Origin of the sequence: Streptomyces sp. NPDC017991, from assembly GCF_044328075.1 — a bacterium.
Classification (GTDB): Bacteria; Actinomycetota; Actinomycetes; order Streptomycetales; family Streptomycetaceae; genus Streptomyces.
In genome coordinates, this window is record NZ_JBIRGP010000008.1 from 285,234 (window position 1) to 341,495 (window position 56,262).

The following is a 56,262-nucleotide window of genomic DNA, read 5'->3' on the forward strand; positions in this document are numbered from 1 at the left end:
GCACGCCGGTCCAGGCGGCGACGATCTCAGCGATCTCTTCCTCGGTGACGACCTCGCGCAGCAGCCGGTTCTGCCCTTGTTTGGCGGCCAGTTGTTCCTCCTCCGCGGCGAGTCGGCGCTCCAGGTCCTGGACGCGGCCGTAGCGGAGTTCGGCGGCGCGGTTGAGGTCGTAGGCACGTTCGGCCTCCTCTGCCTCGTGGCGGACCTGTTCCAGTTCCTGGCGCAGCTCCTGCACGCGGCGGATCGCCTGCCGTTCAGCCTCCCACTGCGCATGTCGGGCGTCGGCCTCGCCCCGCAGGTCGGCCAGCTCCCTGCGCAGCTCCTCCAGGCGGGTTCCGCTGGCGGGGTCGGTCTCCTTGGACAGGGCCGCCTCCTCGATCTCCAGGCGGGTCACCCGGCGGGTGATCTCGTCGAGTTCGGCGGGCATCGAGTCGATCTCGGTACGCAACCGGGCACACGCCTCGTCGACGAGGTCGATGGCCTTGTCGGGCAGGAACCGGTCGGTGATGTAGCGGTGGCTGAGGGTGGCCGCGGAGACCAGCGCGGTGTCCTGGATCTTCACGCCGTGGAAGACCTCCAGGCGTTCGCGCAGTCCGCGCAGGATGGAAATGGTGTCCTCGACACTCGGCTCGTCGACCAGGACCTGCTGGAATCGGCGTTCGAGGGCGGCGTCCTTCTCGATGTGCTTGCGGTACTCGTCGAGGGTGGTGGCGCCGATCATGTGCAGCTCGCCGCGCGCGAGCATCGGCTTGAGCATGTTGCCCGCGTCCATGGCCCCTTCGGCGGCGCCCGCCCCGACGACGGTGTGGAGTTCGTCGACGAAGAGCAGGATGCTTCCCTGGGCGGCCTTGACCTCGCTGAGCACGGCCTTGAGGCGTTCCTCGAACTCACCGCGGTACTTGGCGCCGGCGACCAGCGAGCCCATGTCGAGGGCGAACACGATCTTGTCGCGGAGCCCTTCCGGCACGTCACCGCGGACAATGCGCTGGGCGAAACCTTCGACGATGGCGGTCTTGCCGACCCCTGGGTCGCCGATGAGGACGGGGTTGTTCTTGGACTTGCGGCTGAGGATCTGGGTCACACGGCGGATCTCGGCGTCCCGGCCGATGACCGGGTCGAGCCTGCCGTCCCTGGCCTCGGCGACGAGGTCACGGCCGTACTTCTCCAGGGCCTCGTAGGCCACCTCCGGGTTGGCGGAAGTGACGCGCTGGTTGCCGCGGACCTGGGTGAGCGCACCGAGGAACGAGTCCCTGGTGATGCCCGCCCGGTTGAGCACCCGCCCGGCGGCTGCCGAAGATCCCTCTTCGGCCAGGGCGAGCAGGAGGTGCTCCACGGACACGTACTCGTCCTTGAGGCGTTTGGCCTCCCGTTCGGCGGCATCGAGAAGGCGACTGAGGCGTTGAGTGACGAAAACCTGGCCGGGGGCCGCGCCGGGGCCGGTGACCTTCGGGCGGCGGGAGAGTTCGTCCTGCACCGCCGCGCGCAGTTCCTTCGGCTCGGCGCCCGCCTGCTGGAGCAGCCGCGGGATCAGACCGTCCTCCTGATCGAGAAGTGCGAGCAGCAGGTGTTCCCCGTCGACCTCGGTCTGCCCCATGCGGACGGCCGCGGTCTGGGCCTCCTGGAGGGCTTCCTGGGACTTCTGGGTGAGACGGTTCATGTCCATGGGGGTGTTTCACTCCTCGTGACGCGGCCTCGCAGGGCGGCTTCGAGCAGGCTGATGCGATCCAGCAGGTCGAGCACCAGGCCGATGGATGCGTAGTTGAGGCAGAGACCGGAGCGCAGCCGTTGAATACGGGCGAGGACCGCTGGGGCCGTCGGGCCGAACGACAGACGCCCCGCTCCGTCCCGCTCGGCATCGACCAGCCCCAGGGCGACGAACCGGCTGACCAGATCGGGATGGAGGCCCGAACGCCGGGCCACAGCGTGCAGGGAGAGCCTGGGCACGGGCACGGGCACGAGCGCGTAGCGGACAGCCGCCGAGGCGGGGACGCCGGTGCTCCTTGGTACCGGACGGGCGCCGACGTCGGCGCGGCCGGCGCCTGCAGCTTTCGCGGGTCGGTCGTTCATCGCGTCTCCCTGGGGTCGAAGGAAGAGGTGGCGGCGAGCTCCTCGAACAGTTCGCGCTCCCGGTCGCCGAGGGAGGGCGGCACCATGACGCGGAGTTCGGCGTACAGGTCGCCGTGCGCGCCGCGCGGGTTCGGCATGCCCTCGCCGCGCAGCCGCAGCCGCCGCCCGCTGGAGGAGCCCGCGGGCACGGTGACCTTGGCCGTGCCACCGCCGGGGGTGGGCACCGGCACGCTCGCGCCAAGGGCCGCCTCCCAGGGGGCGACGGGGACCTGGACGTGCACATCGCGGCCGTCGAGCCGGAAGCGGGGGTCGGGCTGGATACGCACCCGCAGGTACAGGTCGCCTCCCGGTGCCTCACCGCTGCCCCGCCCGCCCTCGCCGGCCAGTCTGATGCGCTGCCCGTCGGTGACTCCCCGCGGAACGTCGACCTCGTAACGCCGCTGTCCGGTGGGGCCGGCGAGAGTGACGGTGCGACGGCCGCCCCGGTACGCCTCCTCGACGGTGAGCGGCAGCTCGGCCTCCTGGTCGGCTCCCGGTACACCGCCGGGGGCGGCGCCTGCTCCGAAGATCGAGCCGAGCAGATCCTCGATGTCGACACCTTCCGCTGCGAAGTCGTCGCCGAAGCCGGTGGCGTAACGGACCCGGGAACCGCCGGCTCCCGCGGTTCTCGGAGCGCGGAATCCGCCGCCCGCCCCGGCCGCGACCCGTTCGTCGAAGTCCTCGGGGACCTTACGGAAGTCCTCGCCGAAGCGGTCGTAACGGGTCCGGGTCCCGGGATCCGACAGCACGCTGTACGCCTCGTTGAGGTCCTTGAAGCGTTCCTCCGCCCCCGGATCCTTGTTGACATCGGGGTGATATCTGCGGGCGAGCTTGCGATACGCCTGCTGGATCTCGTCCTGGCTCGCGGTCCGCGTCACGCCCAGTACCTCGTAGAAGTCCTGTGCCATGGCCGGTCACTCCCGTTTCGCGACAGTCACGGCGGCGGGCCTGAGCTGCCGGTCGCCGTCCCCGTAACCGGGACGCAGCACTTCGAGGACCGTGCCCGGCGGGGCATCGTGGTCCTGGACGACGCCGACCACCTCGTGCCGGGCCGGGTCGAAGGCGACGCCGGTCTCCGCGTGTCGCGGGTAGCCGAGCAGTTCGAGGACGTTCACCGCCTGGTCGCGGACCGCCCGGACGCCCTCCGTGATCGCACCCGCATCGGCGCCGGCGTGGGCCAGGGCGAGGTCGAGGTTGTCCAGGACGGGCAGGAAGACGGCCGCCGTGCGCGAACGCTCGGCCGCGCGCTCCCGCGCCAGTTCCCTGGCGTGGCGCTTTCGCAGGTTGTCGAGATCTGCGAGTGCGCGCCGCCAGCGGTCCTGCAGTTCCTGGAGCTCGGCCGTGTACTCGTCCTCGGAAGGTGCGGGGCCGCCGGTCGCGCCGGGGCCGGGTTCCTCGTCTGTGGTGGGCCCCCGGCCCGTCGGCGGGCTTGGTGGCGGAAACCCTCGGGAGGAAGGGGGCACGGAGCCCTCCGAAGGAGGATCGGACTGCCCGGACACGGCCGGGTCGGGTTCTCCCGGGTGGATCGGCATGGCGATTCCTCAGTCCTTGTCGAACTCGGCGTCGATGACGTCGTCGTCACCGCCGCCTGGGCCGCCGCCGGTCGCGCCGCCTTCACCGGTGTCCTGGCCCGGGCCATCCGTGGCGGTGGCAGCCTGGTGGGAGGCCAGCGAGGCGAGCACCTGCTGGAGTTCGGAGGCCAGAGGCCGCACGCGCTCCACGCCCGCCTCTTCCTTGACGGCCGCCCGGGCGTCCGACACGAGCATCTCCGCGCGTGCCTTCTCGTGGCCCGGCGCCGCTTCGCCCAGTTCGGCGAGGCGCTTCTCGACCTGGTACGCGACGGCGTCGAGCTCGTTGCGGGCGTCGACAGCCTCGCGCAGTGCCTGGTCCTGGCCCTGGTTGCGCTCGGCCTCCTGGACCATGCGTTCGACCTCACCGCGATCCAGGTTGGAGCTCTCGCTGATGGTGATGCCCTGCTCCTTGCCGGTGTCCCGGTCGCGGGCCCTGACGTCGAGGATGCCGTTGGCATCGATGTCGAAGGTGACCTCGATCTGTGGTTCGCCCCGCGGCGCCTGCCGGATGTCGGTGAGCTGGAACCGGCCGAGCATCCGGTTGTCGGCGGCCCGTTCGCGCTCGCCCTGGAGGACCACCACGTCGACGGCCGGCTGGTTGTCCTCGGCGGTGGAGAAGGTCTCGGAGCGACGCACGGGGATGGTGGTGTTCCGCTCGATGATCTTCGTCATCACGCCGCCCCGTGTTTCCACGCCCAGCGACAGGGGTGTGACGTCGAGCAGCAGCACGTCCTTGACCTCGCCCTTGAGCACCCCGGCCTGGATCGCGGCGCCCAGGGCCACGACCTCATCGGGGTTGACGCTCATGTTCGGCTCCTTGCCGCCGGTCAGCCGACGGACAAGGCCCTGGACAGCGGGGATGCGGGTGGAGCCGCCGACCAGGATGACCTCGTCGATGTCGTTCTCGCCGACCTTGGCGTCACCCATGGCCTGCTGGACCGGTTCCAGGCACCGCTCCACCAGGTCGCCGGTGATCTGCTCGAACGTGGACCGCATGACCGAGTCGGTGAGGTGCTTGGGGCCCGAGGCGTCGGCGGTGATGAACGGCAGGCTGACCTGCGTCTGCGTCACCGAACTGAGCTCGGTCTTGGCTTTCTCCGCCGCCTCGAACAGGCGCTGCAGCGCCTGCGGGTCCTTGCGCAGGTCGATGCCGTTCTCCTTCTGGAAGCCGTCCGCGAAGTGGTCCACCAGACGCCGGTCGAAATCGTCCCCGCCCAGATGGCTGTCGCCCGCGGTGGAACGCACCTCCACCACGCCGTCCCCGACGTCGAGGATGCTCACATCGAAGGTGCCGCCGCCCAGGTCGAAGACGAGCACTGTCTCGTGCTCCTTCTTGTCCATGCCGTACGCGAGGGCGGCCGCCGTCGGTTCGTTGATGATCCGCAGCACCTCCAGCCCCGCGATCCGTCCGGCGTCCTTGGTGGCGGTGCGCTGAGCGTCGTTGAAGTAGGCGGGCACCGTGATGACCGCCTCCGTGACGCGTTCGCCGAGCTGTTTGGAGGCGTCGTCGGCGAGTTTGCGCAGTACCTGTGCGCTGATCTCCTCAGGCGCGTACAGCTTGTCGCGCACCTCGAAGCGGGCCGCCCCGCCATCGCCCTCGACGACGTCGTACGCCACCGCGCGGGCCTCGTCCGAGATCTCGTCGAAGTGCCTGCCGATGAACCGCTTGGCCGAGTAGATGGTGCCCTTGGGATTGAGGATCGCCTGGCGCCGGGCCAGCTGGCCCACCAGCCGCTCCCCGGTGTCGGTGAAGGCCACCACGGACGGTGTCGTGCGGTTGCCCTCGCTGTTGGGCACAACCGACGGCTCGCCGCCCTCCCACACAGCTATCACCGAGTTGGTGGTGCCCAGGTCTATTCCCACTGCCTTGGCCATGAGGTACTCCTCCCGGTGTGGCGGCGCTGTGCCGACTCTCCGGATCACGATCGTTCGGACACGGTCGGGTTCGCCGTGCTCTGCGGCGTGTGTGTCAGCCGTGCGGTAGCGCCGACAACCACATTCACCGCGCTCACCGAAGGCCAGGGCTCCTCGTGGGTGAGGGGTTCGGCAGAGTGTCGCCCGTCCTTCGTGTCGGTGCGCACGGCGGCTCTCGAAGTTCCAGAGTGACGAGCCGGGCAGCGTTACGCCTGGGCCCGGAAGGTCAGAAATGCGTGGATCCCATTGCCCTAGGAGGATGAGGGGGGAAAGTGAAATATTTCGGACGAAATGGCCTGTGGGTGGATGCGCGAGACACTGCCGGCCTCCGAACGGCTCGGAACGGAGTGCTCCCATGGTTGACCGCCGGGCCCACCACCTCCGCTGCACCGCTCGTGGCAGCGGCCTCCCCGTGGGCGGCGCCTACCGGCCCCCCGCGGCGGCGGCACGCAGAAGTCCCCGCCCGCTTGCCCGGGCGCCGGCCGAGCACGCCCTCCACGAACTGGCGGTGCTGTCCCGCGCCCAGCTCGACACCTCTGACGAAGACGAGATCCTGCGCCTTGCCATGGATCACGTGGCCGCCGCCGGACCGTACAGGGCCGAGGCCGCCTACCTCGAAGTGGACGGCGAGCTGCTCCCCAGCCCGACGGCCGGGCCGGTTCTTCCCGCGGGCATGGGGGGCAGAGTACGGCGGCTTGCCGGGCGAGACGGCCCGGTGAGCGTGCCCGGCAGGCCCTGGGGGCGGGCCCTGGGATTGCGTGGGACCGAGAGACTCCACGGCTACCTTGTGGTCACGTCCCGTTCCCGACCCACTGCCACGGAGCGCTCCCGGCTCGCCACACTCGCCCGGCACACCGCTACAGCTCTGTCCACCGCCTTCGCGCGCCGGCGTGAACGCGAGACAGCGCTGGAGCTGCACCGGTTGAGGGGGGAACGCGGAGCCCTCCAGCACCAGCTGATCTCCGTCGTGGCCGAGCTGGGCCACCAACGGGCCCTTCACGCACTCATGGCAGAGGTCGCCGCCTCGGGCGGTGGCGAGGAATCCGTCACCCGCGCGCTGCACGACCTCACCGGCCTCCCCGCACTGGTCGAGGACCGTTTCGGCCGGCTGAGGGCCTGGAGCGGCCCTGGCCGCCCCGACCCCTATCCGGAACCGGATCCCGTGCAATGGGACGAAATGCTGCACACCGTTGCCCGGCAGGCCGGTGCGGTGCGGATGAAGGACCGATTGGTCACCCTGGCCCGCCCGCACGGCGAGATCCTGGGCGTGCTGACCCTGGTCGATGCCCGAGGCGAGGCCGACGATCACACCCTGCTCGCTCTGGAACACGCCACCACGCCGCTCGCTCTGGAACTGGCGCACCTGCGCAACCTTGCCGAAGTGGAACTGAGGCTCCACCGCGAGCTGGTCGACGACCTCCTGGCCGGGACCGACGAGGCGAGTGCCTACGCCCGGTCCGAGGCAGTCGGACACGACCTCCACCGCAGCCACTACGTCGTCGTGGTGCAGTGGTCGAACCGGGCAGCGGACGAACCCTTCGCGCAGAGCGTGGGCAGGGCGGCCTCTACCGTGGGGATGCGCTCGCTGCTGACCCGGCGCTCCGGCCAGGTGGTCATGATCACTGACCACAGGCCGCATGCCCACGCACTGTACGAAGCACTGGCCCAGGAGACCGGGACACTCTCCGGGTCGATCGGGGTGAGCAGCGCCTGCGACTCTCCGAACGGCATCCCCCACCGCTACGAAGAGGCGCAGCGCGCCCTGGGGGTGCGCCGCGACGCCCGCGAGCGCCATGGCACGACGTTCTTCGATGAACTCGGCCTCTACCGCATCCTGGGGCCCGGCAACGATCGTCAGCAACTGGAGATGTTCGTCGACGAGTGGCTCGGGCCGCTTGCCGACTACGATGCCCGCCATCACACAGCCATGGTGGAAACCCTGTCGCGGTACTTCGACTGCGGGGGCAACTACGACGAGACCGCGAAGTTCCTGCGCATTCATCGCAGCACGTTGCGCTATCGGCTCAAGCGAATCCGCGAAATCAGTGGAAAAGATCTTGCGGACACCGACGACCGGCTCACTCTGCAGGTGGCGGCCCGGTTGTGGAGGATCGCGCCGGGTGCACCCGGCTGATGCCCCGCTTGAACTGCTGAGCGGCCTCGTGACGGCAACCGTTGCGATGCCGTCCCAAAAGGGGGTGCCGGGTCCGGTCCTGGAAGGCGGAATCCGGATCCGAACCATCTTCCGTACCGCTACCGGGGCGCCACCACCAACGTCACGACCTCTTACGACCGCGTCTTGTGCAGGGTGGCTGAGGGCGTCACGCCATACCGTTGGCGGTAGGCGGAGGCGAACCTGCCGCGGTGGGTGAAGCCCCAGCGGTAGGCGACATCGGTGACGGTCGTCTGCCCCGGTTCCTTGGCGCGCAACTCCTCATGGGCACGGACCAGGCGCGTCCGGCGCAGGTAGTCCATGGGCGGCATACCCACGTACTGGCGGAATCCCTGCTGCAGTTGCCGGATGCCCACCCCGGAGATCCCGGCCAGGGCAGTCAGGGTGAACGGATTCTCCGGGTGGGCTTCCATGGCGTCGATGGCACGCTTGACCGGGGCCGGGCGGCAGGGTGGGACCGGCCGTGCCAGTTGCTCGCGGTAGGGATGATCAGCGGCCAGCAGCAGTCCGATCACCACAGCCTCGTGCAACCGGTCGACCAGCAGCTCCTGATGGATGAGCCCTTGAGACGTCTGCGCGTCTTCCGCCGCCATCCGGGCCAGCTTGGCCCAGCTGCGCCCGGAGCCGTGGGAAATGTCCATGGCGGGCTTCAGCCGAAGGGGCAAACGGATCGGGGCGTCGAGCAGACGCTCCAACTGGAGCTCCAGTTCGGTCCGTTCGACCTTGACCGCGAGAAGCCGGCAATCACCGCTCCACCGGTCCAGCACCGTGTTGAGGCCGGGCTCGAAGACAGCGGCTTCGTCCACGGTGGCCAGACGCGGATCGAGGCGTCCCTGGTGCCACGCCACGGCCCCGGACAGCGGCAGGTCGACGTGGTAGGCGCCCAACTCGCCGAAGCGCATGCACAGATCCGCACCGAACTGCAGGGTGCCGAGCGTCACACTGCGTAGCCTGCTGACGGCGAAGTGCCCGGTGAGAACGGTTGACGGCTGGAGCAGATCGACGACGTTGGGATAGAAGTTCTGCCGGATGATCTGCCGGGCTTCGTCCAGGTCGTCGGTGCGGAGCCGCACCGGCCGGGCCAATTGGGCGCGGAGACCCGCAATTTCAGGCATGTTCCTCTCGCTCCTGGTGCGGACCGGCGACTCGTCCGTCTCATGCCCGGCGGCCGGGAGGCGGCGCTTCTCTCCCTCAACACTTACGCGCAATGCGGAGACTCCGTGGGTGACGTTGGCGGGGATGACGGGTGACAGGTGGCGGTCCGGAGCAGCTGACCGGGGGGCCGCGTGGACGGCCCGGGCAGCCCCCGCAGCGGCGGTGCCGTTGGGTGGCCGCGTCCGCCCGGCTGCCCGCGGGGCGGAACCCGTCAGCGGCCCCGGAGCGGGTCGCCAGGTCCTCCCCCGGTAGCAGTCCGAGGAGCTGCCGGTACCGACGCGGCGGCCAGGGCAGAACCGGTCCGGCCGAGCGATCCCACCGGGCATCAGGTGCAGAAGCATTCAACATCCATAGAAGTCTGCCGCCCCATTCACCGAACCCTTGACCGCTCACATGTCGCGACGGTCACCAACTGCGTTTGAAGGATCACGGCATGTGTTAACCGGACCATGTCCTCAGCCAGCTGCACCTAGCTTTTCACCTGGGCAACTGCCCTTCCACAGTATTGGCCGACCGGATCCCCGCTCGGCGAGCCCGTGGGCGGCATCCGGGCGCCCGGACCCTGCACCCGGATGCCGCGCGGGAACGAACGGCGTCCTCCGCGGCGTCGAACGCCACCAACGCACCCAGCAACAGAAGACGGTGCCCATGAACGCAACCACACCCGCCGGACCCGCAGAACAAGGACGCGGACTCCAGCCGCCCGCCTTCGCGCTGATCGCCCGGGCCGACCGCGGCTACGCCTGCTTCCTCACCACCACCGTCCCGGCCGCCCCAAGCGCCCCGCGCGGCGGCGACAGGGACGACGCGGCCAGGCAACGATGAGCGGAGCTCACACCGTGCTCTACGACCCCCACGGCCTCCTCGACGCCGAACTCCCGCTGGACCGCGCCTCGCACGAAGCGCTCGTCACCGCCGTCCTCGCGTGGCAGAACCCGACCCTCACGCCCGGCGACTTCGAGCAGATCGCCCTCCAACTGACCGGGCACGCCCGCGCGATCGCCGCCGACGTCCAGCGTCACGCCGCCGCCCTGCCGAAGAACGACGGCCGCGGCGCCCTCGCCGAAGTCATCCTCCGCGAAGCCTCCGGCCGCCTTTCCCAGCCGATACAGGGCACCGCACACTGCGCCCAGAACCGCGCCCGGCTCGTACGGGCCCTCTACGAACGGCTCGATCGCCTCACGGAAGCCGTCCCGGCCACTCACCCCTGAGGGGCGTTTCCCCCAACGTTTCATCGCGAGATGTGGCTTCGGTGAGCTATCGGAGTCCGCCTGATGAGCAGGGGGCGGCGCTTGGGCCGTTGTTGCCGGTTGTGGGGCTCACGATCCCCGGGCAGACCGACCAGATCCGCAACCGCCAGCCGCGCGGCGGTGTGGGAGGCCGCCCGCCCGCCTTCGTCCGCCAGGCCACCCGATACGGCAAGCTCGGCCCGACCCGCACGGACGAGATTTTCGGCAGGGACAGGGCCGCTTGAGCACGTCGTTCACGAAGCGCGGTCGTTACAGAAACCTGCTTCACGATCAGCGTAAACACGGTCAGAGCTGCTGTGATCTGTGGATCTTCAGGATCGCTCCCATCATGACGTCATGCACCTCCTGTACAATCTGTACATTTTTCACAGGAACTCTCCCGGAGGAGGCGTGTGTCGTGACCCGCTCAACAGCCCGACCGTCCATTCGATCGTCCGCCCGACAGTCCGCCCGCTTCGCCCTGCCCGAGTTCACCGAGCGCACCAGCTCGGGGACGCGGACCCTGGACCCGTACTCCAAGCTCCTCGAAGAGCGGATCGTGTTTCTCGGGACGCCGATCGACGACACGTCCGCGAACGACGTGATGGCGCAGTTCATGCACCTGGAGTACCAGGCACCCGACCGGGACATCTCGCTCTACATCAACTCCCCCGGCGGCTCCTTCAGCGCGATGGCGGCCGTCTACGACACGATGCGGTTCGTCAGCTGCGAGGTGGAGACCGTCTGCCTGGGGCAGGCCGCGTCGGCCGCCGCGGTGCTGCTGGCCGCGGGCACACCGGGCAAGCGGTACGCGCTGCCGGGCGCCCGCGTTCTGATCCAGCAGCCGTTCCTGTCCGAGCCGGTCCGGGGACAGGCGTCCGACCTGGCCGTCCAGGCGGACGAAATGCTGCGCACCCGCACCCGGATGGAGGAGATGCTCGCCCGGCACACGGGGCGGAGCCGGGAGCGGATCGGCGCGGACATCGAGCGCGACATGATCCTCGACGCTCGCCAGGCGCTGGAATACGGGCTGGTCGACCGGATCGTCCCCAGCCGCAAAGCCGCCCTCGGCGCGCCCGGCACGTCCGGCGGCTCCGACGCACCCGGCGTGGGGTGATCCGCCGATGCTCCCGCCCGAGTTGCCCCCGCTGCCGGCCCTGACCCGGGCCGAGGCCGAGCTGATCGACCGCTATCTGGAGGTGATCGACCTGCTCGGCCGGATCAACCCGGCCCACTCCGACGACACCTACCGCGGACTGCGTGCGGCCCAGGCGCTGGTGGGCAGGGCCATCGCGCTGCGCGACGCGCTGACCCTGATGCACCAGCGGGGTGAACACGAGCTGCACGCGGCGACCCTGGCGCGGGCCCTGCGCGTCCTCGACGGTGAGCGAAGGGCGGGCCGGGTCGCCCTGCCGCCCGGCTCCGACACCTGACGTACGCCCCTCGTTCCGGCCTCACGCAGGCACTTGACGAGGCGTCCGCAGCAGAGTTGAAACGGACCAGAAGGCGTACCCCCGGTTGGCGTAGCCGAAGCTGCCCCCACAAGCCCGTGGGAGTTGCGCAACGCGCGTACGTCCGGGGCGGAATTAGTCATTCCGGTGCTGGTGCGGGGGTCCTTGAGGCCCTCGACACCCACCCGTGGAACGGGGTGTCCACCCGAACGGGTGAGTGGTGAGTAAGCCCACAAATCGCCGATTCCACTCGGCTTTTGGGACATCAGTGCGTCAAGATCCCTGCGACGACAAGCCCCCGCCAGAAGCGGCGGGGCGGTCCGGGCGGACGCCGAGTCCTGCCGCTGCCCGGATGACCGGTCGACAGAAGTGCATCGGCAGGAGTGGAGGACCCAGGCACGACGGGCCGCCGGAGAGATCCGAGTGGCCCTTGGGGTGAAGCCGCAGCTGCGGCCGGGCAACTTCGCCAGCCCGAATCCGACAGGTCATCCTTCACAGGCGGCTGACGAAGGGTTGCGCATGACTGCGCTCAATCGTGTCCCGTCGCTGTTCAGCAGGGCCGGTACCGCATCGGTTCTCACCATCGCCGCCGTAGGTGGCGGCATAGTGGCCCCGGGCTTCGCGTCCGACGCGGAAGCGGCCACTCCCGCGACGAAGGCACTCAAGGTGGCGGCCTCCAAGAAGGGCTCCCCGTACAAGTACGGGGCCGTGGGACCCAAGCGCTTCGACTGCTCCGGCCTCACGCTCTACTCGTTCAAGAAGGCGGGTAAGAAGCTGCCCCGCACGGCCGCGGCTCAGTACAACAAGACGAACCACGTCTCCTCCTCGAACCGCAAGCAGGGGGACCTGGTCTTCTTCCACTCGGGCCGGAACGTCTACCACGTGGGCATCTACGCCGGGAAGGGACGGATCTGGCACTCCCCGAAGACCGGGGACGTGGTGAAGCTCCAGAAGATCTGGACCAAGAGCGTCTGGTACGGCCGGGTCAGGTGATCCGCCCACGGGGTGGTCGCGGTGATCACCGCGACCACCCCGTGAGGGACCCGGGCACGACGCCCGTACGCGACCCGGGCACGTCCCGGGCACGAGCCGGGCGCGACGCGTGATTTCGGCGGCTGAATGGTTACTCGTTCACTCATGGCCGATCTGCACCACCACGAGGAGCGCAACGAGACCCGTCTTGAGCGCGCCGACCGGAACTTCCTCGAACTCCTCCAGGAGCTTCGGGTCACCCAGACGGGCGTCCAGATCCTCTTCGCCTTCCTGCTGACCCTCGCCTTCACCCCGCGATTCCCGTCCCTCGACACCGTGCAGCGCACCACGTACGTCGTCACCCTGCTGCTCTCGGTCCTGGCCGCCGCGCTCTTCACGGCCCCCGCCGCCGTGCACCGCCGGCTGTTCCGGCAGGGCGCCAAGCCCCTGGTGGTCAATGCCTCGTCCCGGCTCGCGCAGGTCGGTCTGGCCGTGCTCGCGCTCGCTCTCACCGGTTCCGTGCTGCTCGTCGTGGACGTGGCGGTGGACCGGACCGAGGGGATCGCGGCCGGGGCGACCACGCTGCTCCTCTGCGTCGGTCTGTGGGAGGTCCTGCCGTACCTCCTGAAGCGGGCCGCCGACAAGGCCTCGGACGACTAGGGCCGACCGGCGGGTGTTCCGAGAGTCCCGCGCAGCGCCCCCGAAGGCGGTCAGTCGGCCCGGGCCGGTTCCGCGGGTGCCGTCCAGGGCAGCGTGATCGACACGGTCTTTCCGCCCTCTCTGGTGGGCCGGACCGTGAGCTTGCCCCCGGATTCCGCGGTCAGCCAGCGGATGATCACCATGCCCCGGCCGTTGTCCTGCTGGACGGCCGCGGGCAGCCGTTTCGGAAAGCGCGGGTGGCTGTCGGTCACACCGATGCGCAGTTGTTCGTCACGGTCGAGTTCGATGTCCACCGTGAACGTGGGTGACAGTCCGAAGGTGTGCTGTACCGCGTTCGTGGTGAGTTCGGAGACGATGAGCCGAACCGTGTCGGCGGTCTCCGAGTCGGACGGCAGTCCCCATTCGGCCAGGACGTCGGTGACATACGTACGGGCGGCGGAGACCGAGGCGGGATCGCTCGGCAGAGTGACGGATGCTTCCTGGTGGTCTGCCATGCGACGTCGTCCCTTTCCCACGGGACCGGGGTCCGACCGAAGCGGATGACTTCGAGACGGTCCCGGACTGGTGCTTGCGCCAGAGTGCCACTACCTCGGCGTTCGTGGTGCCGATCCACCAAGATATGCATATATCTGTCGCTCGAAGCGGTGAACTCTGCGACCGTCGACCGTATTTGGGCGGGCAGCTGGTTTGTCCTCTACCGTCGGCGTGACGCCGGGCGCCATAGCGCTTGCGCGACGGTCGGAAGGAGACGGCCATGCAGTACGGCCCCGCGGTGCGCCGGCGTAAGCTCGGCGCCGAACTGCGTGCCCTGCGCGCCCGCGCGGGCCTCACGAGCGGCGAGGCGGCACGCCTCGTGGGCTGGCACCAGTCGAAGGTGAGCCGGATCGAGACCGGCCGCAGCGGGGTCAAGCCCGCGGACGTACGGCGCCTCCTGGACGCGTACGACGTCCGGGACCCGGAACTGCACGAGTTGCTGGTCGTGCTGGCGGGCGCGGACGACGACGGCCGACACCACTGGTGGCACGCCTATCGGGGCCTCCTGCCGTCGACGTACAGCGATTTCATCAGTCTGGAGTCGCAGGCCGGTGCCATGCGCACGCTGGAGAACTCCGTCGTGCCGGGCCTCCTGCAGACACCGGAGTACGCCCGCGAGGTGACGCGGGCCGCGGTGGACGGGGCGCACGACGGCAAGGCGGACGCGCTCGTGGAGGTACTGGTGAAGGTGCGGCTCGCGCGCCAGGACGTACTGCGTTCGAACACACCGCTCGTCCTGAGTGCCGTTCTGGACGAGGCGGTACTGCGACGGACCGTCGGCGGACCAGAGGTGATGGCAGGGCAGTTGGAGCGGCTGCGGGAGGCCGCGCAACTCCCTCACGTGCGGATTCAGGTGCTGCCCTTCGGAGTTGGCGCTCACATCGGTGTCACAGGTCCCTTTGTTATTTTTTCGTTTACGAACAGATCTGATCTGGATGTGGTTGTTCTCGACCACTTGACGAGTAGCCTTTATCTCGAACAGAGAGAAGACCTCCAGTCGTACGAGGAGGCCTTCAACTCCCTCCAGGGCCAGGCTCTTTCGCCCGAGGACACGTTGGATTTCATCGCCGGTGTAGCTGACGGCGCATAAGGAGGCACCATGCCCGCCACGCCTCGGTACGTACCTTCCAGCACCCAGCCCGGCGCTCATCCGCACGGTGTGCGGTGGCGGCGCAGCAGCCGCAGCACGGGAATGAACAACTGCGTCGAGACGGCCCGGCCGGACTTCGGCCCGTGGGCCGGACTGCTCGCGGTGCGCGACTCCAAGAACACGCCGGGGCCCGTCCTCCTCTTCGCCCCCACGGCCTGGGAAGACTTTATCCGCGCGCTTCGATGATCACGCCGACGGCCCGGTCGAGCTGCCCGTCGGTGAGATCCGCGCGGGCCGTGAGCCGCAGCCGTGAGATGCCGTCCGGCACCGACGGGGGACGGAAGCAGCCGACGGCCAGACCCGCCGCACGGCACTCCGCGGCCCAGCGCAGCGCCTGCTCCGGGGAGGGCGCGCGCACGGAGACGACCGCGGCGTCGGGCCGTACCGCTTCGAGGCCCTCGGCCGTCAGGCGCTCGTACAGCGCGACGGCCACCGCACGCGCGCGTGCGGCCCTTTCCGGTTCCCCGCGCAGCAGACGCAGGGCCGCCAGGGCCGCGCCCGCCGCCGCAGGAGCCAGACCCGTGTCGAAGATGAAGGTGCGGGCCGCGTTCACCAGGTGATCGATGACGTGGGCCGGCCCGAGGACGGCACCGCCCTGGCTGCCGAGCGACTTCGACAGGGTGACGGTGGTGACGACGTCGGGCGCGCCCGCGAGCCCCGCCTCCCACGCGGCGCCCCGCCCGCCGTCGCCGATGACGCCGAGACCGTGCGCGTCGTCCAGCACCAGCGCCGCGCCCGACCTGCCGGACTCAACGGATGCGCGTGACTCACCGGGCACGTCGGACACACCGGGCTCGTCGGACACACCTGCTTCCCGGCAGGCCGCGGCCAGTGCCGTCAGCGGGGCCGCGTCGCCGTCCACCGAGAAGACCGTGTCGGAGACGACGATCGCGGGCCCGGTGCGCGTGTCCAGCGCCTTGCGGACGGCGTCGGGATCGGCGTGGGCGACAACCTGCGTGGTGCCGCGCGCGAGCCGGCAGCCGTCGATCAGCGAGGCGTGGTTGCCCGCGTCGGAGACGATGAGCGAGCCGTGCGGCGCCAGCGATGTGACGGCGGCGAGGTTGGCCGCGTAACCGGAGGAGAAGACAAGGGCGGACTCGAAGCCGCAGAACTCGGCCAGTTCGCGTTCGAGTTCCGCGTGCAGTTCCGTGGAGCCGCTGACCAGCCGGGAGCCGGTGGCACCGCCGCCCCAGGTCCGGGCGGCCCGGGCGGCGCCCGCCGTGACCTCGGGGTGCCGGGCCAGGCCCAGATAGTCGTTTCCGGCGAGGTCGAGGAGCGCGGAGTCGGCTGGGCGCGGCCGCAGGGTACGGACGAGTCCGGCCCGGGAGCGCGCCCGCGCCTGCTCGTCGATCCACTCGAACGGCGATCGGGCCATGTGTCCTCCGGCCATGGGATGGGGGTGGGTGTGGGTGTCCCATGGGGCCCCGACACACGACTTTCCGCCCGGCCGTCCCCACTGCCTTGTGCAGACAACGCACAGCTGCCTTTTGTAGGCAACGCACAGACCCTAGCCGGACCACCAGCCGCCCATGGTGTGGCAATGCCCACACGTCGACCGCTCTCTGTTGTCTGGTTCCTCCTTGGCCCGGCGCGGTCGGATAGGCCAGGATCGGATCTCATGGACCTGCTGAACACGCTGCTGGACAAGGGGCTTCGGCGCGAGCTGCCGACCCGCGACGAGGCACTGGCCGTGCTGGCCACCTCCGACGACGAACTCCTCGATGTGGTTGCCGCGGCCGGCAGGGTACGCCGCCAGTGGTTCGGCCGACGGGTGAAACTCAACTACCTCGTCAACCTCAAATCGGGTCTGTGCCCCGAGGACTGCTCCTACTGCTCGCAGCGGCTCGGTTCGAAGGCCGAGATCCTCAAGTACACCTGGCTGAAGCCCGACCAGGCCTCCCAGGCCGCGGCGGCCGGGCTGGCGGGTGGCGCCAAGCGGGTGTGTCTGGTGGCGAGCGGACGCGGTCCCACCGACCGTGACGTCGACCGGGTCTCGGACACCATCAAGGCGATCAAGGACCAGAACGAGGGCGTCGAGGTGTGCGCGTGCCTCGGGCTCCTCTCCGACGGCCAGGCCGAACGGCTGCGCGACGCCGGGGCGGACGCCTACAACCACAACCTCAACACGTCCGAGGGGACGTACGGGGACATCACCACCACGCACACGTACGCCGACCGGGTGGACACGGTCCAGAAGGCGCACGCGGCGGGTCTGTCCGCCTGTTCCGGTCTGATCGCGGGTATGGGCGAGAGCGACGAGGACCTCGTCGACGTCGTCTACGCGCTGCGGGCGCTCGACCCGGACTCGGTCCCGGTCAACTTCCTGATCCCCTTCGAGGGCACCCCGCTCGCCAAGGAGTGGAACCTCACCCCGCAGCGGTGTCTGCGCATCCTCGCGATGGTCCGGTTCGTCTGCCCGGACGTCGAGGTGCGCATCGCGGGCGGCCGTGAGGTCCATCTCCGTACGATGCAGCCCCTCGCCCTGCATCTCGCCAACTCGATCTTCCTCGGCGACTACCTCACCAGTGAGGGCCAGGCGGGCAAGGCGGACCTGGACATGATCGCGGACGCCGGTTTCGAGGTGGAGGGCACGGGCGAGGTGACGCTCCCGGAGCACCGGGCCGCCGCGCACGCCGGATGCGGCTCGCACGCGGACACCGACGCCGGCGCCGGCTGCGGCTCGCACGGGGGCGGCGGTTGCGGCCCCTGCGGCTCGGGCGACACCGAGCGGGGCCCGAAGGAACGGGCCGCGGAACCGGTCTCCGAGGCGCGTACGGACCTGGTCTCGGTACGCCGTCGAGGCGCCGGGACGGATCTCGCGCCCAATGCCTGATCTGCCCCCGCCCGGTCCCACCCTGACCGCCGGCCCCAGCGCGTCCGCCGGCCCCACCGCGTCCGCCGATCAGGTCCGTGAGCTGCTCGATCTCGACCGGCGGCACGTCTGGCATCCGTACGGGCCGATGCCGGGCCGGCGGGAACCGCTCGTGGTGGAGTCGGCGAGCGGGGTGCGGCTGCGGCTGGCCGGTGGAGGCGACGAACTGATCGACGGCATGTCGTCCTGGTGGTCCGCGATCCACGGCTACAACCACCCGGCCCTCAACGAGGCGGCGCGCGACCAGCTCGGACGGATGAGCCATGTGATGTTCGGCGGGCTCACCCACGAGCCGGCCGTCCGGCTGGCGAAGCGCCTTGTCGACATGTCACCCGAAGGGCTTGAGCATGTCTTCCTGGCCGACTCCGGCTCGGTGTCCGTCGAGGTCGCCGTCAAGATGTGCCTCCAGCACTGGCGTTCGCTCGGCCGTCCGGGCAAGCAGCGCCTGCTGACCTGGCGCGGCGGCTATCACGGCGACACCTGGCAGCCGATGTCGGTGTGCGACCCCGAGGGCGGGATGCACGAGCTGTGGCAGGGCGTGCTCCAGCGCCAGGTCTTCGCCGACGCGCCACCGGTCGCGTACGAGGAGGCGTACGCCGACCACCTGCGCGCGCTGATCGAGCGGCACGCGGACGAGCTGGCGGCGGTGATCGTGGAGCCGGTGGTGCAGGGCGCGGGCGGGATGCGGTTCCACTCCCCCGCGTATCTGCGGGTGCTGCGCGAGGCGTGCGACGCCCACGACGTGCTGCTCGTGTTCGACGAGATCGCGACGGGCTTCGGGCGTACCGGGGCGTTGTTCGCGGCGGAGCACGCAGGGGTCACGCCGGACGTGATGTGCGTCGGCAAGGCGCTGACCGGCGGTTATCTGACGATGGCGGCGACGCTGTGCACCTCGCGGGTCGCGGAGGGCATCTCGCGGGGCGAGGTGCCGGTCCTCGCCCACGGCCCGACCTTCATGGGCAACCCCCTCGCCGCGGCCGTGGCCTGTGCCTCGATCGACCTCCTCCTCGGCCAGGACTGGCAGAGCGAGGTCGAACGGATCGGGACAGGGCTGCGGGACGGCCTGGCGCCGGCGGCGGAACTGCCCGGTGTCCGGGACGTACGCGTGCTCGGTGCCATCGGGGTCGTGCAGCTGGACCACGAGATCGACATGGCGGCGGCGACCCGGGCGGCGGTGCGCGAGGGCGTGTGGCTGCGCCCGTTCCGGGACCTCGTCTACACGATGCCGCCGTACGTCACCGGTGACGCCGATCTGGCGCGGATCACGGCGGCCGTGTGCGCGGCGGCGCGGGAGGGTTGAGATGACGGTACTGGTGATCACGGGGACGGGCACGGAGGTCGGGAAGACCGTCGCCACGGCCGCGGTGGCCGCGGCGGCCGTCGCCGCCGGGCGGTCGGTGGCCGTGCTCAAACCCGCGCAGACGGGTGTGCTGCCGGGTGAGCCCGGGGACGCCGAGGAGGTGGCGCGGCTCGCGGGGGCGGTCACGGCCGTCGAACTGGCCCGCTATCCCGACCCGTTGGCGCCCGGCACGGCTGCCCGGCGGGCCGGTCTCGCGCCGGTGCGGCCCGAGCGGGTCGCCGAGGCGGCGGGCAAGCTGGCTGCCGGGCACGACCTCGTGCTGGTGGAGGGCGCGGGCGGGCTGCTCGTACGGTTCGACGGCGAGGGCGGGACGCTCGCGGACGCGGCGCGGCTGTTGGGGGCGCCTGTGGTGGTGGTCGCCTCTGCCGGACTCGGCACGCTCAACACGACGGAGCTGACGGGGCGGGAACTGCGGTCCCGAGGGCTCGACCTGCTCGGTGTCGTCATCGGCAGCTGGCCGGACGAGCCGGATCTCGCGTCGCGCTGCAATCTTGTGGATCTTCCCGTGGTGGCGGGGGCGCCGCTGCTGGGCGCCTTGCCGGCGGGTGTCGGTCGGGGACCGGCTGCGGCGTTCCGCGGCGCGGCGAGGGGTTGGCTGGCGCCGCGTCTGGGCGGGACGTGGGATGCGGGCGTGTTCGCGGCTGAGCACGTGGGTGGCGTCTGAAGGGGCTTGGCCCGGTGGTGAGGTGCGGGTCGTGGGTGGCTGGTCGCGCAGTTCCCCGCGCCCCTCAAGAGGGGCTGCGCCCCATGAGGGGCGCGGGGAACTGCGCGAGCGGCCACATACGACCCGCAGACGACGATTGACCGCCGGACGGCCTCGGCACCCTCACTCCTCCGGCGCCAGCAGTCTCACCAGCTCGATCCGGGATCGTATGCCGAGGCGGTTGAACACCCCGCGCAGGTGATGGTCGATGGTGCGCGGACTGAGTAGCAACCGGGCCGCGATCTCCCGGTTCGTGTCCCCCTCCGCAGCCATCCGCGCCACCGTGAGCTGCTGCGCGGTCAGCAGACCGGCCGTGCCGGGCGCACCGGCCGAGGACCGGACAGGCGCACCCAGCGCCCGCAGCTCCGCCCGCGCCTCGGCCGCGCAGTGCGGCGCCCCGAAGTACTCGAAGGCCTCCAGCGCGCTGTGCAACCGGTCCCGCGCCTCCGTCCGCCGCCGCAGCCGCCGCAACGCACCCCCGAACAACAGCTCCGTACGCGCCCGTTCGAAGTCACGGGTGCCGCCCGCGTGGAGGTCCAGAGCCGTCCGATAGTGGTCGGTGGCCTCGTCCCCGGTCGCCAGCAGGGCCCGGCAGCGGGCGCTCAGCGCGAGGTCGTCCGCGCTGCGCACCACACGGGCCCAGCGGTCGTAGTCGGCGTGGGCCCTGTGCGCGACCCGGGTGTCACCGGTGCGGACGGCGGCTTCCACGTAGTGCGGGGTGGCGAGATGGCGTACGGCCCGGTGCCCGTGCCCGGGGCCGAATCCGGCGAGCGCGCGCAGCCGGGACGCGGCTGCCGCGTAACGGCCCGTGCTGAGGTCGAGGAAGGCGAGCGCCCACAGGGCCAGCGCGGCGGGCAGCCCGAGGCCGTGCTCCAGGGCATGCGCGCGGGCCACCTCGGCGCGTGCCCGGCAGAGTTCCTCGTCCCCGGTGACGGCCGCGAACATGGCGAGGGCCGCCTGCAGGTGGCAGGCTCCGTTGTCCTGCCCGGTGGCGTACGCCTGTCGCAGGGCCTCCAGCGTGGCCGCTCCGGCGGATCGCGGGCGTCCCGTCCAGAACTCGGCGTACGCCCGGAACTCCATGGCCTGCGGAACGGTCGCGGGCTCGCCCAGGACACGGGCCGAGGCGGCGGCCCGGACGGCCGCGGACGCGGCGCGGGTGTGGTCGCCGAGCAGCAGCGCGGCGATGGAGGAGTGGATCAGCGTGGTGGGGTCGCCGCCGGGCCCACAGCGTCCGGCAGCCGCTCGCAGCAGGTCGCGGGCGTCCTCGTAACGGCCCTCGAACGCCGCGGTCAGTCCACCGAGCGTGCCGGGTCCCGCGATCCCGAGCCGGGCGGCGACGGCGGCGGCCTCCCGGCAGCGGCGCAGGTCACCGGTGTAGATGGCGGCTTCGGTGGCACGTGCCACCAGGTGCGCGGCGGTGTCGAGGTCACGTTCCCCGCCGCGCGCCACGCTGCGCTCGACCGCCGCGAGCAGCACGTCGAACGCCTCCGTGGCGTTCTCCGCGCGTAGAGCGAGCACTCCGCTCATGCCGTCGACGTCCCCGTGGACGGCCAGGCGGCGGGCCCGGTCTCCGTCACCGGAGCGCCAGGCGTCGGCGGCGGCCCGGGCCAGCAGGCGCGGGCGTTCGCGTGGGTCCGGGGTCAGGGCGGCAGCCCGTTCGAGGAGCCCGCAGGCCAGGGCGTGTTCACCGGCGGCGCGCGCCTCGTGGGCCGAGGCGCGCAGTTCCGCCGCGAGGCGCCGGCTGGGGCCGAGCGCCGCGGCGGCCCGGTGCCAGGACCGTCGGGGCGCCTCGCCCTCGCCGCGCAGGACCCGGGCGAGAAGGCGGTGCGTCTCGCGCCGGTCGACGCCGGACGCCGTCTCATAGGCGGCGATACGGGTCCAGGGGTCCCGGAACACGACGCCCTCGGACGTCGTACGGGCGAGCCCGGCCGCCTCGGCGTCGTCGAGGAGACCGGTGTCCAACCGGGCCGCGGCGACCGCCCGTTGGTAGGCGCGTGTGGCGAACGGGTGCTGGTCGGCGGCGGCGATCAGCAGCAGGCGCCGGGTGGCCGGGACGAGCGAGCGCAGCTCGGGGCAACGGGACCGCAGCAGGCCGGGTACCGCACCTACGGGGTCGGCCGGAAGCGGTTCGAGACCGGCCCGTTGGCGCTCGCCGAGGACAGCCGCGAGCTCCGCCGCCGCGAGCGGATCACCGTGCGCGGCGCACAGCACCCTTACCCGGACGCCCTCGGACAACGGCGTTCGCGTGTGGGTCCGCGAGGCGTTGTCCGGCTGTTCCGGAACGTTCATCAGGGGCGGTGGCGAATGGTGCGGGAGAGGCGGGGGGTTCACCGAGGTCACCACGCCACTCACGTTACTGGCGAGTCAAGTGGTGCGTAAAGACCGGCGATCTCAGCAGTGTCTCCTGTCGCCCACCGACGTGAACAACGGCTACCGGATTCATTCGCAGTGCATCGGGCTTCAGCCCGGTGGTGAAGCGAATCTGAGGGTTGCGTCGCGGAGCGTCGCGGTGTCCTTCCGGCGGAGCCGGACTTTGCTGTAGGAGCGGTGAGGGTTCGTACGAATGTTCCGTCATGACGGTGTGTGTTCGACGTGTCTAGTGTGTTCGGCATGCAGCTCAGGTACGTCTACAGGGTGTACCCGGACCCCGGCCAGCAGGGGGCGTTGGCGCAGGCGTTCGGGTGCGCCCGCGTCGTGTTCAACGACGCGGTACGTGCCCGCGAGGACGCACGCAAGGCGGGCGCGGCGTTCCCGACGGCCGCCGAGTTGTCCACCCGCCTGATCACCCAGGCGAAGCAGACCACCGCACGCTCCTGGCTGGGCGAGGTCTCCGCGGTCGTCCTGCAGCAGTCCCTGCGCGACGCCGAGACCGCGTACCGCAACTTTTTCGCCTCCCTCAAGGGCACCCGCAAGGGGCCCAGGATCGGTGCGCCCCGCTTCAAGTCCCGCAAGGATGCCCGGCAGTCGATCCGGTTCACCGCCAATGCCCGCTGGAAGATCACCGACAGTGGGCGGCTGAACCTGCCGAAGATCGGGGCGGTGAAGGTGAAGTGGTCCCGCACGCTGCCCACCACCCCCACCTCGGTGACCGTCATCAAGGACGCGGCCGGCAGGTTCTTCGCCTCCTTCGTCATCGACACCGACCCACAGGCGGATGCCGGGCGGATGCCCGCCACCGGCCAGACCATCGGCATCGACCTGGGCCTGACGCACTTCGCCGTTCTGTCCGACGGCATGAAGATCGACTCCCCGCGGTTTCTGCGCCGCGCGGAGAAGAAGCTGAAGAAGGCCCAGCGGGAACTGTCCCGCAAACAGAAGGGCAGCAAGAACCGCGAAAAAGCCCGCCTCAGGGTCGCCCGCGCCCACGCCAGGGTCACCGACGCCCGCCATGAGTTCCACCACCAGCTCTCCACCAAGCTGATCTCCGAGAACCAAGGGATCGCCGTGGAAGACCTGTCCGTGGTGGGGCTGGCGCGCACCAGGCTGGCCAAGAGTGTCCACGACGCCGGATGGTCGTCGTTCGTGAACATGCTCCAGTACAAGGCGGAGCGGTACGGGCGGACTCTGGTCAGGATCGGCCGGTTCACACCGACCAGTCAGACCTGCTCCACCTGCGGCGTCAAAGACGGGCCCAAGCCCCTGAAAGTCCGGGAGTGGACGTGTGCCGCCTGCGGCGCGGTCCACGACCGGGACATCAACGCCGCGAAAAATGTGAAGACGGCCGCCGGACTGGCGGTATCGGCCTGCGGAGCGCCGGTAAGACCGGGAGCAATCCCGGCTCAGCGTGAAGAAACAGGAAGTCACGGATTCCCGGCCGAAGCCCGTGCCGCGTAGCGGTACAGCAACAAGTCGAGAAGGCCAGAATCCTCGTGCTTCAGCACGAGGTACAAGTCAAGGCGTCCACGAGCAGGTGCGGGACTTCGTCGCCCGACGTCCCACGCGTACGTCCGAGTCCGTACGGTGAACCCGCTCGACCGGGGCCGCGGGGCGGGCGCCGGGGTCCGCCGGCCGGGCCTCGGCGGTAACACGCGGCGGCGGACGGGTGAGCGAGGCCCTTCCGGGGGACAATCGCGGTAGGTCCACGCCCCAGGGGGAGGCCTCATGCGATCACGCGGCTCCAGTACCGCCCGGACCGGCGCACTGTCCACGGCGCCGGTGCACCATCCGCTGTTCGCCCGCTTCTACGCCCGGCTCAGTGTGGCGGCAGAGCCGACGATCGGCGTCCACCGCGAGGAACTGCTCGCCGGACTCTCCGGCCGGATCATCGAGATCGGTGCGGGCAACGGGCTGAACTTCGCCCACTATCCGAGCACGGTCTCGGAGGTCGTCGCGATCGAACCCGAGCGCAGACTCCGGCAGTTGGCCGCGACCGCGGCGCTCCGCTCCGACGTGCCCGTCGACGTGGTGCCGGGGGTCGCGGAGGCCCTGCCGGTCAAGAGCGAGGCGTACGACGGGGCCGTCGTGTCACTGGTGCTCTGCAGCGTACGAGATCTGCCGCGGGCCCTCGCCGAGATCCACCGCGTGCTGCGTCCGGGCGGTGAGCTGCGCTTCTTCGAGCACGGCAGTGGCGGCGGCCGGGCGATGGCGGCCGGCCAGCGCCTCCTCGACCGCACGGTGTGGCCACCGCTGTTCGGCGGCTGCCATGTGGGGCGGGATCCGGTGGGCGCGATCCGGGACGCGGGGTACGAACTCGGCCCTCACCGGCGGCTGCTGGTGCCCGAGAAGGGGCCGCGCACGCCCAGCTCGTACTGCGTGCTGGGCACCGCGCGCCGCCCGTCCGCCTCCTGAGACCGCTCCACCACTTGAGACAGCTCCACCTCTTGAGACCACTCAGACGGCGGGGCCGGGCGGCGGGCGGGGCTCAGAGTGTCCACTGCCGCAGCTCGCGTGCGATGTCCTGCACCGTGGCCTCGCCCGTCTTGACCAGTCGGGCCAGGTCGCGCACCCGCTCGGGCGAGGTGACGACCTTCAGGCCACTGGCGACGAGGTAGGCGTACGCGACGGCCATCGCGAACATCGCGTTGGAGCGCTCCAGCGCCGGGACGTGCAGCAGGACCTGGAGCAGTGCGGCGGCGCGGGCGTGCGGACTGTCGTACACGGGGACGCCGAATATCTCGGCCTCGTGCCGGGCGACCGCGGCGACCAGGGCACCCCAGTCGACGACCTGCGGGTCCCCCGGTGTCTTGTGCTCGGCGACCATGAGGAGCCAGGCGAGGTCGACTCCGATGTTCAGCGGTTCGTTCAAGGGCTCAGATGGTTCGTTCAAGGGCTCAGCGACGGCCTTCCCGGTCCGTACCCCGGTCGGTCGCCCGGTCCGCACCCCGGTCCGCCGCTCGGCCCGATCCCCGGTCCGTACCGAACTCCTCGGCGAAGACGGACTCGTACTGCTTCATGAAGTCGGCGGCGGCCTCGACGAAGGTGTGGCCGGCTTCCCCGGTGTCCTGTCTGACCAGTTCCTCGATGTAGCGGTTGACGCTCATCCCGCGGGCCAGGGCGCGTTCACGCGCGGCCCGGGCGGTGCCCTCGTCCACGCGCACGTTCAGCTGGGTCTTAGCCATACTTCGAAGCTAGCGCCGAAACGCTAGCAAGGGCAAGAGGGGTCGATCGGCCGGGCATCCCTTAAGGGTGCCCCTTACATGAACCCTGAGATGACCGACCTGCGACGGAGAACACCCGGCACTTCGGGGGGATACCGGGTGTGCCCCGCATCACACTAGGCTCACCGCGGACACCGGAGTCCGACCACGGGGAGGCGGTCTTGTCCACAGCAGCTGCGGAGCACGCCCTCGGGCGCGCGGGCCCTGAGGAGACGGCGGCCCGCGCCCGAGGTCTGACGAAGGCGTACGGGGCGGGTGAGACGACCGTGCTCGCCCTCGACTCGGTCGACGTGGACATCGCGCGTGGCCGCTTCACGGCGGTCATGGGTCCCTCGGGATCCGGGAAGTCCACTCTGATGCACTGCCTGGCGGGGCTCGACTCCGTCTCGGCCGGACAGGTGTGGCTGGGCGACAGCGAGATCACCGGGCTCAAGGACCGCGAGCTGACCCGGCTGCGGCGGGACCGGATCGGCTTCATGTTCCAGTCGTTCAACCTGATCCCGACCCTGAACGCGGCGGAGAACATCACGCTGCCCATGGACATCGCGGGCCAGAAGCCCGACGAGAAGTGGCTGAACCAGGTCATCGACCAGCTCGGCCTGCGCGACCGCCTCAAGCACCGGCCCGCGCAGCTCTCCGGCGGTCAGCAGCAGCGGGTGGCCTGCGCCCGGGCGCTCGCCTCGCGGCCCGAGCTGATCTTCGCGGACGAGCCGACCGGCAACCTCGACTCGCGCGCCGGCCTGGAGGTGCTCGGCTTCCTCCGGGACGCCGTCGACGAGCTGGGGCAGACCGTGGTCATGGTCACCCACGATCCGGGCGCGGCGGCCCATGCCGACCTGGTCCTCTTCCTCGGGGACGGGCGGATCGTGGACGAGATGGCCCGGCCCACGGCCGACGCGGTGCTGGAGCGCATGAAGAGGTTCGACACGATCCGCGGGGCGTCGGAGTCCGAGGGGGACGCCGGCCCCGCGCATGGCCTCGGCCCCGGTCACGATTCCGGTCCCGGCCCCGATCGCGATTCCGGTCCCCGGTCCGGTCCCGACGGTACGGGCGTCCCCGGGCAGGGCGTCGACCACAAGAGCGTTCCGGACCAGGGCATCGCCCCCGACAGGGACTGAGGCAGGCCGCGTGCTGAAGGCGACACTCCGGAGTTTCCTCGCCCACAAGGGCCGGCTGCTGCTCTCGGCGCTGGCCGTCGTCCTGTCCGTGGCGTTCGTCGCGGGCAGTCTGATCTTCTCGGACACGGTCAGCCAAACCTTCGACCGGCTCTTCGCGTCCACCTCGGCCGACGTCACCGTGAACCCGAAGGAGGATCTGGAGTCCCAGATACCCTCCGGGGCCGTCGAGACGGTGCCCACGAACCTCGTGGACCGCATCGCGAAGCTCGACGGGGTCGCCCTCGTGCGTCCCGACGTCTCCGTCGAGAACGTGACCGTCGTCGACAAGCACAACGAGTCGGTGGGCCCGACCACGGGCGCGCCCACCGTCGCCGGCGACTGGTACGTCACCGACCGCAGCCCCGTGAAGCTGACCTCGGGGCACGCCCCGCGCGGCCCCGGCGAGGCGCTCCTCGACGCGGACACCGCCGACAAGAAGCACGTGGACATCGGTGATCCGCTGACCGTGATCGCGCAGCCCGGGTCGTTCGAGGTGGAGGTCGTGGGCATCGCGACCTTCAAGACCACCAACCCGGGCGCCGCACTCGTCTTCCTCGACCCGGCCGTCGCGCCCGACAAGCTGCTGGGCCGGGACGGGGTCGCCACCAGCATCCAGGTGGACGCGGACCAGGGAGTGAGCGACGCGCAGCTCAAGCAGCGTATGGCCACGGAACTCGGCTCAGGGACCTATGAGTTGGAGACCGCCGACGAGCAGGCCGAGTCGGCCGCGTCCCAACTCGGCGGATTCCTCGACGTGATCAAGTACGTGATGCTCGGCTTCGCGGGTATCGCGGTGCTGGTCGGGGTCTTCCTGATCGTCAACACCTTCTCCATGCTGATCGCCCAGCGCACGCGCGAACTGGGCCTGTTGCGCGCGCTCGGCGCCGACCGGCGGCAGGTGCGCCGGTCCGTGCTCACGGAGGCGGTCCTGCTGGGCCTGGTGGGCTCGACGCTCGGCCTCGCCACCGGCATCGGACTCGCCTTCGGGCTGATCAAGCTCATGAGTGTGTTCGGCATGAACCTGAAGACCACCGAGATGGTTGTCGGGTGGGCGACGCCCGTCGCGGCGTACGTCGTCGGGGTGGGCGTCACCTTCGTCGCGGCGTACCTGCCGGCCCGTCGGGCGGCCACGGTGTCGCCGATGGCCGCGCTGGCGGACGCCGAGATCGCCGGTGTGGGGCGGCCGTTGCGGGTACGGGCCGTCGTGGGGGCGATCATCGGCGCGCTGGGCGCCGCCGCCCTCGTGGGCTGCGCGACGGCGACGGAGACCTCGTCCGCCGCCTCGTTGCTGGGCCTCGGTGTCGTCCTCACCCTCATCGCGACGGTGATCGCGGGGCCGTTGCTCGTCCGTCCGGTGATCCGGGTCCTCGGCGGTTTCTTCCCCGCCGTGTTCGGTTCGGTCGGCCGGATGAGCCAGCGCAACGCGCTGCGCAACCCGCGTCGCACCGGCGCGACCGCGGCGGCCCTGATGGTGGGCCTCGCCCTGGTCGGCGGCATGTCCGTGGCGAGCGCGTCCATGACGAAGTCCTTCGACGAGCAGATCGACAAGACGCTGGGCGCCGATTTCGTGGTGCAGAACGCCAACTTCATGCCGTTCCCGCAGGAGATCACCGGGAAGGTGATGGCCACGGAGGGCGCGGGGCTCGTCGTACGGCAGCGGTTCGCGCCGGTCGCCGTCCGGCTGCCGGACGGCGAGCGCGTCGAGACGACCGCGTCGGGCTACGACCCGGACCTCGACGACGTCGCCCGCATCACCTACGCCGAGGGGGACACGGCCGCGGCGCTCGCGGACGGGAACATCGCGATGGACGCCGGCTTCGCCGAGGGCCACGACGTGCGGGTCGGCAGCACGATCCCCGTCGAGTTCCCGGCCGGGCGCACGACCGAACTGAAGGTCGCCGCACTGACCGACCAGGACGCCGCGGAGGGCTTCGGCACACAGGGCGGGCTCTTCCTCGGCTTCGGCACCGTCGAGAAGTTCGTACCGGGCGGCCAGGACTCCGTGCTGTACGTGAACGCGGCCTCGGGCGCCTCCGCCGACACCCTGCGCGCCGACCTCGACAAGACACTCGACCCGTATCCGCAGGTGCAGGTGCGTGACCTGGCGGACTACAAGAAGCTGATCCACGACCAGATCGCCGTGCTGCTCTACCTGGTGTACGCCCTGCTGGGGCTCGCGATCGTCATCGCGGTGCTCGGCGTGGTCAACACTCTCGCCCTGTCGGTCGTGGAGCGCACCCGCGAGATCGGGCTGCTGCGCGCGATCGGACTCGGCCGGCGGCAACTGCGCCGGATGATCCGGCTGGAATCGGTGGTGATCGCCGTGTTCGGCGCGGTCCTGGGGCTCGCGCTCGGACTCGTGTGGGGCGTGTGCGTGCAGCAGGTCCTCGCCCTGCAGGGGATGAAGGCGTTCGCGATCCCCTGGACCACACTCGTCGCGGTCGTCGTGGGCTCGGCCGTGGTGGGCATCGTGGCGGCCCTGCTCCCGGCACTGCGCGCGTCACGGATGAACGTGCTGGCCGCCATCGCGCACGAGTGAGGCGAGGGTCGGGGCGTTGCGCGTGGATGCGGCCCGCGCCTCGCATCCATCCGCAACGCCCCGGCCGGCCCGGAGGACGGACCGCCCATGGGCGCGCGGGTCCCTCCGGGTCGGAACCGCCGGGCGCGGGTCCGGGAGGCGGCTCCGGGACGCGGGAGGCGGCTCCGGGAGGCGGGTCCGGGACGCCGGACGCCGGACGCCGGACGCGGGAGGCACGTACCGCGGGCGCGGGTCCGGGTGCCGCTGCCCGGGGCCGGAGCGGTCGCGGGCATCGTGGCGTCGGCGCGCGGGCGCACAGGCACGCGGGTCCGGGCGCCGGTGCGCCGGGAGCGCGTGGCACGCGTGTACGGCCGCGCGAGCGCGTGCTCCTCGCGTGTCCGGATCGTGGAATTCGGTGTCCATGCGCGGCTGCCGTGATGGGATCGGCCCATGAGTGATCTTCGGATACGGGCCGCCGTGCTCGACGACCTCGACGCCGTCCTCGCCTTCTGGCGGACCGCGGCCGAGGGCACCAGCATCAGCGACGACCGGGACGGCGTGGAGCGGCTGATCGTCCGCGACCCCGAGGCGCTGGTCCTCGCCGAGCGGGACGGAGAGCTGGTGGGCACGGTCATCGCCGGTTTCGACGGCTGGCGCTGCCATCTGTACCGGCTCGCGGTGGACCCCGCCCGGCGCCGCCAGGGCATCGGTTCCGCCCTCCTGACCGCGGCCGAGGAACGCTTCGTACGGCTCGGCGGACGCCGCGGCGACGCGATGGTGCTGCGACGCAACGCGTCGGCGCACCATGCATGGCGCGCCGCGGGGTATGCGCCGGAAGAGCACTGGCGGCGTTGGGTCAAGCCGCTGGTCGAGTGACACGTCCCCCAGGAAAGGTGTGAGCGTCCGCCCATGCGCGAGTCCCCCGACCTCCGACGCCATGGCGTCCCACCGCGTCGACATCGCGCGCTTCCTCCGTACCTGGCCGATCATGGGACGGAGGTGACCCGATGACAGAAGTGCTCCTCCTGGCCGTGGCCGTGCTGCTCTCGCTGGCCTGCGGCGCCTTCGTCGCGGCCGAGTTCTCCCTGACCACGGTCGAGCGCAGTCAGCTGGAACGCGCCGTCGAGCGCGGCGAGGTCGGCGCGGCCGGCGCTCTCAGGGCCGTCAAGAACCTCACCTTCCAGCTCTCCGGCGCCCAGCTCGGCATCACCGTCACCAACCTGGTCGTCGGCATGCTCGCCGAGTCGTCCGTCGCGAAGCTGATCGCCGGGCCCCTGGAAGCGGCCGGGGTGCCGGGTTCGGCGACCTCGTCGGTCGCGCTGGTGATCGGTACGGCCCTGTCGACGGTCTTCCTGATGGTCGTCGGCGAGCTGGTGCCCAAGAACTGGGCGATCTCCTCGCCGCTCGCCGTGGCCAAACGGGTGGCGACGCCGCAGCGCTGGTTCAGCGCGGTGTTCCGGCCGTTCATCTCCCATCTCAACAACACCGCCAACCGTGTCGTACGCCGCTTCGGCGTCGAGCCCGCCGAGGAGCTGGCCTCCGCCCGAGGACCGCAGGAACTGGTCGCCCTGGCCCGGCACTCCGCGAAACTGGGCGCCCTGGAGGCGGACACCGCCGAACTGTTCGTGCGCACGCTGAACCTCGCCGACCTCACCGCGGAGAACGTCATGACGCCGCGGGTCCAGGTCGTCTCCCTGGACGTCCAGGCCACCTGCGAGGACGTGGCGAACGCGACGCGGGCGACCGGCCTCTCGCGCTTCCCCGTCCACCGCGGCAACCTCGACTCGGTCGTCGGGGTCGCGCACATCAAGGACGTCATCGGCGTACCCGCCGACCGCAGGGCCCGTACGGCCGTGTCGCAGGTGATGCGCGAACCCCTGCTCGTACCGGAGACGCTGACCGTCGAACGGCTCCTCGACCGGCTGTCCGGCAAGCGCACGATGGCCGTCGTCATCGACGAGTACGGCGGCACCGCCGGGGTCGCCACCCTGGAGGACATCGTCGAGGAGGTCGTCGGCGAGGTGCGCGACGAGCACGACCCGCACGAGACGCCCGACCTGGCCCCGGCCGGCACGGACGACGAGGGCCGCACGCTGTACTCGGCCGACGGGTCCGTACGCACCGACCGGCTCGCCCGTGTCGGACTGCGCGCGCCCGACGGACCGTACGAGACGCTCGCGGGTCTCATGGCGACGGAGCTCGGCCGCATCCCCGTCGAGGGGGACTCGGTCGAGGCCGCCGGGTGGCGGCTGGACGTGGTGGACGCGACGGGGCGGCGGGCCGCGCGGGTGCTGATGCACGCGCCGGCCGCCGGGGGCACCCGTTCCGAAGAGGCCGGATCCGAAGGAGGGCAGGGGCGATGACAGCCGTACAACTGCTGATCGGTCTGGCGACCCTGGTCGTGAACGCCTTCTTCGTGGCGGCCGAGTTCGCGCTGATCTCCGTACGCCGCAGCCAGATCGAGCCCTACGCGGAAGCCGGAGACCGGCGGGCGCGCGGGGTGATCTGGGGTCTTGAGCACGTGTCCGCGCTGATGGCGGCTGCGCAGCTGGGCATCACGCTGTGCACGCTGGTCCTGGGTGTGGTCGCCGAACCCGCCATCGCGCATCTGCTGGAGCCGGTCTTCCACGCGATGGGGCTCTCGACCGGCACGGGGCACGCGATCTCGTTCGTGATCGCGCTCGCCGTGGCCACCTATCTGCACATGCTGCTCGGCGAGATGGTGCCGAAGAACATCGCGCTGGCCGAACCGGTGCGGACGGCCCTGCTGCTCGGGCCGCCGCTGGTCGCCCTGTCACGGGCGCTGCGGCCGGTGATCTTCACGGTGAACGCGTTCGCCAACTGGCTGCTGAAGCTGCTGCGCGTCGAGATCCGGGACGAGGTGTCGGCGACCTTCTCCGACACGGAGCTGGCCCGCCTGGTGAAGGACTCCAGCGAGGCGGGGCTCATCGACGACCGCGCCCAGGAACGGCTGCACGACGCCCTGGAACTGGGGCGGCGGCCGGTGCGGGACGTGGTGCTGCCGCGGGAGAGCGTCGTCTACGCGCGCGTGGGCGTCACTCCCGAGCAGTTGGAGGCCCTGTCCGCCGAGTCCGGGTTCTCCCGCTTCCCCGTCGTGGACGACGGACTGCGCATCGTGGGCTACCTGCACGTCAAGGACGCCCTGGACGCGATGCCGCGCGACCTGCCGTTCCAGGTGCGGGACATGCGGTCCATCGCCCGGGTCCGGGAGAACACGCCGCTCGACGACGTCCTGACCGCGATGCGGCGCGGCCGTACGCATCTGGCGGCGGTCCTCGGCGAGGACGGGCGGCTGGCCGGGATGGTGACCATGGAGGACGTGCTGCGGGAGCTGTTCGGCCAGTCGGCGTGACGCGGCGGCACCGGGTGCGGCCGGTGCCCGGGCGATGGGACTGGTGTTCGGGCGGTGCGGCCGGTGCCCGGGCGGTGGGGCCACGGCCGCGCGGGCAGACCGGCGGGTATGTGCACGCGCTATCATTCCTTCCGCCATGCAGACGAATGCCACCTTCACCAGCCTTGTCGCGGTCGGCGACTCCTTCACCGAGGGCATGTCGGACCGCCTTCCCGACGGTACGTACCGGGGCTGGGCGGATCTCCTCGCGGCCCGGATGGCCGCGCAGACGCCCGGCTTCCGGTACGCCAACCTCGCGGTGCGCGGCAAGCTCATCGGACAGATCGTCGCCGAGCAGGTGGACATGGCGGTGGCGATGCAGCCCGACGTGATCACGCTGGTCGGCGGCCTCAACGACACCCTGCGGCCCAAGGTCGACATGGTGCGCGTGCGCGGGCTCCTGGAGGAGGCTGTGGAGCGTCTGGCACCGGCCTGCAAGCAACTCGTCCTGATGCGCAGCCCCGGCCGCCAGGGCCCGGTCCTGGAGCGGTTCCGCCCCCGCATGGAGGAACTGTTCGTCTGCATCGACGATCTCGCGTCCCGCCACGGCGCGCTCGTGGTCGACCTCTACGGAGCGCGATCGCTGGGCGACCCCCGCATGTGGGACGTGGACCGGCTGCATCTGACGGGCGAGGGGCACCGCCGGGTCGCCGAAGCGGTGTGGCAGGCGCTCGGGCACGCGGCGGAGGACGCCGAGTGGGGCACCCCGATGCCGCCCTCCGCCCCGCCCGGCTGGGTCGCCCGCCGGACCGCCGACGCGCGCTTCGCCCGCCAGTACCTACTGCCGTGGATCGGCCGCAGGCTGACCGGCCGCTCGTCGGGCGACGGCCGCGCGCCCAAACGCCCGGAACTGCTGCCGTACGAGGAGTACAAGGGGTCGGTGGAGTAGGCGACCGAGGTACCAGGTGGCCTGACCGGCACGGCGCCGCTCCGCAGCGCGTCACTCGGGTGGCACTCCCTGCCGCACGCCCGGTGCGGTACGAGCCACTGACACGTCCGCCAGCAGAAAGCACATTCTTCGATGACCACACAACTCCCACGCACCGAGCGCAGCGGTCCGCGGACCGCTTCCGTCGTGACCGACCTGCCGTTCAAGCCTCAGCTCGTCAAAGCGGTGTTCAGGGACGTGACCTCGTTGCACGTCTCCCGGCCGGCCGCGTGGGCCGCCGCGTCGGTGACGCGGACCGTGCTGACGGAGATCATCGACGGGGCGAGAAGCGCGGCGGCCGAGGAGGCCAGGACGAGGCTGATTCCCAAGGACCTCATCTCGGCGATCGACCGGAACGTCGAGGTGGAGGTGGGATCGGCGTGGTACCTGCACAGCCCGACCTTCCACGGCCTGATGGGTGAGGTGCGCAACGCCGACGGTGCGCTCGTGTCTCTTCGTGAGCGCCGCGGGGCGCGTACACCGAGTGGTGTGGCCGGCGCCCACCGGTTCGAGGCCGGGGTGAGAAGGCTGCTGGGGAGCCGCGGGGTGAGGGCCGTCCCGGCGATGGTCCGCGACCTGGACGGAATAGCGAGCGTGTTCCTGACGGCCCTGGCCCGGGACGCGGCCGAGGTCGTCCGCGAGGGCGGGGTCAAGCGGTTCGGGACGGTCAGCCTGGTGGTGCCGGGCGAGCCGGCCCCGGCCCCGCTGCTCAAGGACCCCCTCCTCGCCCTGGCCGCCCGCCGCGGGGACGGGCGGACTGTTGGCGGGGACGACGTCCTGGCCGCCGTCACGATGCAGCTGTTCGGCGATCTCGGACGACGCGCCATCACCGAGGCAGCCGAGATGACACGGAGGATGACACGGAACATGTCGGCCAACTGATCGGGCCTGACGTCTTGTGGGAGCGGGTGGCTCCGCTGCCGCCGCCCGCTCCCGAGTGGCGCCGACGCCATCCGGGGCGGTTGCGTGTTCCCGACCGAACTGCACTCGCCTGCACGCCGCCCTGCTGAGCGAGCTGCGCCGTGCCGACTTGCCCGACCTGGACGACTGCGCCGTGGACGGCTCGCACATCCGGGCCCTCAAAGGGGGACCACGTCGGCCCATCGCCTGTCGACCGGGCCCGTCCCGGCGGCCGTTGGCGCTGTACCGCCGGGAGGCCGATGTTCGTCAGGGTGTCTTCGGGTGCGGGGAGTCTGCCGGCCTGCTGTGTGCTGTGTCGGTGGGTTCGGTCGGTGAGAGTGCGGCGAGGAGTTGCAGCTTCTCGTCGCTGTCGCTGTCCTTGTCGGGGTAGTAGACGACGAGGATGACGTCGTCGATGGGGAGTTTGTCGCGGTGGAGGTGAAGGTCACCGACGACGGGATGGTGGACGGCGGTGGTGCCTCCGTCGAGGTTGCGGACGTCGTGCCGGGCCCACAGCGTGCGGAACCGCTGACTGGACAGTGCGAGCTCTCCGACGAGTTCGACGAACCGGGGATTGTCGGTGTCGTCCCCGATGGTGGTGCGAAGAGCGGCGACGAAGCTGACGGCGGCTTTGGTCCAGTCCTGGTGAAAGGCTTGTTCCTCGGGATCGAGAAAGAGGGAACGCAGCCGGTTCTGGCCGGGCCGTAGGCGCGGGGAGAGCGCGACGGCCATGGGGTTGGAGGCCAGGACGTCGAAAGCGCGCCCTTCGACGAACGCGGGGACCTGAAGGTGGGCGAGGAGCTGGTGCACCCGTGCCGGCACGTGCTCGGGTCGTTTGCGGCGCGGAGTCCTGGGGCGTGCTGCCGCCAGGCCGAGGAGATACGTCCGCTCGATGTCGTCGAGACACAGGACGCGCGCAAGTGATTCGAGGACCTGCGGGGAGGGATTCTTGTCGCGACCGCGTTCCAGTCGCAGGTAGTAGTCGGGACTGATTCCGGCGAGCAGGGCGACTTCCTCACGGCGCAGGCCGGGCACGCGGCGGTTGCCGCCGGGCGGGATTCCTGCCTGCGCCGGCGAGATCAGCTCGCGCCGGGCGCGCAGGTAGCCGCCGAGCCGGTTGCCGGATTCCTCATCCTTCATACCGCCACGGTAATGCGGTGGGCGTGACTCGGAGGGGGCCCTGGTAGGACCAGGGAAGACGGGGGCTCTCCCACGTCCGGCAGCTTCTTTCGAGACTGGAGGAACAGCGTTCTGCGCAGGATCAAGAACCGCAGAGCATCACCGAAGGCGCCGCAGGCCCGGATGCCGGCAGAGCCGTTCATTGAAGGGAAGATCTCGTGGATCTCTCCAACCGCACCGTTCTCATCGTCGGCGGGACCTCGGGTATCGGGCGGGAGCTGGCCCGCCGGTTCGCCGCGGCGGGCAGCACCGTGGCCGTCGGCGGCCGTAACCGGCAGGCACTCTCGGAACTCGCCGAAGAAGGCTTCGGCACCGTCAGCATCGATGTCACCGACAGCGCCTCCGTCGCGTCTGCCCATGACGCCGTGCTCGCCCGATACCCCGGGCTGGACACCGTGGTGACCATGCCTGGCGTCATGCTCCTGGAGGACCTGCGTGACCCCGCGCACTTCGAGGCGGCAGCGACGACGATCGACACCAACCTGGTGGGCACCATCCGGGTGATCGACGCCTTCACCCCGCACCTGGTCCGGCGCGGCGAGGGCACCTTCATCACCGTCACCTCCGGCATCGCCTTCCTGCCTTTCCCGCCCATGCCCACCTATGCCGCCTCGAAGGCCGCGGTGCACGCCTACTCCGAGGCCCTGCGCGCGCAACTCGACGGCACCGGCGTCGGCGTCGTCGAACTCGTCCCCCCGGCCGTCGCCACAGCGAGCCAGGAAGAGGTGAACCCGCACGCGCTGCCGCTCGACGGCTTCGCCACCGAGGTCATGCACTTGCTCTCGCAGAACCCCACTCCCCGCGAAATCGTCGTGAAAGCGGCCCTCGTGCACCGCTGGGCCGAGCGCGACGGCACCTACGACGACCTCGTCGCCCAGCGTTCCCGGGCCCTGACCATGCTCCCCAGCCGCGAAGGCTGACCCCCTACCCCCCCCCATCAGGTGGCCGCATGGATCATCGTCCCCGGGCACCGACGAGCAGCCACGCCCGCCACGCGCTGATGGCGACCAAGCTGCTCGCGAATGCCGAGCCCTCTTCGTGGTCGCCTTGAACGGCCGGTCCGGTCCGGACGGGTTCAGGACCAGGCCATCTCGCCGTGGCGGGAGACGAAGCGCCCGGTTCCGGCGCCGGGCCCCTCGGTGGCGAGGGCCACGATCGCGTCCGTGCCCTCGGTGACGGTCTGGGGACCGCTGTGGCCGTTGAGGTCGGTCGCGGTGTAGCCGGGATCGGCGGCGTTGACGCGGATGTCCTTGAGTCCCTTGGCGTACTGCGTGGTCAGCATCGTCAGCGCCGCCTTCGAGGAGGTGTACAGCGGCGCGACGACGTGCGACTCGGGCCGGTCGGGGTCGTGGGTGAGGGCGAGGGAGCCCATACCGCTGCTGACGTTGACGATCACGGGGTCGTCCGACCGGCGCAGCAGCGGCAGGAACGCGGTGGTGGTACGGACGACGCCGATGAGGTTGACGTCGAAAACGGCGAGGGCGTCGGCGGCGGTGAGGTCGCCGGGGTCGCCGACGGCACCGTGCACACCGGCGTTGTTGATGAGAACGTCGATCCTGCCCTCGTGTTCGGCGACATTCGCGGCCGCGGTGGCCACGGACGCGTCGTCCCTCACGTCGATGGGAACGTAGCGTGCGCCGAGCGCTGCGGCGGCCTCCTCGCCCTGCTCTCGGTTGCGGGCTCCGACGAGCACGGTGTGACCGCACTCGATCAGGCGGCGGGCGGTCTCGCGGCCGAGACCCTTGTTGGCTCCGGTGATGAAGGTGATCGTCATGCCTTCGATCCTCCTGCGGCCGGCAGGTGTGGACCAGGGACACTTCGACGGTAGGAAGAGCAGTACCACCCTCGCGCCCGGCCCGACGACCGTGGACGCGCGCGAATGAGAAACATGACGGCAAGACCCGGGAGGGGCAGCTGGTGGTCCGGTCGATCCAGGTGCCGCCGTCCGGGAACACCGTGCCGACGCCCGTCGCACGATTCCTCGTAACTCACGGCATGTGCATGGGAGTTGGGTCTTCCGTCGACGCTTCGTGCCGACGCCTGCGTCCTCGGACCGTCCCTCGTACCGCGACCGCGGCGAGGAGCAGGACCAAGCTGCTCGCCACCACGGACACGGCGATGCGCATGGCTCCCGTGCCGTCCGACAGGGACAGCACCACCGGCCGAGGCGAAGCGGGCCGGGGCGCCGCGGACGACTGTCCGTGCGGTACGGAGGTCAGGGCCGCGTAGACGTCCAGGCGGGGTGCGTCCGCCGGGTAGGCGGTAAGAGTGAGCCTGCGCGCGGCCTCCTGTGCGGTCAGCCGCGGTTCTCGGGAGCGTACGAGGGCGGCGGCGCCGGCGACGAAGGCGGTCGCGAAGGACGGCCCGCTGCCGGTGAACGTCCCCCGCCCGCGCGGACCGGTGCCGACGACCTTGTCACCCGGTGCTGCCAGGTCGGCGCCCGCGGGCTCGGCCGCCCCCTCGGGGCGGGTGCCGTCCGGGCCGAAGTCGAGGACGGAGAGCACGTCCTCGGCGGCGGCGGGCCAGTAGGTGCCGGGGCCGGCGGCCGGCGTCGCGGTGCCGTCCCCCGGGCCGGTGTCCGGCGCGGCTGCCGCGACCACGAGGCAGTCGCGCGTGGTCGCGTACCGGACGGCCGAGGTGAGGGCCCGGCTCTTCTTGGACAACGCCAGCGGGACCGCGATCACCTGGGCCCTCGCCTGCGCCGCCTCGCGGATACCTGCGGCGACCCGGTCCGCGTCGGTGCGGCCGTAGGCGTCCGTGCCGCGGACGGCGAGGACACGTGCGTGGGGCGCCATGCCTCCGAGGTCGGCCCCGGTGCTGTCGCCGGCCGATGCCGCGATCAGCCCGGCCACGAAACTGCCGTGGCCCACGCAGTCCTCCCCCGCATCCCCCACAACGGTGACGCGCCCTTTGAGGGCCCGCGCCTCCGGCACCACACCGGTATCGACGACCGCCACCGTGACGCCGTCGCCCTGCCCGTACTTCCTCGCCTCGGACAGTTCGAGCACGTCGTGCGTCCAGGGGGTGACCTTCATGACCGTCGGCGACTCCTTGGTGCAGGAGGCGCCTGGATCGAGCGTGCCGGGTATGACGGGGAGCCTGACGGTCTCGCCCGAACCGAGGGCTCCGGTGGGTGCTCTGGGTGACGGGGTGATCGCCTTTGCGACCGGGACAGGACAGATCGTGAGGAGCGCGGCGCACAGCGCGATGGGCAGGGACCGCGGGACGTGCGGGAGCGTGGCGAGTCGACAGGTCCCGGGAGCGGGCCGGGCGAGCCGGGGGGCGAACATAACTTGGTCTTCTCTCTCGGGGCTCGTGGTCGGGGGACGCCAGGGTTCGGATCAGTGACCGTCGGCTGAGGCTGAGGCTGAGGCTGAGGCGTTCGAGGCGACTACACCTGTCGGGTCCGGTCGGGGTCGGGTCCGGGTGGGACGGGTCGGGGTGGGACGGGTCGGGGTGGGACGCGGTGGGTCCAGTCCGGTCACAGCTGTTCCAGGGCAGCTCGGTTCAGCCCAGAAGGCCCAGTTTCGTGTCGACGTGTCGCGCTGCGGCAGGATCGTGTTCGGTGAGCAGGGTCGAGGCTCTCTCGTAGCAGGCGCGGGCCTGATCGCCGTAGCCCTGACGCCGGTGTACGTCGCCCAAGGCATCCCAGGCGGTGGCCTCGCCGAGTGGGTCGTCCAGTTCTCTGTTCAGCCGGGCGGACCGGTCGTAGCAGCTCATGGCCTCGTCGACGGCGCCGAGCCGCTCGTGGGCGCGGCCCACCTCGTACGACGCGTGCGCCTCACCTCGCCGGTCGCCCGCCCTCTCGTACAGTTCCCGGGCCGAGCGGGCATGGCGCAGTGAGCCTTCGTGATGTCCCTGTTCGTCGTCCCGGACCGCCAGGTCGCGGTGTACGCGAGCCGCACCGCGCAGGTCACCGCAGGCCGTGAACAGGTCCAACGCCTCCCGCAGAGCGGTCAGTGCCTCCTCCTGCCGACCGAGGAGAGCGTGTACGCGGCCGAGGCTGTGCCGGGTGCGGGCCACTCCGGGCAGGTCGCCCGCCCGCCGCGCGGCCTCGTCTGCTTCCTGGGCCGCCGCCGACCACGCACTCCAGTGACCGGCGCGGTGCCACATGGGTTCCAGTGCCTCGACGAACTGCCAGGCGGGAAAGGCCGGTTCGCGCGTGGCCTGACGGACGGCCTCGACAAGTCCTCGCCGTTCTGCCAGGTACCACCGCCAGGCCGCACCGGCGTCGGGAAGGACATCGAGGGCCGGTTCGGTACCGAGCCGTGGCGGGGACTCGGGCCGCTCCAGCGTCCGGGAGACGGCCCTCGCGGTGGCCAGGAGGTGCGCGAGCAGTCGGCGCACTGCCTCGCCACGCGCCGGAGCGCTCTCCTCCTCGCGCAGAACCGTTGCAGCGTAACGGCGTTCGGTGGCGGGCAGGGTGAAGCGGCCCATCGTCTCTTCGGTCACCAGGTGCAGGTCGGCGAGTTCGTCCAGAAGTACGCGGGCTCGTCGCCGCTCCACCCCGCAGAGGGAGGCCGCGACTTCGGCATCGATCTCGGTCCCGCGGTACAGCGCCAGCAGCCGGAACAGCCGGGCCGCCCCGGTACCGAGCGCGCGGTAGGAGGGGGTCAGCGCGTGCGGAGGACGATCGACGGCGCCGTGGACCGCTTCCGGACCACCCGCCGATGAGAGGGCCGGCCGGTCGGTTCGGACGTCCTGCGAGGGGAGGACGTCCTGCGAGGGGACGAGGTCCCGGCGGACGAGGTCCCGCCCGGTCGCGAGACTCAACGCTCCTGGCGACCCGGCGCAATGAGCGACGAGTTCCTCGACCGCCTCTGGCCCGACGCCAAGCCCTTCCGAGCGGATCCGGCCGCGCAGGAACGCCCGTGACTCCTCGGGTGCCAGCGGTGCCAGGACGACGCGGCGGGCCGCCTCCTCGGTGACCAGGCTCGACAGTTGGCGGCGGCTGGTCACCAGGGTCAGACTGCCGGCAGCCGCGGGCAGCAGCGGCCGCACCTGTGCGGCGTCGTGGGCGTCGTCGAGCACCAGCAGGATGCGACGTCCGGCGGTCAGGCTGCGGTACAGGCCGGTGTGGGCGTCCACGTCCTCGACGTCTTCGGGGAGTTGTGACACCGGGGCGCCCAACGCGTGCAGCAGGCGGCGCATCCCCTCGACCGGCGTGAGGGGCGGCCCGGACGTGTCGAAGCCGCGCAGCGCGACATGGAATCGGCCGTCGGGGAAGCGATCCCGGAGCCGGTGGGCGACCTCCGCCGCCAATGCCGTCTTGCCTATTCCGGCAGGACCGCAGAGCACTCCGACGGCTGACGTCCGATGCCTCGACCTTGTGTCGTCGGCGAGGGCCAGCAACAGCGCCGTCTCGGCCGACCGGCCCACGAAGGAGGCGGAGGCGGAAGGCAGTTGCTCCGCGGAACCGCGGAGCGGCTCCGGCCGCTGCTCCTGCTCCCGCTCCGGCCTCTGCTCCTGCTCCCGCTCCGGCCTCTGCTCCTGCTCCTGCTCCTGCTCATCTTGGGGGCGTCGCGTGAGACCCCTGCCCGGCGGTGCCGTCGCGGACGTGTCCTCGCGTGGGCGCGTGACGACGCGGGCCGGTCCGCCTCCTTCGAGCACACGCGAGTGAGCGGCGCGCAGTTCCGGTCCCGGGGTCACCCCCAGCTCCTCGGCGAGGCGAGTCCTCACGATCCGGCACACGTCCAGGGCCTCGGCCTGGTGACCGGTGGCGGCCAGCGCGAGGGCCAGATCGGCGTGGACCCGTTCGTCGACCGGGTAACGCGCCGCGCACCGTTCGAGTACGGGAACGACGTACCGCGGTACCCCGTGCCGCAGGGCGGTCTCGGCGGCCTCTCGTACGGTGGTCAGGTACTCACGGTCCAGCGCCGTGAAGACCCGGTGGCTTCGTGCGGTGAGCGGGATCCCGGCGGCGACCGGACCCTGCCACAGCGACAGTGCCTCGGCCAGTCGTCTCACCGTCTCCTCCGGCCCGCCGGCACCGTCCGCCTCGCGGGCCCCCTCCCGCAGGTGACGGAAACGGCTCAGATCCACGTCGTCGACGCCGACCCGCAACCGGTATCCGGCGCTGCCCCGTACGAGGCGCTGTCCCTCGGCGCGGTTCGACAGCCCAGGCTCGAAGAGACGGCGCAGCATGCCGACATGGCGGTGGATCACGTTGGCGGCGCTCGGCGGGGCGTCCTGGCCCCAGAGCACGTCCACGATGTCCCCGACCGGCACGGGACGCTTCGCGCGCACCAGGAGTACGGCCAGCGTGGCCCGCTGCTGCGGCGGCCCGAGGTCGAGTTCGGTGCCCGCCAGCCAGCCGCGCACCGGGCCCAGCACCGACAGGCGCAGGGCGGGCAGGTCGTCACTCATGCGTTCGGTCTCCTGCCGGACCGTATCCGCTACCCCTCGTACCACTTCTGGTTCTCGGCCCCCTCGCACGACCAGAGTTGCAGCCGGGCACCGTTGCCGGTCTCCCGGTCACGGACGTCGACACACTTGTCCGCCTTCTTGTTGACCAGGTCCCCGGCCGAGTTGAGGCTGAAGCGCTGCGCCGCGCCACCGGTGCACTTCGCGAGCTGGATGGCGGCACCGTCGTCGACCGAGGCCCCGGCGACACTCATGCACAGGCCGAGGGCGCGCACCGTACCGTCCGAACGGAGCGTCCACTGTTGCCAGTCGGCGCCGGTGCAGTCCCAGATCTGGAGCGGGGTACCGGCCGAGGCCGTGCCGTCCGTGACGTCGATGCAGCGGCCGGACGCGGAGCCGACCAGGGACGTGACCGCCAGTGTGGTGGTCCCGGAGCCGCTCTTGGTGACGGTCTCCGAGGAGTCCGCGGCGGCGGCGGATGCGGCCGGCTTGCCGTTTTTCGTGCCTGCCCCGGACTTGTCCGCCCCGGTCGAGGACGAGCCCTTCGCCTTCGCGCGGCCGGACGGGGTGGCGTCCGTGCCGTTCTTCCCCTTACCGGCGGCCTTGTCACCGCGTGCGGACGCGGCGGCCGTGCTGCTCCGCGGCCGTGCCGCGGCGGTCCCGGACGGGGCCGCGCCGGGTACGGCCCCGGTGCGCTCCCCGTCCTGGGTGTACTCCCCCTCGGCCGACCGCTGTCCCTGTGGTGTCCGTTCGTCACCGCGGCCGAGGAGCAGGAAGGAGGTTCCGGCGACCAGCAGGGCGAGCAGGGAGGCTCCGATGACGGTCTGCTTGGAGACGGTTCGGGCGGTGGAGTCGGTGCTGTCGTCGTCGGGAGGAGAGACGACGGCGGTCGCCGTCGCCGTGCCCTCGCCGCCCTCGGCACGCGTGCTCGTGCTCGCCTGTCCGCTCCGGTCGGTGCCCTCCCGGACATCGCCGCCCTCGGCGTCCGGGGTGCCGTCCTCCCCCGTGACGGCCGGGACCTGAACCGCCGCCGGCTCGGCGGACGGGATGAGCCGGGCGAAGACGCGGGCCCGCCGGAGGGTGGCCGGTCCGGCGAGCGTTCCCTCGCCGGTGTCACCGGGTGCCGGGACGTTGCCGGTCTCTCCGGGTACCGGGACGATGCCGCCGCTCTCGGGCAGCTCCCGGCGCTCCTCCTCCGCCACGGCGGCGGTGGCCCCTGCGGCGCCCGCGGACGTGGACGTGGACGTGGACGTGGACGTGGACGTGGACGTGGACGAGGTTCCGGACCTGGGGCGGGGTGTTTCCCAGCGCGTCATGTCCACCCTCCTGGATCGCGTGTGAATCGGTGGCGCTCGCACCATCTCGGGTGAGGTGCGGCGGTGGTCGTGTGCAAGATCGTCGGGCCGTCGCATCAGCTCCCGGACGTACCGGAGCGCGCGCCCTTGAGCAGGTCCGGGGCCGCCCGACCGGGCAAGCCTAGGGCGGCCGAGTGACTGGAAACTGACCTCGGTCGAGCCGGTCGAACCCGTCGAGCACCTCGTCCGGTTGACGGGCGGAAGGATCCGCGCCGGCTCCGGTGGCGGGCAGCCCGCCGGTCCAGTCGAGCACGAACGCGTTGAAGTCGTCGAACCGTTCTTGGTGCGGCCAGTGGCCCACGCCGTCCCAGAGGACCGAATCGCCGGCGGGGTGAGAGCCGACCGACCGGTCCCAGTCGGGTCCGGTGTTCCTGGCCTCGGCCCAGCGGCGTGAGCAGACGGTCAGAACGGGACAGGTCCGGCGGGACAGGTAGGCGTCGGCGACGGGCCGCACCGCGGGCCCGGTCGACGGGTGATACAGGGCGGTCAGCATACGTACGAGGACGTCGCCGTCCGTGGTGAGCGCCCGGCGCCGGTGCCAGGCGGGCAGCCAGCCCGTGGGCTCCCCGGCGGCCCCGCCCTCCTCCGCGGCCAGCGACCGGGCCAGCGCCGCGGCGGGATCGGGCACCCGGACCGCCGCCGCCATCGCCGCGGCGTGCTGCGGGTGCAGGCCGTAGCGGGGATTGACCGCCACCAACGCCCTTACCAGATCGGGTCGTTCGACGGCGAGCACCGAGGCGATCACGGCGCCCGCCCCATGTCCCACGGCGATCACGGAGGGGGTGTCGAGGGCCGCGAGAAGCCCCGCGAGGTCGTCGGCGAGGTCCCGTGGCGTGTGCCCGTGCCGGGCGGCCGGGGAACGGCCGTGACCGGGCAGGTCGGGAGCGATCAGACGGTGCCGGGCGCCGAGGGCCTCCAGCTGCGGTGCCCAGTCGTCCGAGTCGCCGGCCTCGCCGTGGACGAGGAGCACGGTCGAGGGTCCCTCACCCTCCACGGTGTGGAAGAGTCGGCTGCCGCGGAAGAGTCGGCTGCTGTCGTCCGGCAGCTGTCTCATGTCCGTGTCCCGCGCAGGACGCGCAGCACGGGCCGCGGGTCCGGCCTCGACGCCGACGAACGGTGGGTGGCAGCGGCGAGGGTGCGCAGTCGGTCCCTGATCGGGTCGGCGGACAGGCTCACGCCTGCCACCGCGTGGTGCATGCTGTCCCGCACGGCCAGCGCCCGCTGCCAGGCGCTACGGGCCGCCGTCGCGTCCCCGGCGTCCCGGTGGGCGTCACCGAGCCGGACGAGGACGCGGGCTTCCAGGTGCGGGTCGCCGGCCGCCCGGTACAGCTCAAGGGCGCGCTGGTACTCGGCCAGGGCGCGGCGGTGGTTGCCCAGCCTGCCGTGGCAGCGGGCGAGGGCGCACCAGACCGCCGCCTGGGCGTGGGGTTCGGCCAGGCCCCGCAGTGGCTCGTGGGCCTGGTGCGTACGGGCAAGCGCCTGGCGGGGCCGGCCCAGCAGGTCGTGCGTCCGTCCGAGATCCCGCAGGGCGCCGGACTGGCCCACCCGGTCACCGGCCTCCCGGTACCGTTCCAGGGCCTCCTGCCGGTGGTGCAGGGCATGGACGTGGTGCCCCTGCCGCTCGTGCAGCCGGCCGAGTTCCCCGTGTGTCCGCGCCAGGCCTGCCGGGTCGCTCATCTCGTCGAACAGGTCCAGTGCGCGGCGCAGGTGACCGTGCGCCTCATGGGGTCGGTGCGGGCGCCCCTCCGGACGGCCGAGGGCGCGATGCGAGTGGGCGAGGGCGACCGGGTCACCGAGCCGCCGGGCGGCGTCCAGTGCCGCTTGTCGGCACCGGACGTCGTCGTGGAGCAACTCCCGCTGTTCCATGAGGCGTTCGAGGGCCCAGGCGAGCTGCCAGGCGTGCCGGTCGAACCCGTCCTGGGCGGCCGTCCGCACCATCCGGGCGAGTGTCGCGCGCTCCGCACCGATCCAGGCCAGTGCCTGCGGCACGCCTTCGTGGTCGCCCGCGGCCACGCCGGAAGCCGGAGCCGACAGGGTGAGGGCGGGGCTGTTCGGGGACAGCACCCGTATCGCGCCGTGGGCGGTGTGCAGGACGTGGTCGAGCAGGCGGCGCATGTCCTGCCGCGCGGCGGAGCCGGGAGTGTTGCCGGAAGTGACGGGTGCCGCAGGTGCCGAAGTCTCGTACGTCTCACACGTGTTGGGCGCGTTGGACGTGTCGGGCGTGTTGGGCGTGTTGGGCGTGTCGGGCTCGGAACTGCGCGGGTCGGTGTTCGCTGCGTCGCGCTCCCCGGCGCGCGCACGTTCGCGTGCGTACACCCGCGCCGGCCGCACCCACTCGTACCGGTCCTCCGGTCGTTCGGTGACGAGCCCGACGCGTACGAGTTCCCCGAGCAGTGGGCGAACTCGTCGCAACGGCACGCCGGCCATGCTCGCGGCGAGGGGCGCCGAGGCCGTCTCGCCCGGGTGCAGGCCCAGCAGCCGGAACAGCCGTGCGGCATCGGGTGACAGCATCCGGTAGGAAGCGTCGAAGGCCGCCCGGAGCCCGGGGAGGGCGTTCAGGTTCAGCTCGCCCTCCCCGAGATCGGCGGCGAGAGCGTTCAGCGAGAACTCCGGCCGGCCCGCCAGCCGGGCTGTCGCGGCGGCCACGGCGAGGGGCAGTCCACCGGTCAGCGCCGTGATCACCGCGACGGAGCCCTCGTCGCCGGTGACCCTGGCCTGGCCGACACGGGCCGCCACGCAGTCGCGGGCCTCGTCGGCGGAGAAGGGTTCCAGGGCCAGGAAGCTGGTGTGCTGTGCGCTGTCCGCCAGTTCCGGCAGCGGGCCCCGACTGGTGATGACGGCCAGGCAGCCGGGAGTTGCGGGCAGCAGGTCCGCCACCTGCGCGGCGTCCCGGGCGTCGTCCAGGACCACCAGGACGCGGCGTCCCGCGAGTGCCTCGCGGTAGCGCCGGCGCTGATCGGCCTCGGGTGCCTCGCCCGCCGGAATCCCCAAGGACCGGAGGAAGTTCCCGAGTACCGCGCCGGGCTCGGCGGGCGGCCCGGTCTGTGCGGAGCCGCGCAGATCGGCGTGGAGCTGCCCGTCGGGGAAGCCGGAGCGGGCACGCCGGGACCAGCGTCGGGCGAAGGCTGTCTTGCCCACGCCGGGCGGTCCGTTGACAGCGACGACCGCGCGCCGGCCGCGGAGGTCGTCCGCACTGGGCATCAGGGCCATCTCCCGTTGCCTGCCGACGAACACCGGCAGGTCCGGCGGGAGTTGGGCCGGTACCGGGAAGCTCCCCGCGGACGGTCCCGCCCGGTCCGCGGTGACCGGGTCCTCGCACCGACCGTTTCCGGCGGGCGCCGCAACGACGGGTGTGCCCAGGATCTGCCGGGCGGCGGTCCGCAACTCGGGCCCCGGTCCGATGCCGAGTTCGTCCGCCAGCCGCGCCCGGACGGCGCCGTACGTGCGTAGCGCCTCCTGAGCACGACCGGTCGACGTCAGGGCCCCCAGCAGCCGAGCGTGCAGCGGCTCGTCCAGCGGGCGTTCGTCGGCGCACCGGCGCAGTGCCGCGAGCAGTTCACCGCCTCGCCCGCAGCGCAGGGCGACATCGGCCGCCTCCTTGACCACGCCGTGCCGCTCACGGTCCAGCGCGGTGAGTATCGGATGGATCCGCACGAGGGGGTGGACGCCGTCGGCGACACGGCCCTGCCACAGGGCCAGCGCCGCCACGTACGCCTGTGTGCTGTCCTCCGGGCACCCGCCGTCGCGAGCGAGCCGCGCCTCGCCGACCAGTTGTCGAAAGCGCAGCAGATCGAGCGTGCGGGGGTCGGCGTCGATGCGGTAGCCGCCGGCCCCGCGCAGCAGCCGGCGCCCGGACTCACGGGGACCGAGATCCGGCTCCAGGATCCTGCGCAGCAGACCGATGTAGCGGTAGACCAACGTCCGTGCGCTGGCGGGTGGTTCGTCGTCCCACAGCGCGTCGACGATCTGCTCGACCTCCATCGGCTGCCCGGGGCGGGCGAGCAGCAGGGCCAGCAGCGCACGCTGTTGCGGAGGCCCCGGTTCCAGAAGAGCTCCGTCACGCCAGGCGCCGACCGGGCCCAGTACGGTGAGCCACAGTCCCCGCCGTCCTTCGTGTACCGCTTCCGCCGACATCGCGCCGCCTCAGTACTCTCCGGCACCGACGTCGTCCCACGACCGACCGCACCAAGTTCATCAGTTACGTCGGGGACCCTAGGGAAGCCGTCTTGGGATGGCCTTGGCGACCGCATGGCGCCCAGGAGGCAGGGCCTTCGCACCGCTGTCGGTCCCTGGACATCGGGGACCGGCCGGAGACGGTCTCGGGGCGCCGAAGACCGACTTGGCAACGACTTGGCGCATGCCGTGGAACGACATCACGGCACGCTGCCGGTCCACATCCCGCCATCCGTGACTTCCGGCCGGTCCGCATTCCCGCCCGCGGCGGTGCGGCGCCGCGCCGCACCGCCTCAGTCCTCCAGCAGGCCCGTCTGGATCTGGACCGTCTTGCGCCGGGTGATGCGCAGGGCCCGGCCCGGTACGAGGACACGCGGCTTCACGCTTCCGAAGAGGTATCCCTCGGAGGGCGGGCAGGAGAGCAGCAGAGCGGGTGTGTTGACCTCCAGCATGCGACGCAGCACCTGATCCCCCAGCCCTCGCCCGGCACCGGCCGCCGAGCGGGTCACCACCAGGTGGAAGCCGACCTCGTACCCGAGGGCGAGGAAGTCGAGCAGAGGCTCGAAGGGGCTCCGCCCGAGCGGGGCGCCGATCAGGTCGTAGTCGTCGACCAGGACGAACACGGACGGCCCCTGCCACCAGTCGCGCTGCCGCATACGGGAAGGGGCGATGTCCGAACCGGGCATACGGGACCGCAGGGCCCGGGCGGCGCCGTCCGCCATGTCGCGGAGCTGGTCGATGGAGACCGCGTGGCCGAGCCGGTACTCCTCGGGGACGGCCTCGACGAGCTCCCGGCGGTAGTCGACGACCAGGACCCGCGCCTCGTCGGGGCTGTACCGCTCGGTGATGCCCTTGGCGACCAGCCGCAGAAGGTTGGTCTTGCCGGTCTCGGAGTCCCCGACGACGACCAGGTGGGGATGGTCGGCGAAGTCGTGCCAGGCAGGGCCGAGCTTCTCCTCCTCCAGGCCCAGCGCGATCCGCAGGTCCCCCTCCGGCGCGGGAAGACCCGTCGCGGACAGCCGGACGGGGAGCATCTTCACGGCCGGGGCCGCGGGACCGTGCCAGTGCTCGGCGATGCTCCGGACCAGCTCGCGCACGCCGTCGGCCAGGTCCTCCTGGCGCTGGGCGCCGTCGAGGCGGGGCAGTGCGCCGAGGTAGTGCAGTTTCGTCTCGGCGGTCAGGCCGCGGCCGGCGATCCGAGGGACCGTTCGGGCACGCCGGATGTCGATCACCGACTCCATCGGATCGCCCATCTTCAGCTCCAGGCGCGTACCCACCTGGTCCCTCACCTGCGCGGCGAGCTCCACCCAGCGGGCTGTGGTGACGATGAGGTGCACGCCGTAGTTCAGGCCGCGCTGGGCGAACTGGGACAGGGTGGTGACGTGCTCCAGGAAGTCCTGCCGGAGGGTTCCCCATCCGTCGACGACCAGGAAGACGTCACCGTAGGGCTCCTGGGGGAACTCCCCGGCGGCGCGCCGCTTGCGATAGGTGGCCATGGAGTCGATGTTCTGCTCCAGGAAGAACCGCTCCCGCTCGGCGAGCACCGACGCCACCGCGGCGACCGTACGGCCTATCCGCTCGCTGTCGACGTGCGCCGCGACGCCGCCCATGTGGGGCAGTCCGGCGAGCGCGGTGAGGCTGCCTCCGCCGAAGTCCAGGCAGTAGAACTGCACTTCACGTGGTGTGTGGGTGACGGCGAGAGAGGTGATCAGGGTGCGCAGGAGCGTCGACTTGCCGCTCTGCGGGCCGCCGGCGATGGCCACGTGGCCGCCCGCCCCGGACAGGTCGACCAGCAGCGGGTCGCGCCGTTGCTCGAACGGCCGGTCCACGATGCCCACCGGGACCCGCAGCGCCCCCGGGACCATCGCCCCGGGGCCGGTCGTGGCGGCCTCGACGGTCAGCCCGCGCACGGCGTCGACCGTGACCGGTGGCAGCAACTGGTCCAGCGTCGGCGGCAGGTCCAGCGGCGGCAGCCACACCTGGCGGGCGGGCGGGCCGGAGTCGCGCAGCCGGTCCACGGCGGTGGCGAGCAGGCTCTGCGCCTGTGCCTCCTCCTCCGCACTCCGCTCCGGTTCCGGTGCGGGGTCGGGCAGTTGACGGGGCGCCACCCACCCGACGCTCCACGGTGCGACCTGCTCGGCCACCTGTGCCGGGGCCAGCGCGCCCCGCCGACGCCGGTAGGCGCCGGAGACGTAGGCGGCCCTGAACCGGGTGAGCGCCTCCACCCCGCTCTTGAGGTAGCCGCTGCCCGGTTGCGAGGGGAGGTGGTAGGCGTCGGGCACGCCCAGCACTCCGCGGCTCTCCATCGCCGAGAAGGTCCGCAGGCCGATCCGGTAGGACAGATGACTCTCCAACTGGTGCATCCGGCCCTCGTCCAGACGCTGCGAGGCGAGCAGCAGATGTACGCCCAGGGATCTGCCGAGGCGGCCGATCATGACGAACAGGTCCACGAACTCGGCGTGCGCGGCGAGAAGTTCACTGAACTCGTCCACGACCACGAAGAGACTGGGCAGTGGTTCGAGGGGGGTGCCGGCGGCCCGCGCCCGCTCGTACTCCAGGGCCGAGGTGTAGTTGCCGGCCGCTCGCAGCAGTTCCTGACGGCGTATCAGCTCACCGTGCAGGGCGTCCTGCATACGGGAGACGAGCGCGACCTCGTCGGCCAGGTTGGTGATGACGGCGGAGGTGTGCGGCAGTTCGTCCAGCCCCAGGAAGGTGGCGCCGCCCTTGAAGTCGACGAGGATGAAGTTCAGCGTCTCCGACGAGTGTGTCAGCGCCAGACCGAGGACCAGGGTGCGCAGCAGCTCGCTCTTGCCGGAGCCGGTGGCGCCGATGAGCATGCCGTGCGGGCCCATGCCGCCCTGCGCGGACTCCTTGATGTCCAGTTCGACGGGCGCGCCGTCGGCGCCGACCGCGATCGGGACCCGTAGCCGGTCGGCCGCGGAGGTCCGGGCCGCCCAGTAGCCGGCCGGATCGTACCGGTGCAGGTCGGGGATGCCGAGCAGGGAGGTCAGCTGGATGTCCGACGAGAGCGGCTCGGCGCTGTCGGTGGTCAGGCTCATCCGGTACGGGGCCAGCAGCGCGGCCAGCGCGCGGGCGGTCGCCGGCCCCATCCGGTCCGGTCGGCCGAGCACGGTGGTCTGCTCCTGGCGGCTGCGGTCGGTGCGCACCACGTGCAGCGCGCGGTCCGTGAGGTCCAGCCGCAGGTTGGTGCGTCCGGGGCGCCAGGTCAGCGCGCCGCTCAGATCCAGGACGACGGCGTTGCGGAACCCCTGACCGTCCAGGCGGTGCCCGGGCGGTACACGGCCGCCGTCCACCACGACGACCGTGAACGGCTCCTCGCGGCCCGGCAGAGCGTCCGGGTCGAAGGCGGGACGCTCCTGGAACTCGGCACCGAGCAGGTTGTCCAGTTCGGTGGCCGACGGGGCCACGAGACGGACCGGTCCCGCGCCGTCGCGGTCGCTGCGGTGATGGGCGTGCGGCAGCCACTTCAGCCACTCCCACTCCCCGCGCCTCTCGTCGGACACGCACAGCGCCACCCACACGTCCTCCGGCGCGTGGAAGACCGCGAGCTGCGCGACCACGGCACGCCCGGCCGACCTGATCTGTTCCTCGTCGCCGCGGATCAGCACCTTCGACCAGGCCCGCAGTGCGATGCCCACCGGCTGGTCGGGAATGACGGAGTACGCGCGGATGAACCGGCGCAGCGCGTGTGCGCTCAGCGGTTCCAGGTCCTCGACCGGCTTGGTGGACATCGGGCTCAGCCGGACGCCGAGCCGCTGGTCGCCCACGGCGATCCGGACCTCGGCGAAGTCGTCGTCGGCGGGGCGGCGTTCCCACAGCCGGGTGGTGCGCACCATCGACCACAGCACCGTCGGGTCGGGATGCCGCCAGACCAGCGCCTGCCGCTGCTCGGTGACCGCCCGCCGTACCTTGCGGCGCACCTGTCCCAAGTACCGTAGGTAGTCGCGCCGTTCACCCTTCGTACGGCGCTTGCGCTCACCGCGGCTGCGCATGACCTGGCCGACCACCATGGCCACCATGGACATCATCATCATGCCCATGGCGATGTAGCTCATGACCGTGTTCTCGCCGGGTCTGAGGAACATCACCAGCATCGACGCGGACATCATGCCCATCGGCAGGAACGTCCAGACCGCCGAGGCGTCCGCCTGTGCCTCCGCCAGCGTGGGCGGCTCCTGGAGCGTGAGTTCGCCCTGAGGCATGTCGGGACCGCGGCGGCGGGCAGGCCTGCGGAAGAGTTCCACGGACATGGGACGGGGCTCCTTCGGGGAATCCGGCGGTTCGCCTCGCGCGACGGGATCGCCGGGCCGGCACGGACCCCGGCTCGGCCGTGCCCGCTGGGGCCTGGGCACTCGCCGCCCGGTCGGCGGTCGCCCGTCGGATCCTTGTGACGGATCCCCGTGGCGTCGCTCCCGGCAGGGAAACCCCGCACCCCTCGCCGCGATCGTAGGCGCGCACCAGTGCGCAAAGAATGCCCGCGCACAAAGGGCCGGGCCGTGCCGCTGCGCCGGTACGCCCCTGCGATCACGGTCGGTGCGCGGGGCGTTCCGCTGTGTTCCGCAGGGCCCGGGCGGGCGCCGACGGCTGCCGCGCGGTCAGTTTTCCGGCACAGGCCTCGCCCTACGATCGCCCTCTACGGAGCGGCAGCGGGGCACTGACCGGCTGCTCGCCGTGCCTCCGGGCGCGTAGGGGCGGTGTCCACGGTGATCCGTGTGACCGCCGAGCGCCCCGCCGGACCGTAGGGGTCTTTCAAACCGCCCGTCGCATCCCCCGTTCAAAGAAGAGAGGCAGTACCAGCGTGACCGACAGTTCGGTGGCCGGCCTGTGCCGGGTGACCGTACGGACCTCCGAGGGGTCTGTGGACCTCGCTGTGCCCGTGGACATCCCGTTCGCCGACCTGCTCCCCATCGTGACCGGTTATGCGGGCCAGGAGATGGAGGAACTGGGCCTGGAACACGGGGGTTGGGTGCTTCAGCGCCTCGGGGGCGCGCCGCTCGACCTGGAGGCCACCGCGCAGTCCCTCGGTCTGCGCGACGGCGACACACTGCATCTGCGCCCCCGCGTCGAGGCACTGCCCGAAGCGCACTTCGACGACGTGGTGGACGGCATGGCGAGCACTCTGCGCGAGCGCCCGCACCAGTGGTCGCAGTCCGCGACCCGGTGGCTGCTGCGCACCCTGCTCGTGTCGACCGTGGCGCTCGCCCTGCTGGTCCTGGCACTGCCGGGCGGCCCGGTCGCGCTCCGCGCGGTCACGGCGGCCCTGCTCGGACTGCTGCTGACGGCGGGCGCGGGTGCGGCCAGCCGCGCCATGGCCGACAACGGCACGGCCTCGGCCCTCGCCCTGACGGCCGGTCCGTGTCTGGCGCTGACGGGCTGGCTGCTGCCGACGCTCAGTGCCGACGACGGCTCCGGGCCTGGCGCGGCGGGCGGCCGGCTGCTGTCCGCGGCAGCCGCCTGGGCGGCCGGGGCCGGCCTCGCCCTGATCCTCATCTCGGGTCCGGCCCGCTTCTTCCTGGCCTCGGCCATGGTCGCGACGGCGGTCTGGCTCGCCGCACTCCTCATGGTGCTCTTCGACCTGACTGCCGCCCACGCCGCGGCTCTCGTCGCGGTGTGCACGGTGCTGCTCGGCGCCTTCGTGCCGGCCTTCTCGTTCTGGCTGGCAGGACTGCGCATGCCGCCGCTGCCGACCAACGCCGGGGAACTGCAGCAGGGAATCGACCCGGAACCCGGCGAGCGCCTCGTCACCCGTACCGTCCGCGCCGAGGCGTGGATGACCGTGCTGTACGCGGCGGTCGGCGTCATCTGTGCCGGTGCCCTCACGGCCCTGGCCCCCGAACCCAGCACGCCCGCCCGGGTCACCACCGCGGTGCTCGCCCTGCTGCTCGTCCTGCACAGCCGAGGCGTCGGCAACATCTGGCAGCGGGTGGCGGTGCTGTTCCCGGGCCTCTGGGGTGCGGGCGTGCTGGTGACCGCGCTCGCCGTGCGCTCCGGTACCCACGACAGGCTGCTGCTCGTCGTGCTCCTGTCGGCCGCGGCAGCCGTCCTGGCAGTGCTCTGCTGGGCCCTGCCCGGCCGCCGCCTGGTCCCCCACTGGGGCCGGGCCGCGGAACTCCTGCACTCGGCGGCGGCCATCGCCCTGCTGCCGCTGGTGCTGTGGATCCTCGGCGTCTACGGCCGCATGCGCGGGGTCTTCGGCTGACCGGCGGCCCGTACGAGGGCGAGGGCCGAGCCGTTCGGACATCGGGCACCGGACAACCGACAGCAGGTCAGCAGGTCAGCAGGTCAGTCATACGGACATACGCACGTACGCACGTACGCACGACAGAACCGCTCGGCCGGTCCGAGCCATCGAGAGATCAGCGAGAGGAGGAGCCGATGCAGTCCAAGAGGGACCAGGTCGAAGCCCACGTCTTCATGATGAGCCGCCTCACCTCCGGCATGCTGCTCACCGATCCGGACGCCCCGGACAGCCCGGCGGGCAGGACCAGCCGGGGCGCGGCCTGGGGTCTGTTGCTGGGCGCCCTGGCGGCGGCGGGCTGCGTGCTGTTCGGGCTGATGTCGCCGGGCGGCGACGACTCCTGGAAGAGCGCCGGGGCCGTCATCGTCCGCAAGGACACCGGAACCCGCTACATGTACCAGGACGGCACTCTTCGCCCGATCCTCAACTACGCCTCCGCACGGCTGATCGGCGGAGCCGACCTGTCCACGAAGCTGGTCTCGGGCGCCTCCCTGCGCGGCACCCCGCACGGCGAGGCGGTCGGCATTCCCGGCGCTCCGGACGACCTGCCGGCTGCCGGTGACGTGAACTCGGGCCCCTGGCTGGTGTGTTCGGGGCTGGTCAACGGCGCCAAGGGCACACCGTCGGCCACCACCGCGCTGGTCATCGGCTCCCGGCCGGCCGTCAGCGACGGGCTGACCACCCGGGAAGCCCTGCTGGTGGCCGCCCCCGACGGGGACCGCTATCTGATCTGGCGCGGCCGGCGCCTGCCTGTGGACATCCAGCACGGTGCCGACCGTGCCCTCGGCTACGGTGACGCGACCCCCCGCCCGGTCTCCGCCGAGTTCCTCAACACCCTGCCTCTGGGACCTGAACTGTCACCCGTGGACGTTCCGGGCCGAGGCGCCGCCGGGCCCACCCTCGACGGGCGGTCCACCCGTACCGGGCAGGTGTTCACCGTGCGGGTGCCGGATTCGCCGGTGCGGTACTACCTGTTGGCCGCGCGAGGCCTGGTACCGGTGAGCGGCACGGAAGCGGCGCTCGTCCTGGGCGACCCGCGGACCCGCGAGAACAGCTACGCGGGGAAGCGGCCGGCCCCGGTGGCACTGGCCACCGACACCGTGGACGACCACCTCGCGCCGTCCGGAACAACGCCCGGCACGTCGCTGGCATGGCCGTCCGGGCCCCCTCGGCTGGTCGAACCGGAGCAACGGCAGAACCTGTGCGCGAGTATCCGGCCCGGCAAGAAGGGTCCGGTCACCAGTGTCTCGACGGTGTCCAGCCTGTCCGCCGCGCCCGCCGCGGCCACGGACGCGGTGCAGCCGGCCTGCTCCCCGGTGGACGCCATCGCCGTACGCCCCGGCGCCGGATCCGTGGTACGTGCCCTCAGCGCGTCCGGCGGACAACTGGGCGACACCACCTACCTGGTGACCGAGGCGGGAGTGAAGTACCGCATGGTCTCCGACGACTCGATCGCGGCCCTGGGATACGACGGCACGGAGCCGGCGGGTCTGCCGGCCGCCGTCCTGGCGATGCTTCCGACCGGACCCGATCTGGACCCCGCCGCGGCGTCCGGCAGCGCCCCCGCGCACAGCACCGCCGTCGGCGGCTGCGAGGCCGGCACATCGAAACGCGGCGCCGAGAAGGCACCGGCCACGAACTGACCCCCTGTTGCCGCCCGGGCGAACCGAACCGGCCGTTCGGACACCGGTACGTCCCACGGAGACCCACCGAAGGCATCCGCTCAAGCCGTCCGCTTCAAGCCGTCCGCTCAAGCCGTCCGCTCAAGGAAATGAGGAACACACATGGCCACTCCGCTCCAGCAGTCGTCCAGGGCGTCGACCCAACTGGGCATCAACGCCCTCACCACCGCCCATCAGGCCATCCAGCGCTGCAAGACCGACGTGGACACCACGGCGGGCGCCCTGGCGACCAGTTACAGCGCCGCGTCCGAGGACGGCCGCGAGTTCCAGAAACTGCTGCGGCAGTGGGACGAGCAGGCGCAGATCATCCTGAACAAGCTGCAGGGCCTGATCGACAACCTCAACCAGACCATGCACGCGCAGACCGGCACGCAGTCGAAGAACACCGAGATGGTGCGCACCTCGCAGAACGCCTCCGACTCGGTCTTCAACCAGCTGTCCCGCTGATCCGCCGATCCGCCCCTCCGGGCACCCGGCAACCCGACTTCAAGACTTCACGACTTCACGACACAAGGAGTTCCCATGAGCGCCGACGGTGTGATCCACGTCGAGTACAACCACGTCGACCAGGGCGTGGAGGACATGATCCAGCAGACCCGGGCGATCGAGACCACGCTCGACAACCTGGAGGGTGAGCTCAACGAGCTCAAGACGACCTGGCAGGGGCAGGACGCGCTGGCGTACGGCACCGCCCAGGCCGCGTGGAACAGCGCGGTGACCAACATGGAGCAGCTGCTCATGTCCCACGCCGCCCTGCTCGGCAACGTGTCCGACAACTACCGGCAGACCGAGAACAGTCTCGCCCAGATGTGGAGCGAACTGTCCTGAGCGGCCCGGCCGGACCTCCCGGGGGCAGGCCCGGCACCCGCACCCCCGCCCGACGCCCCCG

Annotated in this window: 45 protein-coding genes, 1 pseudogene and 1 riboswitch (1 of these 47 cut by a window edge); of the genes and pseudogenes, 27 read left to right on the top strand and 19 right to left on the bottom strand. The window is 71.5% G+C overall.

Features of this window, described 5'->3' with window-relative positions:
• The 5 genes in view from clpB to dnaK are tightly spaced (at most 9 nt apart) and all read right to left on the bottom strand, a layout consistent with a single transcriptional unit that may run on beyond the window.
• On the bottom strand, positions 1-1,663 hold the 5' portion of the coding sequence (gene clpB / locus ACH4DZ_RS24425) for an ATP-dependent chaperone ClpB (protein ID WP_398289423.1). It extends 977 nt beyond the left edge of the window; only the first 1,663 of its 2,640 coding nucleotides appear in the window; its start codon is at positions 1,661-1,663; its stop codon lies off the left edge, out of view.
• Positions 1,654-2,067: a chaperone modulator CbpM gene (locus tag ACH4DZ_RS24430; RefSeq protein WP_398289424.1), complete on the bottom strand. Its 414-nt coding sequence runs from the start codon at positions 2,065-2,067 to the stop codon at positions 1,654-1,656. Before ACH4DZ_RS24430 ends, clpB begins: the two co-directional genes overlap by 10 nt.
• Positions 2,064-3,014: a DnaJ C-terminal domain-containing protein gene (locus ACH4DZ_RS24435; protein WP_398289425.1), complete on the bottom strand. Its 951-nt coding sequence runs from the start codon at positions 3,012-3,014 to the stop codon at positions 2,064-2,066. The genes ACH4DZ_RS24430 and ACH4DZ_RS24435 overlap by 4 nt, the downstream gene beginning before the upstream one ends.
• A 6-nt stretch (positions 3,015-3,020) precedes the next feature.
• On the bottom strand, positions 3,021-3,638 hold the full coding sequence (locus tag ACH4DZ_RS24440) for a nucleotide exchange factor GrpE (protein ID WP_398289426.1): 618 nt from the start codon (positions 3,636-3,638) through the stop codon (positions 3,021-3,023).
• Positions 3,639-3,647: 9 nt separating this feature from the next.
• The gene (gene dnaK / locus ACH4DZ_RS24445) at positions 3,648-5,552 is read right to left on the bottom strand and encodes a molecular chaperone DnaK (RefSeq protein ID WP_398289427.1); all 1,905 of its coding nucleotides are present in this window, start codon (positions 5,550-5,552) and stop codon (positions 3,648-3,650) included.
• A gap of 394 nt (positions 5,553-5,946) precedes the next feature.
• On the opposite strand from dnaK, the gene ACH4DZ_RS24450 reads away from it, so the two are divergent.
• Positions 5,947-7,725, top strand: coding sequence for a PucR family transcriptional regulator (locus tag ACH4DZ_RS24450; protein ID WP_398289428.1), 1,779 nt, complete (start codon positions 5,947-5,949; stop codon positions 7,723-7,725).
• 152 nt (positions 7,726-7,877) lie between these two features.
• Here ACH4DZ_RS24450 and ACH4DZ_RS24455 read toward each other — a convergent pair whose 3' ends face one another.
• Positions 7,878-8,879: an AraC family transcriptional regulator gene (locus tag ACH4DZ_RS24455; RefSeq protein ID WP_398289429.1), complete on the bottom strand. Its 1,002-nt coding sequence runs from the start codon at positions 8,877-8,879 to the stop codon at positions 7,878-7,880.
• A gap of 688 nt (positions 8,880-9,567) precedes the next feature.
• Between ACH4DZ_RS24455 and ACH4DZ_RS24460 the strand changes: the two genes are divergently transcribed.
• From ACH4DZ_RS24460 to ACH4DZ_RS24485, 6 genes are all read left to right on the top strand, one after another.
• Positions 9,568-9,744, top strand: a complete 177-nt coding sequence (locus ACH4DZ_RS24460; protein ID WP_398289430.1) for a hypothetical protein — start codon at positions 9,568-9,570, stop codon at positions 9,742-9,744.
• Positions 9,741-10,130, top strand: coding sequence for a DUF6415 family natural product biosynthesis protein (locus tag ACH4DZ_RS24465; protein WP_398289431.1), 390 nt, complete (start codon positions 9,741-9,743; stop codon positions 10,128-10,130). The genes ACH4DZ_RS24460 and ACH4DZ_RS24465 overlap by 4 nt, the downstream gene beginning before the upstream one ends.
• A gap of 436 nt (positions 10,131-10,566) precedes the next feature.
• The gene (locus ACH4DZ_RS24470; protein WP_398289432.1) at positions 10,567-11,265 is read left to right on the top strand and encodes an ATP-dependent Clp protease proteolytic subunit; all 699 of its coding nucleotides are present in this window, start codon (positions 10,567-10,569) and stop codon (positions 11,263-11,265) included.
• A gap of 7 nt (positions 11,266-11,272) precedes the next feature.
• Entirely contained in the window at positions 11,273-11,581 is a 309-nt protein-coding gene (locus ACH4DZ_RS24475) for a hypothetical protein (RefSeq protein WP_398289433.1), read from the top strand.
• 347 nt (positions 11,582-11,928) lie between these two features.
• A riboswitch (cyclic di-AMP (ydaO/yuaA leader) is annotated at positions 11,929-12,115 on the top strand.
• Positions 12,116-12,118: 3 nt separating this feature from the next.
• Positions 12,119-12,592, top strand: a complete 474-nt coding sequence (locus ACH4DZ_RS24480; protein ID WP_210891379.1) for a C40 family peptidase — start codon at positions 12,119-12,121, stop codon at positions 12,590-12,592.
• 144 nt (positions 12,593-12,736) lie between these two features.
• On the top strand, positions 12,737-13,231 hold the full coding sequence (locus ACH4DZ_RS24485; RefSeq protein WP_398289434.1) for a DUF6328 family protein: 495 nt from the start codon (positions 12,737-12,739) through the stop codon (positions 13,229-13,231).
• 50 nt (positions 13,232-13,281) lie between these two features.
• On the opposite strand, the gene ACH4DZ_RS24490 is transcribed toward ACH4DZ_RS24485, so the two are convergent.
• Positions 13,282-13,725, bottom strand: coding sequence for an ATP-binding protein (locus ACH4DZ_RS24490; RefSeq protein WP_398289435.1), 444 nt, complete (start codon positions 13,723-13,725; stop codon positions 13,282-13,284).
• 260 nt (positions 13,726-13,985) lie between these two features.
• Here ACH4DZ_RS24490 and ACH4DZ_RS24495 point away from each other — a divergent pair, with 260 nt between their 5' ends.
• Together ACH4DZ_RS24495 and ACH4DZ_RS24500 are read left to right on the top strand one after the other, a co-directional pair.
• Entirely contained in the window at positions 13,986-14,855 is an 870-nt protein-coding gene (locus ACH4DZ_RS24495) for a helix-turn-helix domain-containing protein (RefSeq protein ID WP_398289436.1), read from the top strand.
• Positions 14,856-14,864: 9 nt separating this feature from the next.
• Entirely contained in the window at positions 14,865-15,101 is a 237-nt protein-coding gene (locus ACH4DZ_RS24500) for a DUF397 domain-containing protein (RefSeq protein ID WP_398289437.1), read from the top strand.
• On the opposite strand, the gene ACH4DZ_RS24505 is transcribed toward ACH4DZ_RS24500, so the two are convergent.
• Positions 15,082-16,305 (bottom strand): 8-amino-7-oxononanoate synthase, encoded by a 1,224-nt coding sequence (locus ACH4DZ_RS24505; protein ID WP_398289438.1) that lies wholly within the window; start codon positions 16,303-16,305, stop codon positions 15,082-15,084. The genes ACH4DZ_RS24500 and ACH4DZ_RS24505 overlap by 20 nt on opposite strands.
• A gap of 228 nt (positions 16,306-16,533) precedes the next feature.
• On the opposite strand from ACH4DZ_RS24505, the gene bioB reads away from it, so the two are divergent.
• From bioB to bioD, 3 genes are all read left to right on the top strand, one after another.
• On the top strand, positions 16,534-17,748 hold the full coding sequence (gene bioB, locus ACH4DZ_RS24510; RefSeq protein WP_398289439.1) for a biotin synthase BioB: 1,215 nt from the start codon (positions 16,534-16,536) through the stop codon (positions 17,746-17,748).
• A 127-nt stretch (positions 17,749-17,875) separates the two neighbouring features.
• A complete protein-coding gene (locus ACH4DZ_RS24515; RefSeq protein ID WP_398289588.1) occupies positions 17,876-19,087 on the top strand; it encodes an adenosylmethionine--8-amino-7-oxononanoate transaminase in 1,212 nt (403 codons plus the stop codon).
• Between the two features lies 1 nt (position 19,088).
• On the top strand, positions 19,089-19,811 hold the full coding sequence (gene bioD / locus ACH4DZ_RS24520) for a dethiobiotin synthase (RefSeq protein WP_398289440.1): 723 nt from the start codon (positions 19,089-19,091) through the stop codon (positions 19,809-19,811).
• A 162-nt stretch (positions 19,812-19,973) separates the two neighbouring features.
• Here the strand turns inward: bioD and ACH4DZ_RS24525 are convergent, their stop codons facing one another.
• A complete protein-coding gene (locus ACH4DZ_RS24525; RefSeq protein ID WP_398289441.1) occupies positions 19,974-22,139 on the bottom strand; it encodes a LuxR C-terminal-related transcriptional regulator in 2,166 nt (721 codons plus the stop codon).
• A gap of 321 nt (positions 22,140-22,460) precedes the next feature.
• Here ACH4DZ_RS24525 and ACH4DZ_RS24530 point away from each other — a divergent pair, with 321 nt between their 5' ends.
• A complete protein-coding gene (locus ACH4DZ_RS24530) occupies positions 22,461-23,684 on the top strand; it encodes an RNA-guided endonuclease InsQ/TnpB family protein (protein WP_398289442.1) in 1,224 nt (407 codons plus the stop codon).
• A gap of 267 nt (positions 23,685-23,951) precedes the next feature.
• Positions 23,952-24,638 (top strand): class I SAM-dependent methyltransferase, encoded by a 687-nt coding sequence (locus ACH4DZ_RS24535; protein ID WP_398289443.1) that lies wholly within the window; start codon positions 23,952-23,954, stop codon positions 24,636-24,638.
• A 73-nt stretch (positions 24,639-24,711) separates the two neighbouring features.
• On the opposite strand, the gene ACH4DZ_RS24540 is transcribed toward ACH4DZ_RS24535, so the two are convergent.
• Together ACH4DZ_RS24540 and ACH4DZ_RS24545 are read right to left on the bottom strand one after the other, a co-directional pair.
• Positions 24,712-25,050, bottom strand: a complete 339-nt coding sequence (locus tag ACH4DZ_RS24540) for a fic family toxin-antitoxin system, toxin component (protein WP_398289589.1) — start codon at positions 25,048-25,050, stop codon at positions 24,712-24,714.
• A gap of 70 nt (positions 25,051-25,120) precedes the next feature.
• The gene (locus ACH4DZ_RS24545; RefSeq protein ID WP_398289444.1) at positions 25,121-25,408 is read right to left on the bottom strand and encodes a toxin-antitoxin system HicB family antitoxin; all 288 of its coding nucleotides are present in this window, start codon (positions 25,406-25,408) and stop codon (positions 25,121-25,123) included.
• A gap of 200 nt (positions 25,409-25,608) precedes the next feature.
• Between ACH4DZ_RS24545 and ACH4DZ_RS24550 the strand changes: the two genes are divergently transcribed.
• The 8 genes and pseudogenes from ACH4DZ_RS24550 to ACH4DZ_RS24585 form a co-directional block, all read left to right on the top strand.
• The gene (locus ACH4DZ_RS24550) at positions 25,609-26,565 is read left to right on the top strand and encodes an ABC transporter ATP-binding protein (RefSeq protein ID WP_398289445.1); all 957 of its coding nucleotides are present in this window, start codon (positions 25,609-25,611) and stop codon (positions 26,563-26,565) included.
• Positions 26,566-26,575: 10 nt separating this feature from the next.
• Positions 26,576-29,143, top strand: a complete 2,568-nt coding sequence (locus ACH4DZ_RS24555) for an ABC transporter permease (protein ID WP_398289446.1) — start codon at positions 26,576-26,578, stop codon at positions 29,141-29,143.
• Between the two features lie 429 nt (positions 29,144-29,572).
• Complete coding sequence (locus ACH4DZ_RS24560) at positions 29,573-29,998, top strand: GNAT family N-acetyltransferase (protein ID WP_398289447.1); 426 nt, start codon at positions 29,573-29,575, stop codon at positions 29,996-29,998.
• A 131-nt stretch (positions 29,999-30,129) separates the two neighbouring features.
• Positions 30,130-31,485: a hemolysin family protein gene (locus ACH4DZ_RS24565; RefSeq protein ID WP_398289448.1), complete on the top strand. Its 1,356-nt coding sequence runs from the start codon at positions 30,130-30,132 to the stop codon at positions 31,483-31,485.
• On the top strand, positions 31,482-32,495 hold the full coding sequence (locus ACH4DZ_RS24570; RefSeq protein ID WP_398289449.1) for a hemolysin family protein: 1,014 nt from the start codon (positions 31,482-31,484) through the stop codon (positions 32,493-32,495). The genes ACH4DZ_RS24565 and ACH4DZ_RS24570 overlap by 4 nt, the downstream gene beginning before the upstream one ends.
• Positions 32,496-32,631: 136 nt before the next feature.
• Complete coding sequence (locus ACH4DZ_RS24575) at positions 32,632-33,423, top strand: SGNH/GDSL hydrolase family protein (RefSeq protein ID WP_398289450.1); 792 nt, start codon at positions 32,632-32,634, stop codon at positions 33,421-33,423.
• A gap of 132 nt (positions 33,424-33,555) precedes the next feature.
• Positions 33,556-34,344, top strand: coding sequence for a hypothetical protein (locus tag ACH4DZ_RS24580; RefSeq protein WP_398289451.1), 789 nt, complete (start codon positions 33,556-33,558; stop codon positions 34,342-34,344).
• Positions 34,341-34,646, top strand: a pseudogene (locus tag ACH4DZ_RS24585) (IS5/IS1182 family transposase); the annotation flags it as partial. The gene ACH4DZ_RS24580 and the pseudogene ACH4DZ_RS24585, both read left to right, overlap by 4 nt.
• Here the strand turns inward: ACH4DZ_RS24585 and ACH4DZ_RS24590 are convergent.
• Positions 34,630-35,502 (bottom strand): helix-turn-helix transcriptional regulator, encoded by an 873-nt coding sequence (locus ACH4DZ_RS24590; RefSeq protein WP_398289452.1) that lies wholly within the window; start codon positions 35,500-35,502, stop codon positions 34,630-34,632. The pseudogene ACH4DZ_RS24585 and the gene ACH4DZ_RS24590 sit on opposite strands and share 17 nt — an antisense overlap.
• A gap of 197 nt (positions 35,503-35,699) precedes the next feature.
• On the opposite strand from ACH4DZ_RS24590, the gene ACH4DZ_RS24595 reads away from it, so the two are divergent.
• Positions 35,700-36,461 (top strand): SDR family oxidoreductase, encoded by a 762-nt coding sequence (locus ACH4DZ_RS24595; protein WP_398289453.1) that lies wholly within the window; start codon positions 35,700-35,702, stop codon positions 36,459-36,461.
• A 155-nt stretch (positions 36,462-36,616) separates the two neighbouring features.
• Here the strand turns inward: ACH4DZ_RS24595 and ACH4DZ_RS24600 are convergent, their stop codons facing one another.
• The 7 genes from ACH4DZ_RS24600 to eccCa all read right to left on the bottom strand — a co-directional run bounded on the left by ACH4DZ_RS24600 (position 36,617) and on the right by eccCa (position 51,703).
• Positions 36,617-37,315 carry an SDR family NAD(P)-dependent oxidoreductase gene (locus tag ACH4DZ_RS24600; protein WP_398289454.1) on the bottom strand — a complete coding sequence of 233 codons (699 nt, stop codon included), beginning with the start codon at positions 37,313-37,315 and terminating at the stop codon, positions 36,617-36,619.
• Between the two features lie 214 nt (positions 37,316-37,529).
• Entirely contained in the window at positions 37,530-38,831 is a 1,302-nt protein-coding gene (locus tag ACH4DZ_RS24605) for a S8 family serine peptidase (protein ID WP_398289456.1), read from the bottom strand.
• A 217-nt stretch (positions 38,832-39,048) separates the two neighbouring features.
• A complete protein-coding gene (locus ACH4DZ_RS24610; protein ID WP_398289457.1) occupies positions 39,049-41,907 on the bottom strand; it encodes a BTAD domain-containing putative transcriptional regulator in 2,859 nt (952 codons plus the stop codon).
• Positions 41,908-41,936: 29 nt separating this feature from the next.
• Entirely contained in the window at positions 41,937-43,220 is a 1,284-nt protein-coding gene (locus ACH4DZ_RS24615; protein ID WP_398289458.1) for a ricin-type beta-trefoil lectin domain protein, read from the bottom strand.
• Positions 43,221-43,380: 160 nt separating this feature from the next.
• Positions 43,381-44,313 (bottom strand): alpha/beta fold hydrolase, encoded by a 933-nt coding sequence (locus ACH4DZ_RS24620; protein ID WP_398289459.1) that lies wholly within the window; start codon positions 44,311-44,313, stop codon positions 43,381-43,383.
• Entirely contained in the window at positions 44,310-47,393 is a 3,084-nt protein-coding gene (locus tag ACH4DZ_RS24625; RefSeq protein WP_398289461.1) for an AfsR/SARP family transcriptional regulator, read from the bottom strand. Before ACH4DZ_RS24625 ends, ACH4DZ_RS24620 begins: the two co-directional genes overlap by 4 nt.
• 332 nt (positions 47,394-47,725) lie before the next feature.
• Positions 47,726-51,703: a type VII secretion protein EccCa gene (gene eccCa, locus ACH4DZ_RS24630; protein ID WP_398289462.1), complete on the bottom strand. Its 3,978-nt coding sequence runs from the start codon at positions 51,701-51,703 to the stop codon at positions 47,726-47,728.
• A gap of 548 nt (positions 51,704-52,251) precedes the next feature.
• Between eccCa and eccD the strand changes: the two genes are divergently transcribed.
• The 4 genes from eccD to ACH4DZ_RS24650 all read left to right on the top strand — a co-directional run bounded on the left by eccD (position 52,252) and on the right by ACH4DZ_RS24650 (position 56,201).
• Positions 52,252-53,652 carry a type VII secretion integral membrane protein EccD gene (gene eccD / locus ACH4DZ_RS24635; RefSeq protein ID WP_398289463.1) on the top strand — a complete coding sequence of 467 codons (1,401 nt, stop codon included), beginning with the start codon at positions 52,252-52,254 and terminating at the stop codon, positions 53,650-53,652.
• Between the two features lie 176 nt (positions 53,653-53,828).
• Complete coding sequence (gene eccB / locus ACH4DZ_RS24640) at positions 53,829-55,334, top strand: type VII secretion protein EccB (protein WP_398289464.1); 1,506 nt, start codon at positions 53,829-53,831, stop codon at positions 55,332-55,334.
• A gap of 141 nt (positions 55,335-55,475) precedes the next feature.
• The gene (locus ACH4DZ_RS24645) at positions 55,476-55,820 is read left to right on the top strand and encodes a hypothetical protein (RefSeq protein WP_398289465.1); all 345 of its coding nucleotides are present in this window, start codon (positions 55,476-55,478) and stop codon (positions 55,818-55,820) included.
• Between the two features lie 75 nt (positions 55,821-55,895).
• Positions 55,896-56,201: a WXG100 family type VII secretion target gene (locus ACH4DZ_RS24650; protein WP_398289466.1), complete on the top strand. Its 306-nt coding sequence runs from the start codon at positions 55,896-55,898 to the stop codon at positions 56,199-56,201.
• Positions 56,202-56,262: the final 61 nt, after the last annotated feature.

Bases quoted from the DNA above. Each gene is read 5' to 3' on its own strand.
- ACH4DZ_RS24430 (WP_398289424.1), bottom strand. From the start codon at position 2,067: ATGAACGACCGACCCGCGAAAGCTGCAGGCGCCGGCCGCGCCGACGTC.
- ACH4DZ_RS24435 (WP_398289425.1), bottom strand. From the start codon at position 3,014: ATGGCACAGGACTTCTACGAGGTACTGGGCGTGACGCGGACCGCGAGC.
- ACH4DZ_RS24440 (WP_398289426.1), bottom strand. From the start codon at position 3,638: ATGCCGATCCACCCGGGAGAACCCGACCCGGCCGTGTCCGGGCAGTCC.
- dnaK (WP_398289427.1), bottom strand. From the start codon at position 5,552: ATGGCCAAGGCAGTGGGAATAGACCTGGGCACCACCAACTCGGTGATA.
- ACH4DZ_RS24450 (WP_398289428.1), top strand. From the start codon at position 5,947: ATGGTTGACCGCCGGGCCCACCACCTCCGCTGCACCGCTCGTGGCAGC.
- ACH4DZ_RS24455 (WP_398289429.1), bottom strand. From the start codon at position 8,879: ATGCCTGAAATTGCGGGTCTCCGCGCCCAATTGGCCCGGCCGGTGCGG.
- ACH4DZ_RS24460 (WP_398289430.1), top strand. From the start codon at position 9,568: ATGAACGCAACCACACCCGCCGGACCCGCAGAACAAGGACGCGGACTC.
- ACH4DZ_RS24465 (WP_398289431.1), top strand. From the start codon at position 9,741: ATGAGCGGAGCTCACACCGTGCTCTACGACCCCCACGGCCTCCTCGAC.
- ACH4DZ_RS24475 (WP_398289433.1), top strand. From the start codon at position 11,273: ATGCTCCCGCCCGAGTTGCCCCCGCTGCCGGCCCTGACCCGGGCCGAG.
- ACH4DZ_RS24480 (WP_210891379.1), top strand. From the start codon at position 12,119: ATGACTGCGCTCAATCGTGTCCCGTCGCTGTTCAGCAGGGCCGGTACC.
- ACH4DZ_RS24485 (WP_398289434.1), top strand. From the start codon at position 12,737: ATGGCCGATCTGCACCACCACGAGGAGCGCAACGAGACCCGTCTTGAG.
- ACH4DZ_RS24490 (WP_398289435.1), bottom strand. From the start codon at position 13,725: ATGGCAGACCACCAGGAAGCATCCGTCACTCTGCCGAGCGATCCCGCC.
- ACH4DZ_RS24495 (WP_398289436.1), top strand. From the start codon at position 13,986: ATGCAGTACGGCCCCGCGGTGCGCCGGCGTAAGCTCGGCGCCGAACTG.
- ACH4DZ_RS24500 (WP_398289437.1), top strand. From the start codon at position 14,865: ATGCCCGCCACGCCTCGGTACGTACCTTCCAGCACCCAGCCCGGCGCT.
- ACH4DZ_RS24505 (WP_398289438.1), bottom strand. From the start codon at position 16,305: ATGGCCGGAGGACACATGGCCCGATCGCCGTTCGAGTGGATCGACGAG.
- bioB (WP_398289439.1), top strand. From the start codon at position 16,534: ATGGACCTGCTGAACACGCTGCTGGACAAGGGGCTTCGGCGCGAGCTG.
- ACH4DZ_RS24515 (WP_398289588.1), top strand. From the start codon at position 17,876: ATGCCGGGCCGGCGGGAACCGCTCGTGGTGGAGTCGGCGAGCGGGGTG.
- bioD (WP_398289440.1), top strand. From the start codon at position 19,089: ATGACGGTACTGGTGATCACGGGGACGGGCACGGAGGTCGGGAAGACC.
- ACH4DZ_RS24525 (WP_398289441.1), bottom strand. From the start codon at position 22,139: ATGAACGTTCCGGAACAGCCGGACAACGCCTCGCGGACCCACACGCGA.
- ACH4DZ_RS24530 (WP_398289442.1), top strand. From the start codon at position 22,461: ATGCAGCTCAGGTACGTCTACAGGGTGTACCCGGACCCCGGCCAGCAG.
- ACH4DZ_RS24535 (WP_398289443.1), top strand. From the start codon at position 23,952: ATGCGATCACGCGGCTCCAGTACCGCCCGGACCGGCGCACTGTCCACG.
- ACH4DZ_RS24540 (WP_398289589.1), bottom strand. From the start codon at position 25,050: ATGGTCGCCGAGCACAAGACACCGGGGGACCCGCAGGTCGTCGACTGG.
- ACH4DZ_RS24545 (WP_398289444.1), bottom strand. From the start codon at position 25,408: ATGGCTAAGACCCAGCTGAACGTGCGCGTGGACGAGGGCACCGCCCGG.
- ACH4DZ_RS24560 (WP_398289447.1), top strand. From the start codon at position 29,573: ATGAGTGATCTTCGGATACGGGCCGCCGTGCTCGACGACCTCGACGCC.
- ACH4DZ_RS24565 (WP_398289448.1), top strand. From the start codon at position 30,130: ATGACAGAAGTGCTCCTCCTGGCCGTGGCCGTGCTGCTCTCGCTGGCC.
- ACH4DZ_RS24570 (WP_398289449.1), top strand. From the start codon at position 31,482: ATGACAGCCGTACAACTGCTGATCGGTCTGGCGACCCTGGTCGTGAAC.
- ACH4DZ_RS24575 (WP_398289450.1), top strand. From the start codon at position 32,632: ATGCAGACGAATGCCACCTTCACCAGCCTTGTCGCGGTCGGCGACTCC.
- ACH4DZ_RS24580 (WP_398289451.1), top strand. From the start codon at position 33,556: ATGACCACACAACTCCCACGCACCGAGCGCAGCGGTCCGCGGACCGCT.
- ACH4DZ_RS24590 (WP_398289452.1), bottom strand. From the start codon at position 35,502: ATGAAGGATGAGGAATCCGGCAACCGGCTCGGCGGCTACCTGCGCGCC.
- ACH4DZ_RS24600 (WP_398289454.1), bottom strand. From the start codon at position 37,315: ATGACGATCACCTTCATCACCGGAGCCAACAAGGGTCTCGGCCGCGAG.
- ACH4DZ_RS24605 (WP_398289456.1), bottom strand. From the start codon at position 38,831: ATGTTCGCCCCCCGGCTCGCCCGGCCCGCTCCCGGGACCTGTCGACTC.
- ACH4DZ_RS24610 (WP_398289457.1), bottom strand. From the start codon at position 41,907: ATGAGTGACGACCTGCCCGCCCTGCGCCTGTCGGTGCTGGGCCCGGTG.
- ACH4DZ_RS24615 (WP_398289458.1), bottom strand. From the start codon at position 43,220: ATGACGCGCTGGGAAACACCCCGCCCCAGGTCCGGAACCTCGTCCACG.
- ACH4DZ_RS24620 (WP_398289459.1), bottom strand. From the start codon at position 44,313: ATGAGACAGCTGCCGGACGACAGCAGCCGACTCTTCCGCGGCAGCCGA.
- ACH4DZ_RS24625 (WP_398289461.1), bottom strand. From the start codon at position 47,393: ATGTCGGCGGAAGCGGTACACGAAGGACGGCGGGGACTGTGGCTCACC.
- eccCa (WP_398289462.1), bottom strand. From the start codon at position 51,703: ATGTCCGTGGAACTCTTCCGCAGGCCTGCCCGCCGCCGCGGTCCCGAC.
- eccB (WP_398289464.1), top strand. From the start codon at position 53,829: ATGCAGTCCAAGAGGGACCAGGTCGAAGCCCACGTCTTCATGATGAGC.
- ACH4DZ_RS24645 (WP_398289465.1), top strand. From the start codon at position 55,476: ATGGCCACTCCGCTCCAGCAGTCGTCCAGGGCGTCGACCCAACTGGGC.
- ACH4DZ_RS24650 (WP_398289466.1), top strand. From the start codon at position 55,896: ATGAGCGCCGACGGTGTGATCCACGTCGAGTACAACCACGTCGACCAG.